The sequence below is a fragment of the Streptomyces sp. NPDC048383 genome, assembly GCF_040651775.1.
Classification (GTDB): Bacteria; Actinomycetota; Actinomycetes; order Streptomycetales; family Streptomycetaceae; genus Streptomyces.
The window spans coordinates 1-56,528 of the sequence record NZ_JBEZKS010000042.1 but is presented as its reverse complement, the minus strand read 5'-3'; the positions used below and the strand labels follow the sequence as shown (position 1 = coordinate 56,528).

Sequence of the window (56,528 nt, the reverse complement as noted above, 5' to 3'; positions counted from 1 at the left end):
GCTGGGCCTGGGCGGCGTTCGCCCTCTACCTCGCCTGGGCGGGAACGGCCTTCGGGATCCGGGCGGTCCTCCAGCGGCGTCGTACCGGCGACGCGGGCTACCGCGGGATCTCCGGCCGCCCGGGCACGGCCCCGTGGTGGGCCGGGATTCTCTTCGCCGCCTCCCTGCTCGGAGGCGCGGCGGCCCCGGTTGCGGCCCTGACCGGGCTGCCCGCCCTCGTCGGCATCGAAGAGCCGGCTGTGCACTGGACGGGGTTGCTGATCACCTTGGCCGGGATGGCACTGACTCTGGCCTCCCAGACGAACATGGGCGCCTCCTGGCGGGTCGGAGTGGACGCGGGCGAGCGCACCGCGCTGGTCACCGGCGGCCTTTTCGCCCACGTCCGTAACCCGGTCTTCACCGCCATGGTCTTCACCGCCGCGGGCCTGGCGCTGATGGTGCCGAACTGGATCGCCGTCCTCGCGCTGGCCGCCCTGGTGGCCGCGGTTCAGTTGCAGGTCCGCGTTGTCGAGGAGCCCTACCTGTCGACCGTCCACGCGGAGGCCTATGACGCCTACACGGTCCGGACCGGCCGGTTCCTCCCCGGCATCGGCACACGAACGGTCTGACCCGGCAGCGAGTGGAGTTTGGACGGGGCAGCCACCAAGGCCACCCGCTGCCGCTCACTGCGGGTCGGCCACGTCCCGGTCGTGCAGAGGCTCACGCCACCGGGCAGGTCTCCCTCGAGCCTCGAACACGAATCGTGGTGGTCAACGGGTGCGGCGGGAGCGGGTCAGCGCCCGCCCGCCCAACGCTGTGCCGGCCAGTCCCAGCAGCAGGGCCACATAGGCTCCGCCCAGCCCGTTGCCGGTACCGAGACCACCGTCGGCGGTGGCCGCGACCAGCCCGCCGAGAGCTATGGCGATCAGCCCCGCGACCACGGACACCGAGGCCCCGAGCGACCCGTTGGCGGTGCCGAGACGACCGGCGGGCCGGGCCAGCGCCAGCACGGCGACGACCACGGCGACCAACCCCAACAGCCCGCCGGTGGTGGCTCCGAGCCTCCCGAGGCTGAGGTCGGTGACACTGGCGGCGACCGGCTGGACCGAAGCGTGCGCCGCCGCCGGTGTGGCAAGACCGAGGCCTGCGAGCAGGGCGGCAGGGGCGGCGGCGATCAGGCGACGAGCGGACATCAGGATGCTCCTTCTCTTCCCGCGACTGGATGTGGTCCGAGCATGTCGGCCGGGCCCCAGGCCGGTCGTCCAGCAGCCGCAGGCACTTCGCACTACCACGGACGCGGCAGGCACCGCGGAACTACTGCGGGCGCGGTAGTCGGGCGCTCGTCCGCGAGCGGGATTCGTCCCCGACGGCCTCCGGCTACGGTGCGCGCATGAGTAATCGACGGTTCCACATTCGAGCCGGTGTCAGAGACTGGCTGATCGCCGTCGGTGTGGCGGGGGCGCTGCTGGTCACCGGGGTGTCCGGGCAGGAGCATTCCGCCGGGGGCCTTGACCTGTTCGGCTACGCGTTGCTGGTGGTCGGCGGCTTGGCGCTGGTGGCCGGGCGCCGGGCTCCGGTTGCCGTACTGGCAGTCACCGGGCTGTGCGCGGTGGGCTATCAGGCGGCAGGGTTCGACGTGGCTGCCGTCGCGTTCCTCTTCGCGGTGTACGCGGCCATGCGGGCGGGGCACCGCGGCGTCACGGTGGCAGCGAGCGTGGCCGTGCTGGCCGCGCTTCCCCTCGCGGCCCTCTCCTCAGGCCTGCAGGACACGGGCGAGGCGTTCGCGCAGGCCCGCGGCGCCCTTGAAATAGCCTGGCTGGTCGCGGCCGGGGCGGCCGGCGAAGCCCTCCGGCAGGCCGAGCGGCGCGCGGACGAAGCCGAGCGCACCCGGGAGGAGACCGCACGGCGCCGGGCCGACGAGGAGCGGCTGCACATCGCGCGGGAGTTGCACGATTCGCTCACGCACCAGATCTCGGTCATCAAGGTGCAGTCCGAAGCCGCCGTCCACGTGGCCAGGAAGCGGGGGGAACCGGTCCCGGAGGCCCTGCTGGCGATTCGGGAGGCCGGCCGGGAGGCGTCCCGGGAGCTGCGCGCCACCCTGGAGGCGCTCCGCGACGACGACACCAGCCCACCGCACGGCCTCGACCACGTCTCCGAACTGGTGGAACGGGCCGGCAAGAGCGGTCTGCGGGCGACGCTGACGATCCAGGGCCATCGGCACGACGTTCCGGCCGCAGTGGGCCGCACCGTCTACCGGATCGTCCAGGAGTCGCTGACCAACATCGCCCGGCACGCGGACGCCACCACGGCATCGGTTCGCATCGACTACCGCCCCGACGTCGTCGCCCTCCGGGTCGATGATGACGGCAAGGCCCTGCTGAACACCGCCCCTGTGCCCGGCATCGGCCTGCTCGGGATGCGCGAACGCGTTACCGCCCTCGGCGGCCGGCTCCGGGCAGCACCGCGCGACGAGGGCGGCTTCACCGTCCAGGCCGAACTCCCCGTGGAGCGAACCTCGTGATCCGTGTCCTGCTGGTCGACGACCAGCCCCTCATCCGCAGCGGATTCCGAGCGCTCCTCGACCTCGAAGACGACATCGAGGTCGTGGCCGAGGCCGCCAACGGGCTGGAGGGCCTGGAGCTCGCCAGAGTGCATCTACCGGACATCGCGCTCATCGACATCCAGATGCCGGTCCTCGACGGCATCGAGACGACCCGGCGCATCGCGGCCGACCCGGCGCTGACCGGCATCCACGTCGTCATCCTCACCAACTACGGCCTGGACGAATACGTCTTCGACGCCCTGTCCGCCGGCGCCGCCGGATTCCTCGTCAAGAACATCGAGCCGGAGGACTTCCTGCACGCAGTACGCGTTGCCGCGCGCGGCGACGCCCTGCTTGCGCCCTCGATCACCCGCAAGCTCATTCACCGGTACGTCAGCCGGCCGCTCCCCACCACCACTCAGCCGGCACTGGAAGAACTGACCAGCCGCGAATGCGAAGCCGTCGTACTGGTAGCACAGGGCCTGTCCAACGACGAGATCGCCGAGCGCATGGTGATCAGCCCGCTGACCGCGAAAACCCACGTCAACCGGGCCATGACCAAGCTCCACGCCCGCGACCGCGCCCAGCTCGTGGTCCTCGCCTACGAATCCAGGCTGGTAACCCCGGGCTCCTGACATCCAGTCAGTAATACCCGGGGACCGCATTCGGCGGCTGCCGTTGTCACGAGGGCGCGTGACGCTGGGGATCACGGGCCGCGAGGGAATGGGTCCAGCTGTCGTTGGCATAGCCGGCCCAGCGGTTGGCGCTCCAAGGCCTGGCCCCGGCGGCCGAGCGGCACTCCGCCCGCCTGTCGACGACCCTGCCGCCGGGCGCGACCAGGCCGACTCCGGCGGCGGCCACGTCCACCCCGCAGGTCGCGGTGCCCGCTGCCGCGCCCGCCCGTACCCGGTCGCATATTTGATCACCTGGTCGTACTGCTGGCGATGAGCTCCCAGCGGATCGGCCGGGTCAGCGCCGGAGTGAGCCCCGGGCAGGCGTGCGGTTCGCCGGCACCGGCCGGTACGCCTTCACCTTGTTGGTTCGCCGCGGCGCGGCCTCCTACCGGGGGAAGGCCGCCTCGGCTGCGAAGACTTACGGGATGCCACCCCCCGTGCGCTGCTTCCTGAAATAAATCCGCCGACCGGTTCCATCGGAGAGCCCTCCGCCACGTCTTCCTTGTGTCAGCGCAAGTCCCCCCGTGATTACGCGAGGTAGCTCACCGTGGCATCCGAATCCGTACCGAACCCGCGCATCCCAGCGCAGAAGCAACGCTTCTTTGCGTTGCTGGGCATCGGCAAGTCGCCTGTCCGCACGGTCGACGAGCAGTTGGAGGAGATCGCGCGCTCGTCGAGGATCTACACCCCGACCATCGCTCGACGCCTTGGACAACCCCACCACTCCCCGGCCGTTGAGGACGTCTTCCAGGACGCGCTGGCCAAGCTGACCAAGCGACTCAAAGAAGAAGGAGGCCCGCCGGTCGGCAACATCCACGCCTACATGCGAGCCATCTGCTTCACCTGCGCCATGGACGAGCTGCGCCGCGTCAAGGCCAGGGCCGAGGTCCTCCTGGGTGACAACACCGCGGCCCTCGACGCCCGCGAGAACGTCCTCCTGGACGACTCCGGCGTCTACTACGCCGACATCCGCGCGGAGCTCGGCACCCTCCTGTCCGAGTTGGAGCACAAGGCGCTCTACTACACGGCCGTCCAGGATTTCACGGCCGAGCGCACCGGCGAGCTCATGGACATCTCGGCCAGCTCGGTCTCCAAGGCCTTGCGCCGCGCCAGGACCAAGATCGCCCGCCACCGGCCGGACCTCGGGCAGGACTCGTAGTTCCCCTCCAGGGTCTGCAGCTTCCCTCCCCAGGACGCCGGCCGGGGAACTGCAGGCCCGAGTGGGGAACTCCAGGGTCCCCTGCCGACGAAAGTCGGCTCCACGAAAAGGGCTAACCAAACCAAATGAAGCAAAGATCACTCCAAGGAGATCGGCTCTCCGAGTCGCACCCAGCCGACGCCCCAACAGCTCGATCGGGAGGAAACGTGTTGTCCGTTCCGAAATCTGACCCCATGGCACCAGTGAGGAAGCTCGTGTACTACGTGCTCGCCCTGATCGTCATCGTGATCAACTGGGTTGTCCGTCTCATCGACCGCATCCGTGCACCTCGCCCGGACTTCTCCGTCTTCGCCACCGCGGTACCCGCCCGGCGGACCCCGCCAGACCGGTCTGCCACGCGCGCGAGCGAGGTGAACCAGTCTTTCGAGCCCCGGAGGGCATGAACCGTTGTTGACCGTCGGCCGTCATGGGGGTCGTCCGACGAGCGATGAGAGTTCATAGCCGGCCGGGCCCCGGGGAGAGTTCCTTCCTCGGGGCCCGGCCTCCGTCTTACAGGTGAAGCCCCGGAAGACCACCGTTTCCCCAGGAGCACCTGATGAGCCCCGCCACCCGGTCCAAGCGCACCGCCGCCCGCATCGACGGTCTGCTGATCGCCGCCGAGCACAACCGCGCCCGCCGGCGCGACGCGTACAAGACGGCCAAGGCCGAGGAACGCCGGATCCGACGCATGAAGGCCGCCGTCTGCCGCCGCACCTGCCTCTCCACCATCCGCCGGACAGCCCGCCCGGTCCTGCGCGCCGGCCTCACGGTGTGCGGCACCGTGGCCTTCGTGGTCGGTGTGATCCTCCTGCTGCTCGGCAAGCCCGGCGGTATCGAGCTGCTCAGCGCAGCGGGTGCCGCCTGGGGCCTCGCCGCGGCCATCCCCAAGAGCACCACCTGATACTTCCCGCGTGAAGAACCCTGCCCGCCCCTCGTTGCCGTCGGTGACGAGGGGCGGGCTCCGTCATGCGGCTTCCGCTCCGCCCCGAAGCCGAAGCCGAAGGGTGCGGGGCGGCGGCCGATGAGAGGTCGCAGGTGCTCCCTCACGGTGCCCGGCCGGGGAAGCGACCCGTGTCGCGAACCGGCTGCTCGGTCTCCTGACCCGGATCCACGCGCCGCTGGAACGTGTCTGGGGCCGCGATTACAGCACCCGGCCGTCCTCACTCCGCTGGAACGGTTCGGGCCCCCGGCCCGGATCCGCCAGGCAGTTCGGGGATGCCTGCTCGCCCTGCTGCGGCCGAAGGCGCCCATGACAAGAAGAACGCCCGGGCACTGCTCGGCCTTTCCGGACGCCGAGCCGACGTCCTGTCCGCCATGCTCCGCGACGGAACCCTCTACGAGCCCGGCCGGCCGCTGACCTCAGCCGTTCATCGAGTCGGCATGCCGCCATGGGGGCTGTTTACGACCATGGCCAGTGACCCGGCGGCAAGGTAGTGGTGATCCGGGAAGTACTCGATGTGCTGGTGCCCGCCGTCGTCCATCTCCGCCATCGACTGAAGTTCGTCAGCAAGAGCCGTCAAGCCCAGTCGATCACCCTCGATGAGCAGCGCGCTGCGCTCCGGGTCAACGCTGATGTGGACACCCGGGCCACTGGTGCTCACCACCTCGACCGAAGCCAATTCCGTGCCCCCAAAACTCGGTTCATCCGAGGCCGTGGTTCCTACGCTGCCCTTGCCCGCGACGAGGGCAAGGGCCAGGACGGCGAGTTCCGCCGCACCGCCTGAGACGTCCAACCCTTCATCGGGAAGGAACAGAACCCTCATCCCCCATGACCCCTTGGGTTCCAAACCGCCAGACTCAATGATCAAAGCCGTTGCCCCTGGTCAACCGGCCATCCCCGGCCCAAGGCACACCGTCACGGAGGCTACACCGCTTGACGCATCCCATAGGGCCCCCGCCGACGCGGTTGAGCCGCGGGTTGGGTCGAGTCCGGATGGTTCGCGGTTGCCGTTCGTCAGAGCTTTTCTGCTCCGTCCACGACCGCCACGGACCAGCGCACATTCGATGCATTCGGGGTGATGGAAAGAAATTGGGTCTCAGGGTCGGAATAGACGTGACCGATGCTTACGGGTCCGTTGCATTCGATCCTGGTAGCTTGTTCATTTCCGCGATAGGTGAGTTGAAGTTCGCCGTTCCCTCTACATCCGATGTGGACGGTGTAGACGTTTCCGCTTGGCTTGAATGATGTGAGCTCCGCCTTTCCCTCGCCTGATGTGGAAGGAAGGAGATACTTTCCGCCCTGTGCCAGGCGAAGATCGATGGCCTCACCCGAACTCGACGGCGCGGGGGATGCAGAAACTCCCGCAGCCGCCTTTTCGGTCCCGGCTCCTTCGGCCGAGCAGGCTGTGAGGAACAGGAGGGCCAGGCCGAGGCCTGAGATGTGCTGTCGCATGAATGTCTCCTTGAGCGCCGGGCCGCCCCGGATCCGTGGATCCGGGGCGGCCCGCGGCCTTCTCGTCAGCTGAGAACCCAACCCTCGCCGGCCGGGGCCCAGACGTCCATGTAGCGCTTGTTGGTGACGGTGCAGTTACTCAGCACGCGTGCCGTGTAGCCGTACACGTTCTCCTTCTTGATGCCGTACTTGCCGTAGACCGTCTTGCGCGCCTTGACGGTGCCGCGGGCCTCGACACCCACTTCCGAGGTCCAGGACCGCTCGGCCGAGGCGTTGATCTCCGCCTTGATCGTCCCGAACCACAGCGGCTTGAACTCGGCGCCCATGGTGACGGACGCACCCAGGGTGGTCGTTCCCGACTTCTTGGAGCTGAACTTGAACTTCTGGGTCGACGACGTGTTGTTCGTGACGAAGGTCGTGTACTTCACGGCCATCGTGTTCTTGGTGTTCCGGATGATGTGAACGGTATTGAACGGGGATCCGCAGTACTGGCCGGTCGGAGAGGAGATGTCGTCCACGCCGGTGAAGACCGGGTCAGGCCGGTCCGCACCCTCCCCCTGACCGGGAACCTCCGCGTCCTCTTCCAGCTCGTCGATGGATTCGATCCCGTCCAGGACGGGCTCTCCGGCCGAAGCCGGCTCGTCGGTGATGGAGCCGGGCTCGATGGCCGCCCCATCGGCCACCAACGGTTCGTCCACGACCTTCTGGACTTCGCCCGACCCGCCGGGCAGCTCCTCCGCCAGCGCCGGAGAAACGCTTCCCAGAATCACAATTCCCACGACACCCGCGACGAATTTCGTACGTACGGACATGAAGTCCCCCCGGTAATCCGAAGCGGCTTCCCTTCCGGAAACCGCCTGACAGGAAGAACTCTGGCACGTGATTCCGACCTGGAACGCGAAATCTGAGAATTCTGAGGAACATCTGAGGTTCCAGCGGTATTTTATATTCCGCTTCGCTGGCAACACAAATGGCTCGACCAGAATTTCCGGTCGAGCCATTACCCGTCACCATGAAAGCTTGATTACCGCGCCAAAACGGGTCAGAGAGTGAGTGTCCAAGCGTTGAGCGTTCCCGCGCTGCCGGTCGATACGTCTTCGACGCGCAGATTCCAGGTGCCGGCGACGGGGCTGATGCGGCCATCGACCTCGTACACGTGCCTGAGCGTGCCGCCCGCCTCGTTCTCGGCGTCACCCTTCAGAAGGTACGCCGTCCCGTCGGGGGCGAGCAGCGTGATCTCCACATCGCCGAGCCACTCGTGGGTGATGTCCACCCACACGGTCGGATTGTTCGATGTGTTCCCCGTGATCGGGCCGATCGTGATCGGTGATGACAGCCCGCCGAAGTCGGGGAGGGCCACCACGCCCTGGGTCTCGTAGGACGGGAACGTCAGAGCCCATCCGTTCAGCGTGCCCACGGCCCCCGAGGAGGTGTCCTGAACGCGTAGCCGCCACGCCCCGTTGGCCGGCGACGGGCCCGCGTCCACGGCGTAGACGGGATTGAGGGCGTCGTCGGTGCCCGACGTCGACCTGATCGGGTAGAGCGCGCCGTCCGGGGCCACCAGGTCGATCCGCAGGTCGCCCACCCACTCGTGGGTGACGTCCAGTTGCACCTGGAGATTGCGCGAGGCCCGGCCTGCGATTCCGTCCACCGTGATTTCCGAGGTGGCCGTCCCGGGGTCCGGGATGGGTACCGCCGCCGTCTTCACGAAGGGCGTCGGGATGATCAGCGACCAGTCCCTGAGGACGCCCGAGCCACCCTTGGAACGGTCCTCGACCCGCAGGCTCCAGGTTCCGGCCAGTGGCGAGGCGCTGGCGTCGACCGTGTAAGTCGTGGCGATCGTGCCACCGGGTTGGACCCCATCGGTGGCCTTGAGCAGATAGCTCTTCCCGTCCGGGGCGACCAGGTCGATGCGGACCTCGCCGCGGAAGGCGTGCGTCACATTGACCCGCGCCTGAAGGGCCTTGGGCGCCGGTCCCGCGGGGAAGCCGGCAACCGTGAGGGGCGAGAGCACCGTCCCCGGGTCGGGTATCGCGAAGTCGGTGTCGTTGGTGAGGTGCGAGGTCCGGGGCTTGGGCTGAGGCTCGGGGGCGGGCGTCGGCTCCGCCCCGGCCAGTGCCTTGCCGACGTCGACGCGCGGTGTGGTGCCGGCTCCGTTGACGACGGGCGCCCCGCTGGTCTTCAGCAGGGCTTCCAACTCCGCGACGCTCTTGGCGGGATAGGTCTGTCGCAGCACGGCGAAGGCTCCGGCCACGTGGGGGGCGGCCATCGACGTCCCGTTCTTCGCCGCGAACCCGCCCACGGGCACGGAGGAGACGATGGCGTCACCGGGAGCGAACAGGTCGACCAGAGGGCCCGCATTGGAGAAATCGGACACCACGTCGTCCAAGCCCGTGGACCCGACCGTGACGGCCGAGGCGACACATCCGGGACTGCTCACCTTGGTGGGGAAGCCGTTGTTCCCGGCAGCCACGACGGTGGCGACACCGACCCCCAGCAGGTTGTCGATGGCGACCTTGCGCACATCACTCGCGCAGGGCGACCCGTACTGACCGCCCCCGAGGCTGAGGTTGGCGGCGATCACCGGCGTACCGGCCTGGCGCAGTTCCCAGACCTTCTCCAAGGCGGCGACCTGGGCACTGGCGAAGCTCCGTACGCACGGAGTGTTCCCGGCCCCGCAGTACTGCTCGGAGTCGAACCTGCTGTAGACCTGGATGGCGATCAGGTCGGCACCGGGCGCCACGCCTCCGGCGGGCGCTCCCGCGATCCCGCTGCCATCGCCCACCGCGATACCGGCGACGTGGGTGCCGTGATCACATTCGGCGATCGTCGAGCAGGGACCGATCTGGGAGTTGGCCGTACCGGGCCCTTCCGCCTTCGTCGTGCCCCCGGGACACAGGCTGGTGGCGCCGTTGGCCGGGTCGACCGTGGAGAAGCAGGCCTCGGCGATCACCTTGCCCTTGAAGAACGGATGGTTCGTGGCGACACCGGTGTCCAGGATGGCAATGGCACTGCCCTTGCCGTTCTTTCCCGCAGTGATCGCCTTGTCGGCTCCGATGAAGGGCACGCTGTGGTCAAGGGCCGGCGCGGAGAGCGTGTCCTCGGTGACGCTCACTACGCCGGGTTGGGCCGCCAAGGCGTTCAGGCCGCTCTTGTCGACTCTCAGGGTGACGATCGGCAGGCGGTTGAACCCCTGGACCGTGGTGCCGGTGCTCGCGGCCCCGGAGAGGTCCGCGCGTGCCTTGGTGACGACGTTGACCCGGACCGTGTGCCCGTTTGCCGTCGCCGCGTACAGGGGCGGGTCGACCGGGTCGGTCTGCCCGACGGCCGTCGGCGCGGAGCTCGCGTCGTTGGGCGTGCTCGCCGCGAGGGCCGGCGTCATGCCGAGGGCCATGGCTGTCACCGCGAGGGCAACCGCTCTCCATATCGGTATTTTCATATCACTCTCGGAAAGAAGTGGGCAGGCACGGATCTCGGAATCCACCGTGCGAATCCCGACCCGGATGGTTGCGTATGCGTTCGGGCCGGGCGATCCGCCGGCCATCGCCGCGAGGAGGGACTGGCAACGGGGGGTACCGGCGATCCGCCCCTTTGCGCCGAGCTTCTTCTTGATCGAGAGGGACGCTAAGGGCCTGCTGGCCCTCCCGCAAGAGCCGACTATCCGGAACGAACGCCCCTCATATTTTGCAACTGTTAATTAGTGCAAGGTAGTTGACTATGGTTCTCGGGCTGCATCCGATGGCGGAGCACCAAATTCATGAGCCACCGCATCGCAGCCGTAAATCGGAACATCGATCGCCCATTGTGAATGTCGGCATCAGTCGCGCCCAGGATCAAGGCCAGGTGAAATACGCGAGACCGCGGATGGACGCGGTCAACCCCGACGTAGACCACGACTCGGGCGGTTCCGCACGGGCCCCGGGGCTGTTGATCGAGATGTCTGACGTCTCAAGTACGTTGATTCGGCGTCTTACGGACTCCCCAACCGGAACGGGCCACTTCCCCCGTTCCGGTTGGGGAGTTCTCGTGGGCCAGGCGGCTGATTGCACCCCGATGGCGCTAACGTCGTGCGCGGCTCCGGTGTCTTTGAGCGGTGACACCGCTCGGCCGACCCGGGCCTGCTCCTACGTACGTGTTCCGCACCCAGAACCGACGACGCAAGGGGAATCGATTCCATGACCGTCACAGCAGCACGCCGCACCATGTCACCGCGTCGCTCCGTCGCCCGCACGGCGGCCGTGGCGGCCCTCTCCGCCGCCGCGCTCCTCGGCGGCGGTCTCACGGCCCAGGCCGCCGCACCCGCCCGCACGACGGGCGCGGCCGTGGAGCTCGTGCCGGCCGGTGCGCTCGCCACCCAGTGCTACTACAGGGTCAACGCCAGCGGCGGTCTGCAGATCCGCAGCGGTCCCGGCACCAGCTACTCGGTCGTCGGGTCCTACCCCAACGGCGCCACGGTCCTCGCGTCGGCGTCCACCACCAACGGCTTCCGCAAGGTGGGCACCAACCGCTGGGTCTCCGCGGCGTACCTCGTCCGCATCACCAGCTATCCCTGCGAGTGACAGGGACCCGCGCCGAGGACACCGTTCCCCAGCCCTTCAACGGGCCGCCGGCCGCCCGGCAATCCCTCCGGAGACCGGCGGCCTGTCCGCTGCCTCCGACCGACCTCCGAATTCATCACCGACCTTCTTCGGCGTTGCAGCTCCAGTGTGAGGACGGCCTTGGCGATTGACGTCACGCGGTCGGGACCGCATCGGGACCTGCGGAAGATCCGCCAGGACTTCAGGCGGGCGACGCCGCGTTCGACGGGTGCCCGAATGGCGACCAGGGCGCGGTTGCGGGTCTTCGCAGTGGGGGTCAGTTCTTGCAGGGGCCTGCGTTTGATGCCCGTGGTCAGCCACGAACCGGCGCCCTGGTAGGCGAGATCGGCCACGATGGGAACGCCCTGGCGCTCGCGGATGCGGATGATCCGGGGGGGCGGGCGGCGGTCAGGTCATGGGTGCGGGCCTGGCAGGGCGCGCGAGAGCCAGTGCCACCATCGCGCGCTGGGACGGACGGAGCTTGCAGCGCCGGTCGCCCTCACGGGTGACGATCAGTATGGTGACCCACTCCACGAGTGCGTGCGACAGGTCGATTGCGGCAGGATGGACGACCAACGAGTCCCCCGAGCAACGTAATTGAGACGTCGGACATCTCGATCAACAGCCCGAGGGCTTCGCTCGCTTCGCTTCACGGACCGTCACCCGATCGGTGGCCACATCGAAGAAGCTCAAGGATTCAGATCTTGAACAGGCAGCCGCCCTGCGCGGACTGCGCCGACGAGGGTTTGATGGTCGCGTTCGTTCTGGTCGGCGTAGGCCTCGGCGAAGGCGACCAGCGCGTGGTCGAAGGATTCGCCGCGGCCCAGGTAAGCGGCGATCGCGATCCGGTCGCCCGACCGTGCGTGGGCACGGGCAAGGGTGATGCCGCATACCTCGCCGAACGTCTCCAACTGCCCGGGCGTCATCGTTTCCGGCATGGCGATCCCCTTCCAGTCGCGTAGCTGGCGGACGTAGAAGTCGCGTTGCTTGCCGTCGATCCCTTCCATCCGCTGCCAGCCGAGAAAGATGTCGCTGGCCGCCTGCATCAGCCTCTGCCCGGCGACCACACGCTTGCCTTGGTTGTCGTACCGGCTTGCGCCGACGTGGGCGGCGAGTACGGAGGTGTCGGCTTCCTTGGCCTGCAGCAAGAGCGGATCCCCGCCGTCGCGGCCGAGCAGCAGCAGGATCCAGCAGCGGGTGCCGACGCTGCCTACGCCGACGACCTTGCGGGCCATGTCCGTCAGCCGGTAGTCCTGCAGGAGTGCCTGGCGATCGCTTGACATCGTCTGCCCGTAGTGGTCGAGCAGACGGCGGAACTGGTCCTCCAGCGCACTGCGCTCGACGTCCGGCAAGAGGTCGGCGACCGGCACCAACAGCGGGGGATCCGCCGCGATCCGCGGGTGTCCTCCAACCACTTCGGTGAGCTTCCCGAACGCCTGCGAGGTGTCGTGCCGGCGAGCCTTCGCCAGGGCGCCGGCCAGCTTCTTCCGTCCGGTCTTGTCGAGCTGATCGGCCGCCAGGTCCTTCAGGCGGTGCGCGTCGACCTTCGCGTACCAGACGGCGAGGTTTCCCATGCCTGCGAAACCGCGCATCGACTCGCGGTACGAGCGCACCCCGGACCTCACGATGCGTGCGCGCTCGGCGTCGTCGAATCCATTCGCTCGGGCGGCGATCACGAGACTCGCCGACAGTCGTTTGACATCCCATTCCCACGGACCCGGCAGGGTCTCGTCGAAGTCGTTGATGTCGAACATCAGCCGCCGTTCCGGAGACGCCAGTAGCCGGAAGTTCAGCAGGTGCGCGTCCCCGCACAGCTGTGCCGTGATCCCGGAGTCGGGACTGCCGGCCAGGTCGGACGCCATGATCGCGGCGGCTCCCCGGTAAAACCGGAAGGGAGACTCCGACATCCTGCCGTAGCGGATCGGGACCAGCTCGGGAACTCGGGCCGAGGACTGCGCTTCCAGGATCGCCAGCGGGTCGGGTCTGTCCGGAGCCGGCCGGTATACGGCGTGCTGCGACCGGGGCGAGCGGCGGCGGGCCTCCTTGCCGAGGGCCGCGCGTTCCTCGGGAGTACTGTCGGGCACCGCGCGCATCGCGGTGGTTGAGGTGTGGGGCATCAATGCCACTCCTGCCTGGCGATGCGGATCGGCCCGGGTTGAGGTGGGAGGCCCCGGTGCGGCCCGACCGGAGTGCGGGGGCCACCACTCGCCGGTTTGATGGGCCCCCGTCGCCACCGTGCGAGAAGGCCGTGACGAAACGGAAGGCACCGGCCACCAAAAGCTGCAGACCGATGATCAAGGCCAGGATGTGCGGCGAATCGTGCGGCGGGATGAGTACCGGGATGCCCTGGACCGGAGTGGCGAGGACGGAGCCCAGCCCCGAGTGCCAGGAGCCTCCGAGCCGCCCTGAGGGCGTCCTCGGGATCACTCGGCGTCTGCCGGGGCGCTGCGTCGCAAGGTACGGACATGGACACCTCCCGGGCCGACCCGAACGGCCCGTAGTGGCATCTCTGGGTCGTCGGACATGCCCCGTTTGCTCGGCAAGCTCATCCTAGGCCGTTGCCGTGCGGCCCGCCGCTCCGGCAGGTTCCGTGGAGCGTGCCTGGGTCGTCGGGATCCGTTGGGTGAAGAACAGGGCGAGGAGGGCGGCGAGGGCGAGGATGGCGAGTGCGGCGCGCAGTCCGTCGAGTCTCGCGTCGGTGTTCGCGTCGATCGCGGCCGAGGCCACGTCCGGGCTCGTGCCCGCCTTGTCGAGGGCGGTTTTGAGCTGGGCGTCCGACATGAAGGGCACGCCGCCTTCGAGCTGGACGGTGGCCTGGCTCTTGACCGCGTCCGGGATGGCCTGGTTCTGCTCGATGTTGGTCAGGAAGGAGGTGGTGAGCGCGGCGATCAGGATTGATCCGGCGAGTGCCGTTCCGATCGAGGCGCCGAGGTTGGTGACGGCGTTTTGGATGCCGCCGACTTCCGCGCTCTGTTTGTCGGGTACCGCGGAGACCGTGACGGCGCCGAGCTGGGAGGCCAGTGCTCCCATGCCAAGTCCGATGAGGAGGAGCGGGATGGTGACGATCTCCGCGCCCGCGTCGGTGTCGAGTGCGGCGAGCAGGGCGACCGCGCCCGCGAGTAGAGCCAGGACGCCCAATCGCACCACCCGCCGCGGTGAGACGTTCGGGAGGAAGCGCGGGATCAGGATGGCGGCGGCCAGCAGGGTCAGGGAGAGTGGCAGGATGCGTGCGCCGGTCTTGAGCGCGGACAGTCCCAGCGCGACGGACAGGTACAGCGGTACGACGAAGAACACGCCCATTTGTACGAGGTACTGGAAGAAGAACATCGTCAGGCCGCCGGTGAGCTGCCGGTTGCGCAGCAGCGCCGGGTCCACCAGTGGCTCCCGGTGTCGCTCCACGAGGCGGGCCTCCCAGTACAGGAACATCCGGATCAGGAGCAGGCCCGCGAGCATCAGCCATACGACAAGGGAGATGCCGAGCAGGGCGGGCGTACCGGGTTTCGGCAGGAACCAGCCCCACTCGCTCGACCGGAGCACCCCGTAGACGAAGACCCCCAGTCCGAGGGCGGACAGCACGGCGCCGATCAGATCGATGCGCCGGCGCTCGCCGACCGGTGCGTCGGCGGTGCGGCGGGCGAGCACGAGGATGGCGAGCACGATCGCGACCTCACCGGCGAAGACCCAGCGCCAGGAGAAGTACGTCGTGGCGATGCCCCCGATGATCGGCCCGACCGCGATCGCCACGGCTCCGGATGCGGCCACCAGTCCGTACGCGCCCGGTCGGCGCTCCGCCGTGAAGTTACCGGCGACCAGCGCGACGATCGCGGGCAGGATGAGCGCGGCTCCGATCCCCTCGAGGAACGACCAGCCGAGCAGGAGCACGGGCAGGGTCGGGGCCAGAGCAGTGATCAGGGATCCGCAGCCGTAGATCACGCAGCCGATCAGGAATGCCTTCTTGTGTCCGATGAGCGCGCCGACCTTGGCACCGGGGATCATGAACATCGCCATCACGAGGGTGTATGCGGTGATGGCGCCCTGGATCCCGGTCACGGTGGTACCGACGTCGTCGGCCACCGTCGCGATCGAGACGTTCATGACGGAGCTGTCGAGCGCCATCAGGAACTGCCCGGCCGCGAGCGTCAGCAGGACGACTCCCGCCGTTGCGGACTTCTTGGGAGTACCCGCCTCGGATGCCATGAGGGCACGCTCCCAGCGGCCCAGGTCCGCCGGACACCGACCCGCCGGGGAGGTCAGCTGATTGGCGGCAGCCGGGCGGTGCCGCCGGCAAACGTACTGCCGCCCGGCCCGCCAACTCCGTCACCGCCGCCGTGACCTGCCTGCTCAGGTGGGTAGCGCGCTAGGAGTTGTCGTCAAAGTGTCCCGCCCACATCAGGAGCGATGCGAGGGTGACAGCTGCTTGGTAAGCCTGGGCGGTCTTGTCGTACCTGGTGGCGATGCCACGCCACTGCTTCAGGCGGTTGAAGCACCGTTCCACCACATTGCGGTGCTTGTAGACCTGCTTGTCGAAGGCCGGTGGGCGGCCGCCCCGGCTGCCTCGCCGGGCCCGGTTGCGGACCTGGTCGGACCGCTCCGGGATGGTGTGGGTGATGCCCCGGCGACGAAGCCAGGCACGGATCGCCTTCGAGCTGTAGCCCTTGTCGCCGATCACGTGGTCGGGTCGCACGCGTGGCCGGCCCGGCCCGATTCGGGGCACCCGTATCGCGTCCATCACGGCGGTGAACTGGGTGCAGTCGTTGGCGTTCCCGCCCGTCAGCACGAAGGCGAGCGGCCGGCCCGAGCCGTCGCAGGCCAGGTGAATCTTGCTGGTCAGCCCACCGCGGGACCGTCCGAGGGCCGGGTTTCGGAGCCCCCTTTTCGGGCTCCGGCCGCGTATTGGTGGGCGCGGACGATGCTGGAGTCGACCGACACCAGCCACTCGATTTCGCCCGCCGAATCGGCGTTCGCTTGCGCGGCCTGGAGCATCCGCTCGAAGGTTCCGTCTGCCGCCCACCGGCGGAAACGTGTGTGGAGACTGGCCCATGAGCCGTATCGCTCGGGCACGTCCCGCCATGCCACCCCGGTGCGGAATTTCCACACGATCCCGTTGAGGACCGTCCGGTCGTCCAGCCGGGGCCGCCCCAACACGGGCCGGGGCAGCAACGGCTGCACGAGTTCCCACTCAGCATCGGACAGTTCATGGCGACGTATCACGACACCATGATCCACAACCCAAGATCACTTTGACGACAGGGCCTAGTAGGCCCATTTCAGGCCGGTCGGACACGGCCCGGTGCTCCAGGCCGGTCCTCGACACCCGCCGGGGGCGACTGCGGCACGTCAATGGCCGTTCAGGGGCAGCTTGACCGCGGGTCGTCGTGAACGAGGGCGCAGATCATCTGCTCGCCGCGCCGGTCGTCCGGATAGGTCTTCAGCAGTTCGGCCTTGAAGTCGTTCCACTGGCGGGTGATCTCGGCGGTGGCCCCGGAAGTGGCGTGGTTGAAGTTGTCGCCGGTTTTCGAGCGCTGGGAAGCGGCGGTGTCCTTGTTCAGGGCGCGGTTGTGCGTGACTCGGCCGGCGCAGTCGTCGGCCTTGGCGCCGGTGGAGTCGAAGTCGGAGTAGCAGCCGGTCGTGAGGTCCGCGGGTATCCGGGCGCGTGCGTCCCGGGTCCAGTCGGCGTCCTTCATGGTGCTGTAGCGGCGGATGTCGAAGAAGGGGGCGACACCGGTACGTGCCAGTCCGGGAGGGTCGGCGAGGCCGACAGGGACGGGTGCGGCTCGGTCGGACCAGTTCGAGTGCGAGTAGAAGTCCTGGAGCTGGTGCCAGCCACGGCCGAGCTGTTCCAGGACTTCGCACTTGGCGCGGTCGGGGGTCTCCTTCCAGGTGCAGTGGGCGGACAGGTCGCTCTGGTCGGCTCGAACGGTGCCGTGGACGTCGACGAGGCCGTCGGCTACCCGGACCGCGCTCCGGAAGCGGGCGACGGAGGTACGGATGCAGGCGAGGAGCTCGGTGGTGGCCTCGTCCCGGCTACGGGGATAGTCCTCGACGTAGCGGGGTGCGAGGTAGTCGGCGTTGTCGCAGTGCAGAGGACCGAGGAGGAAGTAGCCTTCGTGGTCGTTGGCGTTGATCGCCCCGTTGCGCGCATCAGCCATCTCGAACAGGGTGGCCGGCTCCCAAGGCAGGGCGGCCCGTGTGATGGTCTCGTGGTTGCCACCGGTGAACGCGTATGCGGAGCCGGACGGCACAGCGGCCAGGGCCATCGCCAAGCCGGCCACAACGGTCGTTCGAGCCAGGCTGGGTCGCAGGCGGTATGACACGCGACGCTCCAGTCGTACGAGTGGTACGGGTTCGAAGCTTCTCGGCGCCCGTTCCAAGCCGGCTTCTGCCGGAGTTCTGACGGAGTTCTGACGGAGCCGAACGTTTACCTGCAAGCCTAACGAACCTCCGGTGGGCCGGCCTGGTGCCGCCCACAATGGGCGCAACCAAACGCACGGACCCGTGCTGCGACGTGCCCAATGACCGGGACCGGGTCTTTCGTCTCTCCGGAGGGAGCGCTATGGGTGTGCCGCCCGATCCGTCAGAAGCGGCCGCCCCACGGTGCTCACGGTCCTGCTCCTGGCACTCATCCTGCTCGCCGTGCTCGCGTGCTCGCCGTACTGGCACTGCCGGCGGCCGGCGGCCGGGTGGCGCGAGGCCGGAGCGCCGGCGGAACGGTAGTCGGCCACGTGGTGACTGCACCTCCCTGAATGGGGCCGGGCCGGCGCCTGGGTGGCGGTCACATGAGGGGGCCAGGAGAATGAAAGGGCTGGAGAAGCGGCCGCCCGGCGGGCTTGTACGGACTGGACGCCCGCAGCGCCGCGAGACACCCGCAGTTGCCCTCGGAGGCGGCCCAGGGGCTCTTCGGACGTGGCCCAGGGGTTCTGAGTCGGCACGTCGGTGCAGAGAGATGATGGTCCGACTGCCTGCGGTCCGGAGCGTGCCGTGCGGGACCCAAGCGCATTTCTGCCCGTAGTGGCAGGTAGCAGTGGGAACACAGGTGATCGCACATGTGTCGATGGCTGGCCTACTCGGGGACCTCCATGTTGCTCGACACCATCCTGTACAAACCCGCCCATTCACTGATCGATCAGAGTCTGCATTCCAAGCTGGGTGTGGAGACGACCAATGGGGACGGCTTCGGCGTCGGCTGGTACACGGAGGACAACGACTCTCCGGCGCTCCTGCGGGACATCGGTCCCGCCTGGAACAACCGCAACCTGCGGGAGATGGCGGACCACGTCCGCTCCCCGCTGTTCTTCGCCCACATCCGGGCGTCGACCGGAACCGCCGTCCAACAGTCGAACTGCCATCCGTTCCGGCACGGCCGTTGGATGTTCATGCACAACGGCGCCATCTCCGGTTTCCACCTCATGCGCCGCGACCTCACCATGCTGGTCGATCCCGCGCTGTACGCCGACATCGGGGGGACGACGGACTCCGAGGTGATGTTCTACCTGTCCCTCACCTTCGGCCTGGACCAAGACCCGCCGACTGCCGTCGCCAAGATGGCGGGAGTGGTGGAGCGCGTCGGTCGCGACCACGGCGTGGAGTCCCCCCTCCAGATGACGCTGGCTATCACGGACGGCGAGCGCGTGTACGCCGTCCGCTACTCCAGCGGGCACGCTTCCCGGTCGCTGTTCTACAGCAGTCGGGTGGACGCGCTGCGCAGGCTCCATCCCGACGTCGCGTTCCTCCGGGACATCTCCGAGGAGACCCGCCTCATCGTGTCCGAGCCCCTGGGGGACCTGCCGGGTGCCTGGAACGAGGTGCCGGAAAGCAGCTACGGCGTCGTACAGCCCGGAGCGGACGAGCTGTATCCCTTCGCGCCGGAACCGGCATGACGCGGCGACCGATGCGCATGGTCCGGTGATTCCCAGCACATGGTCCGGTGATTTCCAAGTCCCAGGTATCACCGGGCTCTGGAAGCCAAGCCCCCGCCCCAATCGACAGGAGTCCGGCGATGAATGGCGCTATGTTCGATATGTTCGATCTGGCGGTGGACTACCCGCTGCTGAACATGTTCTGGACCATGATGCTGTGCTTCTTCTGGGTGCTGTGGTTCATGCTGCTCTTCCGCGTCATCGGTGACATCTTCCGCGACGACGAGATGAACGGCTGGGCAAAGGCAGGATGGACCGTCTTCGTCATCCTGCTGCCTTACCTGGGCGTGATCGTGTACTTGATCGCACGCGGCCGGGGGATGGGTGAACGCGAGCTGAAGAGGGCTCAGCAGCATGAGCAGGCATTCCGTTCCTACGTGCGCGAAAGCGCCGGCCCCAGGAGTCACGCCGAGGACCTTTCCCGGCTCGCTGACCTCAAGAACCACGGGGATATCACGGAAGCCGAGTACGAGCATGCCAAGGCCAAGGTGCTCGCGTCCTGAGGGCCGCACGCGACGCCATCATGGACCAGATCATGACCCGCGGTTGGAGCCCGGAACAGCAGGCGTTCGTCCAGCAGTACGGCAGCACCGTCCTCGACGCCATGGACGCCGAACTCGTCGCCGGCAGCCTCGTCCACCGCTACGACCCCGGGGCTTCCCCCGACGGACTCCGGGGCACCGAGGGCACGTTCTCCCTCTGCAGCTTCCTGTACGTGTACGCCCTCGCCCGGGCGGGGAGGCTCGAACAGGCCCGCTACGCCTTCGACAAGATGCTCACGTACGCCAACCACGTCGGGTTGTTCCCGGCGGGGACGGAGCACGGGTGCGGGGTGCAGGGCGATGGTGCTTGACCTGTTGCTCATCGGCTTGGTCGTCACCCTCTTCCCCTTGCCGATCATGGCCTTCGTGCTGGTCGTCTCCGCACCTCGGGGGGTGCGGAGGGGGTTGGCCTTCATCCTGGCCTGGCTGGCCTGCCTGGTGACCGTCATGGCGATCGTCCTGTTCCTGACAGGCGGCGAGCCGCCCCCGCCTCGCTCCCCACCCTCCATCGCAGCACTCGTTGCCACCCTGATCATCGGTGTGAGCCTGATCGTCTACAGCGAGCGCAGACGCCGTCGCCGCCGTACCGCGACGACGCCCGGCTCCTGCGAGATGGAGAAGTCCGATGCCTCCGGGACGTCGCTGTCGTCACGCATGGACGACGCCACCGGATGGTCCGCGGCCGCGCTCGCCGTGCTCCTGCAGCCCTGGGGGATGGTCGGCGCCGCTGCCGCCACCGTCGTGCAAGCCGATCTCTCCCACGCGACGTCCTATCTGGCCTTGGCGGCGTTCTGCCTGCTGGCGACCTCCAGCCTGCTGGCCATGGAGCTGCACATGGTGTTCGCGCCGGAGAAGGCCCAGCTCGCGCTGACCAACTTGCGCGCATGGCTCGAGCGCCACAAGGATCCGGCGATCGTGGTCACCTGCCTCGTCCTCGGACTGTGGCTCGTCGGCAGGAGCCTCTACCAGCTCACGGGATGAACGAGCGGAGCACCAAGACCGCGCACCTCGCCGGACGACGAGGTCGGTGGCTCATCACCAAGGATTCTCTCCGTACCGATACTGCCGACCCGAGCCCACGTCAACAAACCACCGGTAGTTCCCTGCAAGCCTCAAGCCTCAAGCCTCAGGAAGCGATCCAGCCCGGGCGGTCACACAATGAGAGCGGGGACCCTTTCGCGGCTGTGGCGGGAGGTCCGGTTCCGTGGTGTCTGGAGGTCGTAGGACATGGGATCAGGGCAGCCGGCCGGTGACAATTGAAGGGCAGGCTCCTCGAACCGAGGTGTTCCATCCCGTCGAGAGCTTGCGTGGCCATCCCGGGTTGGCGGACCGCGCCGATCCCGCAGGACCGCCGAACCTCCCGGAGCCCGGCCCTCAGGACGAACTCGAATCCATGCGGAGCATGGTGGCGCGCCTGAGGGCTGCCTACCCCTCGGTCGACGCAGCCGCCGTCGAGGCAACGGTACGGGTCGCGTACGACTCGTTCCGCCAGGCCAGGATCAGGGCCTACATACCGATCCTGGTCGAACGCCGGTCCCGGAAGGCGCTCAGTGCCGCCTGCCCCACTGCTCCCGGTCAGGCCGGGGCCTTAGGCACCTGATGCCTCGGCGGTCCGCGACGATCGGGCAGCACATCAACCGCAAGCTGCTCCACGGCCAGTGTCCGGATCCAGCCGCGCCACGTCGGGGTACGAGCGGTCATCCTTCGCGGCATGTTCGTCGTGGACGCCTGATCGGCTGCCCGGGATGCAAGGGCCCTGGTCCGCGGCGGCCCATCCGTCGAATCCGGTCTGAACGATGGTCCGGCGCTTCCCTTCTTCGTGTTCGCACTGGCTGCCGCCGGTGAGGGCCATGGCCGTCAGGGCATCACCGAGGGGTTCCTGCGCGCGCTGTTGCTGAGCGGCGCGATCGGACTCGCCGCCGGTTGGATGGGGGCAAGCCTGTTGCGCCGGTCGCTCGCCCAACGATGGAGCGGCCCCGGCTGGCGCCCGGTATTAGTGTTCGCCGTTCCCGTGATCACCTACGCGATGGGTGTCACGACCGAAGGCAGCGGCTTCATCGGCGCTTGGACAGCCGGCCTCGCCTTCGGCTCCACCTCCACATCCGCCGGACGCCCGCCGACCTGGGCACCCGTACCCAGGACGTCCGGCTGTGTGCGCGGGCGAGGGCACCCGACGGCACGGCCGGCCGTGCGGGATCACGGCGCGGCGGGGAGCATGGTTGGTATCTGGTCCGTTTGGTCAGATGCGTCCCAATGCCCTGGAGCAACCCATGACGGACCTCAAGTTCGAGCAGAAGCGCTCGTTGTCGCGCGTCGAGGCCGCCGACCAGCTCGCGGCGCTCGCCCAGGCACTCCGAGAGGGTGGGAAGACGGAGGTGCAGCTTGGTTCGGGCGTGCTCAGCCTGCGCGTCCCCGACGAGCTCCACAGCGAAGTGGAGATCGAGGTGGATGGCGATGAGATCGAGCTGGAGATCGAGCTGAAGTGGACCACCGGCCGACGCCGCACGGTCACCCGCCCCGCGCGAAGGGCCGCGGAGGAACCGGAACCGCCCGCCGAAGCCCCGGCGCGCCCCGCGCGGACCAGGAAGGCCACGACGGCGGCCAAGCCGCGGCGTTCTGCCGCGAGTCGCGCATGAGTGACGGATTCACACCACGGGAGGACTGACGTGACCAGAGACAACGGGCTCGAAGAGACGGGACCCATCGACTACCTCGTCGTGGAATTCCCGGGCAGCCGCCTGACCGGTGAAGGGATGCCGCTGCTCGTAGACCTTGTGGACCGCGGCATCATCCGCATCCTCGACCTGACCTTCCTGACCAAGCAGGAAGACGGGTCTGTGCGGGGCCTGGCCCTCGCGGACGTGACGGGAGACGGCAACCTCGACCTCACCTTCTTCGAAGGGGTCTCCTCGGGTCTGCTCGGCGAGGACGACCTCGCCGAAGCCGGCTCGCTGCTCGCGCCGGGGGATTCCGCAGCCGTCCTCCTCTACGAGAACGTGTGGGCAGCGCCCTTGGCCGCTGCCCTGCGCCGTGCCGACGCGCGGATGGTCGCGAGCGGCCGGGTGCCGACGCAGGACCTGATCGAGGTGCTGGACGCGCTCGATGACGCCGCGGCCTGAAAGGCACCACGGCAAACATCGCAGGGAAGCACACACCACGAAGAGAAGCACCGAAACTGAGGCAGGAAACCATGCCCGGACTACTGCGCGGCGTCGCGCGAACCGCCGCCATCGCAGGGACGGCCACGGCCGTCTCGAATCGTGTCTCACGCCGTCAGGCTGGCCGCTGGGCCCAGCAGAACGACGCTGCGGCGCCGGCCCAGCCACAGGCACAGCCGGAGCCGACCGCCCCGGCGGCCTCCGCCGCGCCCAGCATGGACGACAAGATCGCCCAGCTGAAGGAGCTCGCAGCCCTCAAGGAGCAGGGCGTGCTCACCGAAGCGGAGCTGGCGGTGCAGAAGGACCGCATCCTGAACTCCTGAAAGTGCGGCTACGACCTGTGGTGGAACGGAGGCCGACCACGTGAGCACGCATGCCAAGGCGCGTGTGGCATTGCTGTCCGGCGCGGCGGCGCTGATCGTCATGCTGGTGTTCGCCGGCTTCCGCAGCGTCGTCCTGGTGGTCGTAGGGCTGGCCGGAGTGGCCGTGTCGGCTGCCGCTGTGTGGATGGTACTGGCCCATCGCGGCCCCGTCAGGTGGCTGGCGGCGCTGTTGTGCGTGGCGGTACCCGCGGCCGTGATCGTCTGGTACGCGCGCGTCGGACTGCTCTGGGTGGTGCTCTGCACGCTGCTCATGTGGGCCCTGGCAGTGGCGGCGGGGCGATCCGCGCTGGCCGACGAGGGCCGGACCCGGATGCCCGAGCATCCGGTCGTGCCGCCGAAGCGGCCGTTCGTCATCATGAATCCGCGCTCCGGCGGCGGGAAGGTCGGAGCCTTCCGCCTGCAGGAGAAGGCCGAGGAGCTGGGCGCCGAGGTCGTGCTCCTGGACCCCGACCACCCCCAGGACGTAGCCGAGCTCGCCCGCCGGGCGGTGGACCGGGGCGCCGACCTCGTGGGCGTGGCGGGCGGCGACGGCACCCAGGCGCTGGTCGCGGGCGTGGCGGTGGAGCGGGACGTACCGTTCCTGGTCGTCAGCGCCGGCACCCGCAATCACTTCGCCCTGGACCTCGGACTGGACCGGGGAGACCCGGCGGCTTGCCTGGACGCACTGACCGACGGGGTGGAGGTGCGGGTGGACCTCGGCCGGATCGAGGGGCGTCCCTTCGTGAACAACGCGTCCTTCGGCGCGTACGCCGAAGTGGTCCAGAGCCCGGCATACCGCGACGACAAGATCCGTACGATCCTGGCGCTGCTGCCCGACCTGCTGGCGCGCCGCGGCGGCCCGAGACTGAGCGTGCGCGCCGACGGCACGACCGTCAAGGAGCCGCAGGCCGTGCTGGTGAGCAACAATCCCTACGGCCGCGGTGACCCGGCGGGGCTGGGGCGGCGGATCCGGTTGGACACCGGAACCCTCGGTGTCCTGAGCGTGAAGGTGGACAACGCCGCTCAGGCGGCCGGCATCCTGCGCCATGAGGGCTCCGGCGGCCTGACGTCGCTGACGACACGGGAGGTCGTCGTCGACTCGGATGGTCCGCTCATGCGGGTCGGATTGGACGGCGAGTCGGTGACCATGCCCACACCGGTGCACTGCCGCGTGGAACCGGGTGTCCTGCGGGTCCTGGTACCCCGGCACCGGCCCGGCGTCAGGGCCGGGGTGCCAATGGACTGGTCCGCGGTGCGCAGGCTGGCGCTGACGATGGGAAGGGCGGCGTCGGCGGCCGTCCCGGGTGTTGAGCGCCGCTGAGGACGGCTCTGACCGCAATTGCGTGAACGATCTTCGGCCGGTGCTCGCTTGCTGGTCGGAACGGAGGATCGCCGGCACCGTCCCAGTGGGCCGGCTCTCCACCGGCTCGCCGGTGTCGTGTTCGGTGAGACTGCTTGCCCCCGGGCGGATGTGGCCCCGGCCCATGCGGTACCCGCACGCGCCCGCCCGAGGCCAATGACGCGTTCACCGCTGGCCCTCCGCCTGCTCATCCGAGTCGCAAGGCCTCCGCCGCCGTCACCGGCTCGCCCCCGCGGACCCCGTGCAGTACCCGCGCTAGCACCTCCGCGCCGCGCACGACGCGGGGACCGGGCCGGTTGAAGTAGGCCGGCCCGTCCAGCACCCACACGTCGCCGGACCGTACCGCCGGCAGGTCCTGCCATCCGGGCAACGAGGTCAGCAGCTCCCGCTCGCGCAGGGTTCGGTCCGGACTGAAGCCGCAGGGCATGACCGAACGAAGGGCGGAAGCAGCGGCGGGGGTGGCGGGAGCCATGCGAAGCCGAACCCACCGCTGTCGGGCGGGACCCCGCCTCCGGGCAACTCGGACGGCAAGGTCTCCACACCGCCGCCGGGCAGCGGCAAGCGTAGGGGCTGACCGATGACCCTCGTGCGTCTTGATGATCGCCGCCGCGCGCTCGCGGAGGCCATGGACGCCCAGGGGGCATGGCCGGCGGACTCCGCGTGGGTCCGCCGGGCAGTCCTGGACACGGTCCCCCGCCATACCTTCGCGCCCGACCGGCTCTGGACCTGGGACGGTCACGCCTACGTTCCGGTCGACCGCGCGCAGGACCCGAACGCATGGGCCGACCTCGTCTACGCGGACCCCGGCGACTCGGCCATCACGCAGATCGTGGACGGCCTGCCCAGCTCCAGCCTCTCGTGCGTTTCCGTCGTCGTCGACATGCTCGACTCCCTGCTCCTGGAACCCGGCGACCGCGTACTGGAAGTCGGCACCGGACTGGGCTGGAATGCTGGACTCCTGACCGCGCGGGCCGGACCCGGTCGGGTCACCAGCATCGAGGTCGACGGGGAGCTCGCCGCGGCCGCGCAACGGCGCCTCACCGAAGCCGGCTTCGCCGTCGCCGTGCACACCGGAGACGGAAACGCCGGCCGGCCACAGGCCGCTCCGTACGACCGGCTGATCGCCACGTACGCCGTGGACGACGTGCCATGGGCCTGGGCCGAACAGACCCGACCGGGCGGCCGCCTCGTCATCCCCTGGGGCCGGCTCGGGACGATCGCGCTGACCGTTGCCGACGACCGGAAGTCCGCCACGGGATGGGTGCAGGGGTTGGCCACCTTCATGCCCAGCAGGGGTACCGACCAGGGCCGCGAGTACCACGCGATCCGCAGCGGCGCGGCGACCGACCGACAGGTCCGCGTCGACCGTGACCTCGGCGCCCCCTCACCGACCCGAACCTGCTCTTCGCCCTCCGGGTCTCCCACCCGGACATCCGCATCATCACCGAGGGCGACGGCCAGGGGCTCGCCGTACGACTGCACGACGGCATCAGCTCATGGGCCACCGCTCTCACCGACGGCTACGGCGCCACCGATGCTTCCGAGGGCGGCCCCCGCCGCCTCCTGGCGGAGGTCGAAGCCGGCCGCCGGCACTGGGAGGAGCGCGGCTCACCGCCGTTGTGGGACTTCGGAATGACCGTCAGACCTGACCACCAGGAGGTCTGGGTCGGCGCCCCCGATGCCGGACCGTACGGCGCTCCGACGGGCCGCTGATCGCGTGGCGAGCAGGCGGCAGGAGGCCTCCGCGAACCGTCTCGGATGGCGAGAGGGGAGGACATTCCCTGCAGCTACAGACAGGGGTGGGAACGACGAAGGGACGTGGCCCTCCACCGATCCCGAACGAGGGCCACGCCATGCCGTGAGGTCGTGCGGACGTCAGATGGCGTCGGCGGTGTGCGACGCGCTCGCCGCGGAGACGAATGCCGACCATGCGGCCCGGTGGACCTGTACGGGCACGCGTGCTCTGTCCTTGGAGTCGCGGATGTGGACGTGCCGCGCCAGCGCCACCTCGACGCAGTTGTTTCCGGCGCCATCGGAGTACGACGACTTGAACCAACGCAGGCCGGCTTCCGGTCCGGCGCTCACGGGCTTCTCGTTCATGTGGGGATCTCTCGCGCTAGGTCTTGCAGGAAGCCGGGAGTGTCCTCCGGCGGCAGGGCGGCGGCAGTGAGGGAATTGAAGTTCCTGGTGAACTTCCCCACCTCCCGGGGCTTGTCCGATACGGCTGTGGTGCTCCACGGCGTGTCGACCTGAACGGACGTGGGCAGGCCGTCACGCAGATGCAGCACCTGGAAGTTGTGCGTGGGCGGGTTCCCCCGGAACTTCGCCGGCAGTATCGGCAGGATCTGGAGCTGCACGTTCGGAAGGGCTGCCAACCGTGCGAGCTCGTCGTACTGCTCGCGCATGGTCTTCCTGTCACCGATGAGGTTCCGCAGAGCGGGCTCCCACAGCACAGCACGCAATACCAGTGGCTCGTCGCTGCGGGAGATGGCTTCCTTCCTCCCCATGCGCACCTTGACGTTCCGATCGATCGCCTCGCTGGTCGTCTCCTCGACCGGCTGTGCCAGGACGTGGAGAGCGCGGGCGTACTCCTCGGTTTGGAACAAACCGAGCACAAGGGTCGGATGGAAGGCCCATGTCTCGTACGACGCCGCCTCGATGCCGACGAAGCGCGGCATGCCCGACGGCATCTTCGATTCGTAGGGTGACCACCAGTCCTGGCTCGCTCCTTCCCGCTGGATGCGCAGGAGCTGCTCGACCTGATCCTCGTCGTCGACGCCGTAGAGAGACAGCAGATCCTTCAGCTCCTGGGCGGAGCGCAAGGTCTGCGTACCCTTCTCCACCTTCTGGAGCTTGGCGAAGTACATACCCTTCACGCGATCCGAGTCGCTCACCTGTTCCAGGGTCAGCTTGGCCTGCTCACGCAGCTGGCGGAGCTCGTGGCCCAGCTCGATGCGCCGCACAGTAGGTCGGGGCTTCGCAGCCATCCGTGTGCCTCTCCTTCCCGCGCGCGTGGCGATCAGGCCATGCGCGTGCCGACAGGGCCCATGCGCGCGCTGGAACTGCCTACGCGCGCAGTCTGGCACGCCATGCGAGTGCCGGAACAGTCGATGAACGTGCCACGGCATGTGCCAGTTCTTCTCGCGAAGAATATTCTTCGCGATATTCATTGCTCCATAACTCTACCCACCAGCAAGCTAGTTGAGCAGAGCAACGACGGCCCGTGAGATTGCGGGTGGTCACGCTCGGGCTCCGGGGTCGCGACCTCCGTGAAGGCGCACCCGTACCTGCTACTTGGGACTGGTGTCGGACCATGACGCAGATGATCACTCCGCACGTGGCCAACACCGGCACGGAGTCGACGCGACACCACCGGCATGCGGCGGACCGGTTGTTGTGCTCCTTCGTGGTGGAAGGCCACGCCAGTGGCGAACCGCTGCCGGAGGCGGACGGCCGCCGCGTCGGACAAATGCGCAGGGTCGTGTCGGCCCTGCTTCACCATCTGGGGCCGGACTCGCTCGTCGACACCGCGGAGCTGGTCGTCAGCGAGCTGGTCACCAATGCCCTTGAGCACGGCAAAGGCGAGGTGCAGGTGAGCGTGGTGCTGACGGCCACGCACGTACGACTGGCCGTCAGCAGCGCCCGCACCGGCGGGCGGCCCGAGGTTCGGGTGGCCGCTCCGGACGATGAGAGCGGACGTGGCCTGGCCCTCGTCGAAGCCCTGTCGGACGAGTGGGGCACGACCGCCAACGGAACCGAGACCTGGGCCCTGTGCCGTATGGGCGAGACGGCGGCCGATTGATGGCCCCGGCCCCCGAGCGGCCCGAGCGGCCCGAGCATTCAGACGATCCCACGTCAGAAGGAACACCTTGATGTACGAGGTCAGTCGGTACGGGTTACCCGTACACGTGCCCGCACCCGCACCCGTTCCGGCGGAGCGCGAGTCGCTTCCTCGGCGGACGCCGGGTCTTGAGTGGCAGCGCGCCGAGAAGGGGTTGCCGCGGCCGGAGCTTGGTGCGAGGACTGATGTCGTCGGTCCGCTTGTGCCACCCCTGTGGCAGCCGGCGGATGCGGCCCGGGTGTTCGCCGCGTTGCGGCGGCTCTCCGAGGAGCATCGTTCCGGTGAGGGCGCGTGACGTCGCCACCCGGTCCCGAGTTCCTTGCCGGGATCCGTGTCGACGCCACGTGGACGAGGAGCCGTGGGGCGGCTGTCACGTTCTGGCACCCCCACTCCCACGTCCTCTCCGAGAACGAAGCGGCCAGGAACGGCATGCTGGCCATCGCTGAGGGACTGGGACTCCGTCGCGGCTTCGACTTTCGACACACCGGTCGGTTCATCTACGACGTGGCCGGCACCTGGGCTGTGGACTACGGCCACCCTCACGACGCCCTGTCCTTCGAGCCCGGCCTGCTCTGGCCCTGCGTGGTGCGGGGCGGTGGCGGCGCGATCGTGGCCGTCAGTCTGGACGACGAGCCGCGTCCCACCCACCAGGACCGGATCCTGACCGGCTGGCTCGCATTGCGTGAGCAGGCCCCTCGTGAGTGGCGGCACCCGTGGTGACCTCGCCGCCGACCGGCGAAGAACGGAAGTGAGCGTTGTGGAAGGACCGGGAAAGGCGTCGCCCGCAGCAGACCCGCAGAAGCCGCCGACCCACCGTGCGGACTTCTGGGACCGACCCGACGGGGACTGGGGCATGGAGCCCCTGGCCGGCGAGGAGGCCCTGGAGCATCGCCGGCACGCGAACCTCTGCTACCTGATGGGCTCGCAGGCCTTGGCCCGAGGAGACCTGGACATCGCCGAGAGCCGACTCGGAATGGCAACCGGAGAGCAGCACCCCGGCGCCTGGTTCCGCTACGCGGTCGTGGTGCTGAGGATGGGGCCGCGCGTCTTCGGGGGTGATGGGGCGCACGCCTGGCTGTGCTTCCTCGTCAACTCGGCGGCGGACGCCGGGCACAAGGACGCGGAGCGCCTGCTACCGCTGCTGCGTGACCCCTCCGCCGAACTCCATTCCTGCGGAGACGGGGATGGGGACTGGGACGACCCGGAATTCGGCCCGGAGATCCTTGCGGCCCTGCGGCAACCGGTCACCTGGCGGAGCCCGGAACCTTCGGTCGGCGAGAGCCCTTCAGGGGCGACAAGGTAAGAGGCATCCCGAGCGCGGGATTGCCGACCGACGTATTCCAAGCGCGGCAGCCGACATTGAGCAAGCCGACGTCGGCGCCACGCTCCCCGGCCGCTCGAGATGTCCCCCGGCAACCCGGTGAGGGCGGTGTCCCGCTCATGACCCCACCCAGCGATGCCGACTACGTCCGGCCCGCGCTTGCGGCCGCCCGCGCGGGCATCCTCGCGCGGGCGGCCGCGTAGAGCCGCGACTTCGATGGGATGGTCGCGGCGAACCGGTGGATGACGAGCACGACCCCGAAGGAGGCAGCACCGCCTTCGAACGGGCCCAGGTGGCCGCCCTGCTGGCCCAGGCACACGAACACCTTGAGGGCTGGATCAGGCTCCGCCGCCATCCACGACGAACCACGGCCGACCGGCTGATATGCGGGGCATTGAGTAAAACCAAGGCTTGCTCCACATAAACTCGCACCTCAGCAAGCCTGCTCCCCGCACCCGCGGGGATGGTCCCGGCATTGACCAGGACAGCGCAGAGCCAGAAATCTGCTCCCCGCACCCGCGGGGATGGTCCCAGCGCGTACCCCACGCTCACCCGTGGCACCTACTGCTCCCCGCACCCGCGGGGATGGTCCCTGGACCGTGCGCGATTCCCGGGCCCGTTCGGTCTGCTCCCCGCACCCGCGGGGATGGTCCCGCCGTCAACTTCCTGCACGGGGCCAGCGTCGGCTGCTCCCCGCACCCGCGGGGATGGTCCCGCCGTGCCCACTGTGGCGAACGCCGAGTACTACTGCTCCCCGCACCCGCGGGGATGGTCCCGCGTCCTGGTCTCAGCTCGGCGGCGTCGGCCCCTGCTCCCCGCACCCGCGGGGGATGGTCCCGGCGGCGGGTACCGGCAGCGGACGATCGGCCACTGCTCCCCGCACCCGCGGGGATGGTCCCCCGTGCATGGTCAGCACCGACACCCAGGCCGTCTGCTCCCCGCACCCGCGGGGATGATCCCGGCGCCTGCTGAAGGCCGCGCCAGAAGGCGGCTATTCCCCGTATGGCTTTGCTGGTGAGTTTTAAGAACGTCTGATGCTCAGCGGCAGGGACGTCCGGTTCCAGGGAGAGCCGAGTTTCGAACGAGCGCGCGTGCTGAACAACAGCCGGTCAGCTGAACCGCCCACGATGCGGTCGCTTCAGGCAGGATCACCATATGACGTTCCGTAGAGGATGAGCTCGGCGTCAGCGTCCCGGGCCGATGTCTAGAGGTAGTAGAAGAAGCGGACCCACCAAGTCGGCTCGCCCGCCCATACCCAATCGGTGTGAACTCCGTCGTAGCGGCGCTGGAGGGGACGCTGCTGAACCAGGACGTACCCGAGGTCGGACAGCGCGGTTTCCACACGGATGCGGTCCGCTTGGGAGATCGCGCCCTCGGCAACGGCTTCGTCCAGGTCCCCATGCAAGTCGTCATTCAGCCCGCCCCGTGCCGGCGTCGTGATGCTGGCGAGATCGCCGTAGTTGCTGAGCCGGATACCGAGGTGGCCCCCCGCTTCAGTCGCCTGCGCGTCTATACCCATGCTGAAGTAACTGGAGGCGTCCTGAGCTGGACTGACGGGGCAGGGAAAGCCGAACTCGCGTGTCAATCGCTCGGACAGCTTGCCGGCTCGGGCCTCCGCCCGGTTGTAGTCGAACCCGTCTGGAAACTCCATATGGTGCGGGCCTGGCATCCGGTCCAGCCGCCGCAGAAGGTCCAAAGTGCGCTGATCCCCATCGCTCATGTGTCCGGTATACATCTCTCCGGCTGTGCGGCGGAAACCCGCCCATGTCATGCGCGGCTAAGGAACAGGTGCCGAACAGGAACCGCAGCTCGACGGCCTCCGCGGTAGCGACGTTCGTACGAGAGGTCGGATGCCCCGGATGTTCCGTGGTGTGCGACGACACGGCCGACACCAAAAGCCGAGACGCGAGGGGCGACTACGTCCCGGGCCGCACCCACCGCTTGATGATGTGCGGCGCCGAGAACAGAGCGGGCCACGCTTGCAGTCGAAGTTGCTCGGTGGTCTCGGGTGACTCGAACGAGTCGATGTCCGCATCGACGGCAGCAGCGAGGTTCCGCCGAGAAGCTCGTACCCGAATCCAGTCAGCAGGCATGTAGAAGCGTGCTGCGTCGGGAAAGTAGTCGGTGCAGCCCATCACGACGAGGCGACCCGAAGCAAGGTGGAGACTGGCTTCGACGACGTGGTCGAAGTCCTCCCTGTCATCGGCGGGCTGTTTCGCGAGGACAAGGACGCTGACTGCCACGGTGACGTTGACGGCAGTGCCTATGGCCAGGGCGCCGTCGGTGACGCCGAGCCCGTCCAGGACGGTCTGTTCGGTCCATGCATCGCCGAAGCCGCCTTCGGATTCCTCGTCCACGACGTGGATCTGGTGGTAGTCCGCGAAGAGTTCAAGGTTTGTCGCCACGGGTGCATCATGGCTGCTGCCCGAGGAAGGCAGGGTGGCGGGGCGGGGTGTCGGCATGCTGAGGGAGAAGTGCTCAGGCATCTACGGACGGACGAAAAATGTGCTCGGTCGCGGGGCCGGGACGGCGACCCTGCGGCGGTGGGGGTGTCCGCAAGGTCCATGACTCATCGGCGGTCTGAACCTGGAGGCCGCGGACGTAGGCTCTCAAGGATGCGGATAGGCGAGTTGTCACAGCGCACGGGCGCGAGTCCGCGCTCACTGCGGTACTACGAAGACCAGGGACTGCTGACCAGCTCACGCTCCGATGCGGGGCAGCGTCACTATTCCGATGCCGCGGTCCAGCGCGTGTCGTTCATCCGCCAGTTGTTCGACGCGGGGATGTCCAGCCGAGTGATCGCGACGGTGCTGCCGTGTGTGGACATTCCGGATGACCTGGACGTCGCCGAGGAGACGTTCACCGCGATGACGCGCGAGCGCGACCGGATCGACGCCGACATCGCGCACCTGATCGAGACCCGGGACGCACTTGACGTGCTGATCGGGGCCAACAGTCGGCACCGGGCGCAGCTTTCCGCGGCCCCGGAACCGGCGGCGCGGTCGAGCTGAGCTGTGACCTGCGTCTCAGCCGGTTGCCCCTGACATCAATGTCAGCGGTGAGGATGGCGACAGCGCCCGGAGTCACCGGGTTGGTCATACGAGAGGCGGCGGACGATGGGGCAGGCATGGGGTTTCGGCAGGTACGGCGGGCCCGAGGTGCAGGAGTTCTTCGATCGACCTGATCCCGTACCCGGTCGCGGTGAGGTACTGATCCGGGTCGACGTCGCCGGCGTGAATCCCCTCGACCACGTTCTGCGCTCAGGTCTGGTCGACGGGCTCGACGGCGGGCGTCCGTTTCCCCGCGTGCTGGGCATGGAGGCAGCCGGAACCGTTCTCGCCCTGGGCGAGGACATCGACGGGCTCGAGGTGGGCGACGCGGTCTTCGGCTTCGCACTGACCGGTGGCGGCACCTACGCCGAGACGACGGTGCTGTCCGCGCCGAACACCGCGCGCATCCCGGCGGGTCTGTCGGCGACCGTGGCGGCAACGCTGCCGGTGGCCGGGACGACCGCGGTGGATGCGCTCGAACAACTCGGCCTCCCGGCCGGCGCCACGGTCCTGGTCAACGGGGTCGGGGGCGGGGTCGGCCTCGCCGTCGCCCGGCTGGCCATCGGGCGCGAGCTGCGCGTGATCGGGACTGGGAGTACCGGCAAACGCGAGCACGCCGAGGGCATCGGGGTGCGGTTCATCGACTACACCGCCGAGGACGTCTCCGCCGCGGCACGCGAGCTGGTGCCGGACGGCTTCGACGGGATCGTCGACCTGGTCGGAGGCACCTCGCTGCGGACGGTCGCTCCGCTGGCCCGGGATCCCCGCAACGTCATCGCTGTGGGTGATGCGTCGGTGTCCGATCTCGGTGGGCGCTTCGTCGAGCGTCGCATCGACCGCGAGAACCTGGAGCGGTCGGCCCGGCTGGCCCTCGACGGAGTCCTCGCACCCGTCGTCACCGCGGTCCATCCGCTCTCCGACGCGCCGGCCGCCCTCGCCGCCGTCGAGAACGGTCACGCCTCGGGGAAGGTCGTCATCAAGGTGGCATGAGAAGTACCGGTTGCCTGCGACGTCCGACCGTCCTTTGCAGGCTGACGAGAGTCCTTGGTCAGCGCATCATCGAGCGACCACGTTCACCTGTCCGGAGTTGAGCCGTTCAGGCGTACGCCGACACGGGGTTGTCGTACGGGCGGACCGCCGGCCGGGTGATCCGAAGGCGAATGCCGGCCGGGTGATCCGAAGGCGAATGCCGGCCGGCTTGGATGGGTTCCGGCTGATTGCTGCAGTTCAGGCGGAGGTGCCGGAGCTGATCGTGCAATCGGAAGCGGCGAAGCGATGAAGCGATGAGTATCCCGGGCCGGCGTGATGGAGTTCTTCACGCCGGTTGATCCGGCATCGTGGCTACGCCGCTCCGACGGTTTCGGAGGCTTCCGGCGCTTCGGAGACTTCGACGGCTTCGGTGGGGCGGGCTTGCCGCTTCAGCCGCATGCGGCTCTCCACCAGGGTGTCGGCGGAGACGCTCTTCCAGTGGGGGTGGTCGACCACTTTGATCGACAATTCGCGGATCTCGGCCCACATGCGGTCGACCGTCGCCTTCTGCTCATCAGTCCACCCCGGGCTGTCGGGGACGTCCCCGCGGTGGGAGTAGCGCTCACCCCGCGCCCAGCCCTTCATCGGCTCCACGCTCCATGGCAGGGCCGCCAGGAGGACGCGGTGCTCGGCGTGGGCGCGGTGGAGGCGCTCCTGCAGTTGGAGGAGGTCTTCGGGGAAGGAGCTCTCGGCGGTCACTCCAGAATCGTAATTCTGTTCGATTAGGAAAGGGAAGTCGACGCTCCGGTCAGTGCCCCGTTCGGCAGACTGACCAGGGCGGACAGCGCCATCGGATTCGGTCGGATGGTGCGGCCCGCGGACGGGGTAGGCGCCGGGCACGGGAAGAGGGGCGACTGGAGGAGGTGGCGGCCGTGGCGCGTCCCGTCTGGGCCGGAAACTTGTCGTTCGGGCTGGTCAGCCTGCCGGTGGGCCTCTACATGGCCACGGACAGCCACACCATCCACTTCCATCAGCTCCAGCGCGGCACGTCCGACCGGATCCGCAACAAGCGGATCAACGAGCGCACCGGCGACGAAGTGGAACTGACGGAGATCGTGAAGGGCTACGACGCCGGCGACGAGTACGTCCTGGTCGAGCCCAAGGAGCTGGACGAGATCGCGCCGGGCCGCTCCCAGGCCCTGGAGATCAACGGGTTCGTCGACCTGGACGAGATCGACCCGATCTTCTTCGACAAGACCTACTACCTCGGACCGCGCGGCAAGGAGTTCGGGAAGGTCTACAGCTTGCTGGAGCAGGCCCTGACCAAGGCCGGCAAGGCGGGCATCGCCACCTTCGTGATGCGCCAGCACGAGTACCTCGTCGCACTCAAGGCCGAGAACGGACTCCTCACCCTGCACACCCTGCACTGGGCGGACGAGATCCGGGACCCGCGGAAGGAGATCGACACGCTCCCGGGGAAGGCGAAGGCTTCGAGCAAGGAACTGACGATGGCCGAGCAGCTCATCGTCGCCATGAGCATGGATTGGGATCCGGGCGAGTTCCACGACACGTTCCAGGAGAAGGTCGCAGCCCTCATCGAGGCCAAGAAGACCGGCGAGAGCGTGGAGAAGGCCGAACCCGCCGCCGAGCCGACCGGCGTCGTCGACCTCATGGATGTCCTGCGTGCCAGCGTCGAGCGTGCCGCAAACCCGAAGACCGCCGGTGGCAAGGCCACGGCCTCGGGGAAGACCCGCCCCGGGAAGACGCCGGCGGCGAAGAAGCGGATCCGTACCGCCCCGAAGGAGGACCTGAGCGGCCTGTCGAAGGCGGACCTCTACAAGAAGGCTGCCGCCGCCCACCTCCCCGGCCGCTCGAACATGACCCGCGACGACCTGATGAAGGCACTGTCCCGCTCATGACCCCGACCAGCGATGCCGAGCCCGTCCTGCCCGCGCCGGCTACCACCCGGGCACGCCTCGCGGCCGACCGCACGGCCACCCTCGCTCGGGCGACCGCGTTGAGTCGCGACTTCGACGGGATCGTCGCGGCCAACGCCCTGATCGCGGTGGACGACGAACACGACCCCGAAGGAGGCAGCACCGCCTTCGAACGGGCCCACGTGGCCGCCCTGCTGGCACAGGCACACAAACACCTGGAGGAACTGGATGAGGCGCTGGAGCGGCTCGAACAAGGCCGGTACGGACAGTGCGAGACCTGCGGCGCGGCCATTCCCCCCGAACGCTTGGACATCCGCCCGGCCACGACCACCTGCGTCTGCTGCGCGGCGGGCGGATAGGCGCGGCCTTTGCGCCGAAATGGGAATTTCAGCGAAAGTGAGTAAAACCGGGGCTTGCCCCACATAAACTCGCAGCTCAGCAAGCCTGCTCCCCGCACCCGCGGGGATGGTCCCAACCAGGGCGAGGGCGACGCGGTGACCATGGACTGCTCCCCGCACCCGCGGGGATGGTCCCATTTCGACTCCCTTTTTGGGTCGGTCTGCATACTGCTCCCCGCACCCGCGGGGATGGTCCCTGTGGCGTGCGCTGGAACCCTTCTCGGGGCCGCTGCTCCCCGCACCCGCGGGGATGGTCCCGGCCGCCGCTGGACGTTCGCCCACCTCCAAGCCTGCTCCCCGCACCCGCGGGGATGGTCCCTTGACCCGGGCAAACACCGTGGCCGTCCCGTACTGCTCCCCGCACCCGCGGGGATGGTCCCGTCCGGGGGCGGGCGGTCCTGCCCCCCCCCCCATCGCTGCTCCCCGCACCCGCGGGGATGGTCCCGGCAGCAGGTGAGCACGGGCGAGACGGAAGCACTGCTCCCCGCACCCGCGGGGATGGTCCCGACAGCTCGATGTCGAACCCGCGGAAGGAGGGCTGCTCCCCGCACCCGCGGGGATGGTCCCCTGCAACCGCCGGATTGCCGTCCGGCCGCTCTCTGCTCCCCGCACCCGCAGGGATGGTCCCGTGGGGGCGGCCGCCCAGGTCCGGGTCAAGGTCTGCTCTCCGCTACCGCGGGGATGGTCCCAAGCTGACGGCCGGCCTTCTCCAGGTCGCGGCCTGCTCCCCGCACCTGTGGGGATGGTCCCGGAGACGAGTTCCTCAAGTGGCCCCGAGCCGTCGCCCGGCGGCTGGTCGGGCGGCAGCCGGCGAGTGGTCAGATGCGGCGGGGTTCGATCGTCACCTCCGGGGAGGTGGATCGGACCACGCTCGCGGCGGGGACGATGCTGCTGCCGAGGCAGACGCTCGCCGCGATGGCCGAGTGTCGGCCAACAGCGATGCCCGGACCGAGCGTGATCATGCTGCCCGTTTGCACGTGATCCCCGATCAGGCCCCCGAACCGCGGTGTCGTGCACCGGTAGGCCGGTTCGTCGTCCGAGTCCCCGTGGAGAACGATCTCCTTGGCGGGGCGGCGCATGTCGTAGTTCCAGAGGCTGATCGCCGCGATGACGAGGTTCGCGGACAGGTGGACGTCGGCCCCGATGACGGAGTGGCCGATGCCGACCTGGTGGCCGAGCACGGTGTTCTCCCCCACGAAGGAATGGGTCACCTCGCAGCCGAAGCCGACCGAGACGCCGGCGCACAGGACGGAGCGCTTGCGGACAGTGGAGAACTCGTGGACGCGGACCCCGGGTCCGATGATCGCGTCGTCGCCGATGATCGCGGTCGGGTGGATCCGGGCGGTGGGGTGAATCCGCTCGGGCAGGATGTGCAGGGCTTCGTCGTGGAGGGCGTCCCAACGGGTGAGGAAGTCGGACAGCTCGAACTCGCCGATCCCGGCGTAGCCGGTGGCGTGCAGGCCGGACTCGACGGGGCTGCGGACGTAGTCACCGATACGGATGGAATCCGGCACCTGCTCGCTCCTGTTCGTCGTGGGGTTCGGGGTTCGGGGATCGGGGATCATCAAGCGACTTCGGCCGCTTCGCGGCGCAGGAAGTCGGGCAGGGCGCCGGGGGTGTTGTCGAGCCAGGCGACGTAGCGGGCCACCCCCTCGGCCACCGTGATCGTGGGTTCCCAATCGAGGGCGGCGGTCATGCGGGACGTGTCGGCCGTCCCGCCGAGGGGGTCGCCCTCGGGCAGCGACCGGTCCTGGAACTCGGCGTCGGGGTAGTGGTTGCGGATGAGCCGGGCCACGTCGGCGATGGAGGTGGCCCGGCCCGTGCCGACGTTGAGGGCCTGCCGGTCGGCGCCGGGCGCGAGCAGGGCGTGGACGGTGGCCGCGGCGATGTCCTCGACGTGGACGAAGTCGCGGACCTGCCGGCCACCGCCGTTCAGGTGCAGGGGCAGGCCGAGCTTGGCGCGCATCGCCATCCAGGCGACGACCCAGGAGTGCGAGCCCTCCTTGACGGTCTGGGGCTCGCCGTAGACGGAGAAGTAGCGGACCGAGGTGTGGGAGACGTTGGCCTTGTTCAGCACGACCGCGGTCTGTGCTTCACCCCATGCCTTGGTGTTCGCGTAGACGGACAGGGGTGCCAGGGGCTGTTCCTCGTTCCAGCGCTGCACGTCGTGGCGCTTGGGGTCGCCGTTGCCGTAGACGGCGGCCGAGGAGACGAACACGAACCGGCGTACGCGGGCGTTGCGGCGGCGGACCGCGTCCAAGAGGACCTGCGTGCCGGTGACGTTGGTTCGGATCGCGGCCAGGGGGTTGCGGGTACAGGCGGCCACGTCGGCGACGGCGGCCGCGTGCACGACGTAGTCGGCCTCCCGAACGACACGATCCATCAGGGCGGCGTCGGCGATGTCGCCCACGATGGTGTCCCTGTCGCTCGTGTGCACGCCGAACAGGTCGGCGTAGACGGTGGCGGGGTAGGCGTCGAGCTTGCCCACGGCCAGGACTCGGGCCCCGGCCGCGCGAAGACGGGCGGTGACGCGGGAGCCGACCAGGCCCCCGCCCCCGGTGACCACGACGGTCGATCCGGTGAGTGCGGCGGACAGGTCGGCGTCGGTGAGCGGTATGGCGGCTCCTTCGAGCTCGGCGAAAACGGGTGGTGGGGTGAGCGGGTGATCAGGGGGTGGGGTGAGCGGGTGATCAGGGAGGTGGCGGGGAGGTTGCGACCCGGCCGGTTCGGGACCGCCTCCCCGCCACCCCGGCGGGCGCCGCCCGGGGCAGGGGTGGGCCCCGTCGGACGGAGCCTTGCGCGGTCCCGGGCGGCGTGATGAACAGTGAACTCGTCGGCACGGTAAGTGAGTACGGTGGTGACGGCAGGAACCCGTTCAACCCGTTCAAGACCGTCCGCAGGAGGGTTCGCATTGGCAGGTGACCGGACGCCGAACAGCGCGCTGGCGGCTGTGACCGCCGAGTCCGGGGCCACGTACTACGCCCTGGCCAGGGAGATTCGCTCCGTGGCGGCCGAGGCCGGACGGCGCTTGGGTACGGGTCCTTCGGCCGTGGCCTACTGGGTCGCCGGCGGTACGCCGTCCGGGCAGACGCCGTCCTACATCGCCGAAGCGTTGACGAGACGGACCAAGCGGCGGGTGACGGTCGCCGAGATCGGTCTAGGCTCCGCTGTCATCGGTGGGGCCCTGGAAACCGACCCGCTGGCCGCCATCGCCGATCTCGGGAGAGCCGTCATGCAACGACGCCGTGACTTCCTTGGCGCAGCGTTCACCGCCGCCTCCGTCGGTCTGCCCCTGACCTACGACCACGAAGCGGTCGCCGCGACGCTCGGCGCGGCCGAGGGCGGCGGTCTGGTCGGCCCGGCCGAGGTGACCGCGGTCAGACAGCTCACCGAGACGTTCCGCAGCGTGGACGAACGGATGGGCGGCGGGCACGGCCTGACCACCGTCACGGCCTACCTCACCGACACCGTCGCACCGATGCTCACCGCCCGGTTCCCCACCGCCGAGGTCCGCTCGGAGGCGTTCGGGGCGGCGGCCCAGCTGGCCTGCCTGGTCGGCTGGAAACACCACGACCTCGGGCGGGAGGGCGCTGCACAGCGCTACTACCTGCTGGGCTATCAGCTCGCCTGCGAGGCCGACCCGCGGGGCCACGCCGCGTGGATGATGCGGGCCCTCACGCACCAGGCTCTCGACCTGGGTCACCCCCACGCGTGCCCGGAGCTCGCCGAAGCCGCCCTGAACCGGGCGGTGGGCACGGTCGACCGACAGACCGAGGCCCTGCTGCTGGTCACCTGCGCCCGCGCGTACGGGGCCGGCGGGCAGGGCGCCCGAGCGGCGCGTGCCCTGCTCGCGGCCGAGGACGCGGTGACGGACACGCGGGACCCGGTCCCCGAGTACGCCGCCGCCTCGGGGCCGGTGGCGGCCACGGTCGCCTCGCACATGGGCAAGACCCTGACCGCGATGAAGGACCACCCGGCGGCCGAACGGCACTACCGACGGGCCCTGGCGGGCCGGCTGCCGGGCACGTACCAGCTCAAGCACGGCCTGACCCTGACCGACCTGGGACGGTCGGTGGCCGGTCAACACCGGTACGAGGAAGCCGTCGGACTCTGGTACCGGTCCCTGGACTTCATGGGAGGCGTGGTGTCCGACCGCAACAGACAGGCGGTCAAGGAAATCCAGGCGGCCGCCGCCCGCTACCGCAAGCGCGGTGTGACCGGCGCGGGGAACCTGGAACAGCGCGCCACCGAACTGCTCAAGACCCAGCGGTGAAAGGAACAAGCAGCGACATGCCGAAGATCGGGGTTGTCATCCTGACCATGGGCGACCGGCCCCCGGAACTGCGGGCCCTGCTCGACTCCGTGGCGAGGCAGGAGAGCGATCCCGCCACGGTCGTGGTCCTCGGCCAAGGCGTGAAACTCGCCCCCCTGCCGGACGACGTGACGGGCGTGGAACTGCCGGAGAACCTCGGTATCCCCGGCGGCCGGAACGCCGGCGTGCGGTGGCTGCGCGAGCAGGGCGGCACGGACATCGTGGTCGTCCTCGACGACGACGGCCTCCTCCCCCGCACCGACACCTTCACGCTGGTGCGGGAAGCCTTCGCCGAGAACCACCGGCTGGGCATCGCCGGGTTCCGCATCGCGGACGAGACCGGCTTGAGCCAGCGCCGGCACGTCCCCCGCCTCGGCGGCAAGAACCCGATGGTGTCCGGACCGGTGACGACGTTCCTCGGCGGCGGCCACGCCATCCGCATGAGCGTCATCGACGAGGTGGGCGAGTTCCCCACCCCGTTCTTCTACGCCCACGAGGAAACCGACTTCGCCTGGCGGGCCCTGGACGCCGGCTGGGACATCGACTACCGGGCCGACATGGTGCTCCAGCACCCGCGTACGGAGGCGTCCCGGCACGCGGTGTACTACCACCACACCGGCCGGAACCGCGTCTGGCTGGCCAAGCGCCACCTGCCCGCCGTCCTGGTTCCGATCTACCTCACGACCTGGGCCGCGTACACGCTCGCGCAACGCCCCCCGCTCTCCGGCCTGACGGCCTGGTGGTCCGGTTTCTTCGAAGGCGTACGGGTCCCGTGCCCGCCGCGCCGCCCCATGCGCTGGCGAACGGTATGGCGCATGACCCGCCTGGGCCGGCCCCCGATCATCTGACACCCGGCGCTCCTTCGGCGGGGCCTGGCGGACGAGGGGGCGGTGAGCACCTGCTCCCACCTCTCGGAGGCAGAGCACGCGCCGTGGGGCAGGCCGCTGGTCGCAACCGTGAGCAGGCGCATGACGAAGGTCAGCGTCGAGGCAACCGGTTCAGCGCTGAGGACCACTGTCGGCGATACGCGGGAGAACCACGACCGCGCGCCGGCCGCCGACCTTCGTTCCCCTCGCTCCCGTGGTAGCGCTAGTGCTGTGCCTCCTCCAACTTTGCCGCCACAGGTGAACCAGGCCCACAAGGGCCCCATTTGGCCTTCTTGTTCAGATAAGGGAGTTTCAGCGAAAGTGAGTAAAACCAGGCCTCGGTCCCCATAAAATCGCAGCTCAGCAAGCCTGCTCCCCGCACCCTTGGGGGTGCTCCGCACGGTTCGGGACCTCATCCTCTGGGGGACTCGCCGCAGTTGCGTCCGCACCCTGATGGGCGCCTCGGTGAATCCCCCCACGCTCGGGGGTGGGGCGGGACAGACCTGCTCACCAAGTTTCCCCATTCCTCGCACCGCTGACCTGCAATCAGGCAGGTAGAGAGACCGGCCGATAGCCGGCCAGGTCCACGGTCCGACCCCTCCTGCGGACCCCGTCCGGCTCGCGCACTCTGGACCGGCGCATGAGGAACTGGCTGCGGGCAGTCGGGCGAGCACGCAGTGCGCCAGGTGCTGTCGGAGGCGTCGGCTAGGGTGCCGGGATGATATTCGGACGTGGGCGGTTTCCAGCCGCCGTCGAGACCTTCGAAGCGGCTGTACGAGCCCAGGACGCGGACGCGGCGGAGCGTGCCTTCGGGCGGCTGACCCATGGTTTCGACAAGGCGGCGGACGCCGACCTGCGGGCGGCGGGGCCTCGGCTGGCCGCTCTGCTGGAGCAGGTTCCGCCCGGGCCGCGAGCAGTCGTAGCCGTGCTGAGCGGGGCGTGCGTCGAGCGGGGCGCCGACCCGTTGGCCTGCGCGCCCGCCGTGTTCGCGAGCGCCCTGGATGCCTTCGAGCAGGCCGCCGTCTTCTGCGAGCGGTGGGCGGCTTCGGAGAGGGGCGAGCTGCCCGGTCACGAAGGCGAGGGCCTGGAGGAGGCCGACTTCGAGCGGATCGGCTTCGAGCCCGTCATGGCCTGGCAGGCGCTTCCCCAGTTCGAGATGGCCTGCGTGGCCATGCTCAACTCCCCGCAGGTGCGCCGAGAGGTACCCGGTCGCGAGGGATTGGCGGCCGCCGTCGCACGGGTGGCGGAGCTGTCGGGCGAGCCGTTCAAGTGTCTCGCGTACGCACTCGCCGTCCTCGACGACGAGCCACTCATCGTGCTCGACCGCGCTACGGGCGCCGGTTTCGCGCTGCGCGTCTCCGGTATCGGCGACAACTTTCAGCTGCATACGCTCCTCGCCGACGCCCTGATCGGCCGGGGCCTCGTGGGGGGGCAGGCGCCGTCGGCGGACGCTGTCGCCTGCTGTCGCGACCAGGCCGGAATGGTGCCGACCACCGGCTCCTTCAACCTGGTCGGCGCCGACGGCGAGTGGATCTGGAACGAAGGCAACCCGGCGGACATCCCCGTCGTGGACGGTGTCCGGCTCGTGGTCCTCGACCCGCCCGCGTACCGGAGGAACTGGCCCGCCGGCCGGTTCTTCCCCGGGATGACGGGCGAGGTCGTGTACGACCACGCCCTCGCGCCGGAGGAGTCGGCCGCCCTGCTCGCCCGAGTGGCCAAGCCCATCGGCTGACGTGGGGGCGGCGGCGGGTCTCACGCCATCGTGGCCTGGTGGTCATCGAGGTGATCCGAAGGAAGCGGCTGGGGCGGGTCGAGCTGTCCAGGGCGGCCGAAGCCGGCAAGCAAGGCCGTGGAAAGCGCCCTCGACCGCGCGCGTGGCCGCCCGACCAGTCTGCGGTCAGGGGACGGCCCCAACCCCTCCTGCAATCCTGATCAGTCGACTTGCGACCGGTCTCAGGCGACCGTCGTGGCGGCTCGGGGAGGAAAAGGGGAGGCGGAAGCCCTGTCCGTGTTGGCAGGATGTCCGCGTTCCGTGCCCAATACGAAGGGACCGACGACTGTGGCTCGTGCCGTCACCTTGATCCGCTCCGCCTCCCTGTCCGATGTCGCCGAGTACGCCTACGCGGCCACCGCGCCCGCCGAGGCGCGCCTGATCTTTCTCGCTGGAGCGTGTCCGCTGAACGACGATGGCTCCACGGCAGCGATCGGGGACTACGCGGGCCAGGCAGCCAAAGCCATCGAAAACATGCAAGCCGCTCTTGCTGCTTCCGGTGCGTCCCTCCTGGACGTCATCAGTACACGGGTGCTCGTGGCATCCGCCCGGCGAGAGGACCTGGTGGCTGCCTGGGAGGTGGTCCGGGACTCGTTCGGTGACCATGACGTCCCCAGCACCTTGATGGGCGTCACCGTGCTCGGCTATCGGGACCAACTCGTGGAAATCGAGGCTGTCGCCGCCGTTCTCGATTCTTGAGATCCACTGACGTAACCGCGGTGACGGCTGAACGCGACCGCAGACCGAACAGTCACTCCGGCCAGAGGTCTGCTGAAACGCGCGGACACCGCCCTGCCCCAGCGGATGCTGGAGGGACGTGAGGAGTAGGCGGCCGAGCGGCTGCGTACGGCCGAGCCGTCACTGGCCGGTGTCATGGACGCATACGCGCACGCCCTCTTGGAATCCTTCGCCGCCAGCAGCAGCCTCCTCCCCGAACTGCTGCGCATGCGCGGGACCAGGCCATTGGAGCGAGGCGCCCACACCCTCACCGAGCTCCACCGCCTCCTGCTCGACGCGGCGATGCCCTACATCGACGGGTTCCGCCGTTCCCGGCCGCAGGACGCACTCGACACCGTGGCCCGGGCCCTCCTCGGCGCTTGCTTCCACAACTCGTCCGTCCCGATCCCGCCATCTCCGAAGCAGCCAGGAGCCGGTACGCGAACGCTCGCAGACGTGGCCGCTCCGGGGCCGCGGTCGCCGCCGGGGCGGCCACCGCCTGCGCGGTCGGTGCGGAGCAGGCCGGGCACCGGCGGATCGATCGGATCGGATCGGGCCGGGGCGCGACCGGCAGAAGTACCGGCAGCCATTCCTGCCGGTACTTTTTCCTGTTCCCGGCCCCGCGCCTGGTGATGGACTGGCCGAGCACCGGGGGAAGGGCGCGGGAGGCGGAGTCGAGCCGCCGTCGGCGTGGCGGACCCGTCCGCATGGCGGATGCCCCGGAGACGGCCACCCCTGGCTCCAACGCACCCGTCTCCCGCGCTCTTCCCCCCGCTGCGCAGACCGACCGGCACCGCCGGTACGGCAGCCATCCCGCTCAAGCCCGGCCCGGTACAGGAGATCCATGTCCCACCCCCTCGCCCACGGTTCCCGCCCCGGACCAGGACGCCGGCCGCGCCTGCTGGCCGCGCTGGCTGCCGGCTGCATCGCCGTGGGCTCCCTCGTCTCCGCCACGGCCCCCGCCGCGGCGGCCGGGTCCGTCAAAGCCGACGCCTTCCGCTCCCTCAAGAACGCCCCGCTCCAGCAGGACTGGATGAAGGGCCTCGACGGAGGCACCTCGCTGGCCCGGGTGTCCATGCCCGGCACCCACGACACGCTCTCCATCCACGGCGGCCACTTCGCCCAGACCCAGGAGGACCTCGGCGACAGCGCGGACACCCTGACCGCACAGCTGGACAAGGGGATCCGCGCCCTGGACCTGCGGGTCCGGGTCACCGAGAACGAGTTCTTCGCGATCCACCACGGCGCGATCTACCAGAACGCCAACTTCGACGACGTCCTGGGCAAGGCGAGGACCTTCCTCAACCAGCACCCGGGCGAGACGCTCGTGATGCGCCTGAAGGCCGAGTGCCCGATCGGCAGCGGAGGCGGTGCCACCGGTTGCACGAACGACCCGTCGAACGTCTCCGCCGGCGTGATCGCGGCGATCTTCGACCGGTACGCGAAGAAGTACGACGGCCTCTTCTACAAGCCGTCGATCACCCGCAACAGCCTGACCCAGACGCCCACCCTGGCCCAGGCCCGCGGCAAGATCGTCCTCGGCACCTTCGGCGTCTCCGACAGCACCTCCAGCGCCTCCTACGGCACGCTCGGCTTCCACGACAAGCTGGCGGACGACTGGAAGCCCAAGAGCGCCGACACCAAGTGGAACGGTGTCAAGGCGAACATCGACCGGGCCAGCGCGGACACGGGCAACTCCTGGTACGTGACGTACACCTCCGCCACCTCGGCGCTGGCCGAACCCAGCCCGGAGGAGTACGCGGGCGGCTACATGGACAACTCCGGGGGCGTCGTCAGCTACGTCACCGGCCAGAACCAGCTGCTCATGAACTACCTGAACAGCAACGCGACCCGGGGCCGCATCGGGATCGTCATGACGGACTTCCCCGGCTGGGCCCTGATCCAGAACATCATCGACCGGAACAAGGACGTCGTGGTCAAGGGCAGCCACCCGGCGCTCTGGCTGGTCAACGACGCCAACAAGACCTATGTGAACACCAAGTACAGCAGCCGCTGCATGGTGCGCGGACCGGAGTTCGACAGCTCCAAGACCGGCGGCCTGGTCACCCAGCGCGAATGCCAGTCGACCCCGCCCAGCAGCCACCAGTGGTCGGCCGAGATGCCCGCGAACAGCCAGGGCCACTTCTGGGTCAAGGCCGCCAACGGCAAGTGCCTGACCGTCCCGTACAACGACGGAGTCCGGCCCGGCGCCGGTACCCAACTGTTCTGGTGGGAGTGCGAGACCCGCTGGTTCTCGGGCAGCCAGATGTGGAACATCGTCCCCACCAAGGTCGAGGTCTCCGGCGGCTCCCGCACGGCCTACGCCTTCATCAACAACTGGACCGGCCAGTGCCTGTCCGTCGACCCGGCCACCGCCTCCGTCGCGGGCGGCAAGGTCACCCAGGACGCCTGCCCGAAGTAGCCGGTCCGGGAACGGGCCCGCTTCCCCGACCGCGGGGGAGGCGGGCCCGTGAAACCCGTTGCGACAGAGGTCGAGCCTGCGACCGTCCCTTCCGGATCCTGCCGCGCCCGCGCCGCTTCGCCACCTGCCGCGGTGCACCGCCGCGGGCACCGTACCTCGCCGCGTCCTCGGACCCGCGCGAACACGGCTTCATCACCGGGGGCGCGCCGTGGGCGTCAGCGACTGGTGAGTTCGCCGTGGAGGGCGGCGCTGGGGCCGTTCAGGCCGATGACGACTTTGTCGGGGTCGGCGGCGTAGTCGGACCGGCCGACGAGGCCACCGCTACGAGGCCATGGAGGCCTGCCTGGACCGCACCGGACCGGGCGGCCGGGCCATGATGATGTGCTGGGCGCGGTCCTGGCTTCGGCCTTCGTCAACTCCCCCAGAAATCGGTGGCCAGAGCTGGGATGATTGCGATGGCTCTCAGGCCGTCGGCACCGGAAGCCACGAAAAGAGTGACGCTTTCCGCAGGCTGGCCCTGTCAGTGCCCTCGTGCCGCTAGACAGAGGCATTGCCCGCAGGAGTGGGCGTCAAGGAAGAAAGCTGCATAGCCGTCCCGGTCTTCGTCAGCTTCAGTCATCACTACGAAACGGTAGTTTCCTGTGCGTTTTGCACGAAGATCTCCATTTTTGCCGCTAGGCATGCCGACGCCGAGGAGGCAGGGGTTCGCGTCCTGGCGGGTGTCGACAGCGGTGACCTGTGTGCTGGCACTCCTCATGGGCCTGGCCACCGTGATCGCCGCGGCATCGCCGGCCTCCGCTGCTCCGCCGGACCGCAAGAAGTTCATGGCGACGTTCAACATGCTGCACTCCACTGCCGGTGGTGATATGTGGGGAGCGGTCGCCGAGATTTCCCGCAGTTTCGGTGTCGTTGCCCTTCAGGAGGTCCCGCGCGACGGCCAACTTGTTCCGGTCGCACCCAACTTTCCGTACGGGAGCACCCTCCAGCGGCAGATAGGCCCGGAAATCTGGGAGTACGAGTGGCGAATAGGCAGAGGTGCGGACGACGTCCGGTACATATATCTGGCGAGAAATGCCACCCAGCCCTTGGGCATCATCACCACCCAACGGGCAGACCATGTAGAACTCGTTCAGCATCCGACCATTCCGAACTCTCGTCCGGCACTGCTCATAGTGCACAATGACATTCGGATGGTGTACGCCTCGATCCACGCCTTCTCCGGGAACGGCAACGATGGGGTGGGCTTGGTCACGGCCGTACGTGACGCGACGGAAGCCTATGGGGCTGCCAATCTCCCGACTCAAGGGGGAGACCCGTGGGACTGGGCGGTGCTGGGGGATTACAACCGCGCCCCGTCACTGATGCGAGACGACCCCAACCGGCCAGCGAATTCGACTGTCGTGAGCCCTACGCAGAGTTCGCAGCTGCAGGGGGGAAACACGCTCGACTACATGGTGACGTCGCTGGGTGCGAACTTCTTCAATGCGTCCACTCCCGCTCCGTGGAGCCCTATCCGCAATAGCGGAAGCGACCATCTCCCCGTGCTGTTCAGCCCGATGGAAGCCGGCGGAGCGAACCAGGGGTACACCTACCGCTTCACCAACCGCACCGGGCCCAAGCACTCGGTCATCTCCATCCCCAACGGCACCACGGTGGATGGCACCGCCGCGGCGCGGGAGGAATGGAAGCACGAACTGAGTCAGGTCTGGAGGGCGGAGGAACTCGTTTCCAACGGAACCGACATCGCACATAAGTTGATCAACGCGCAGACCAATAAGTGCCTCACCCTTGATGAGTCACGCAACGTTCTCAGTCAGGCGGAATGCCGCGACAGGGACGCCCGGAACCAGCTGTGGCAGTACAGCGCCATGGGTGCAGGTTTCCGGAGCATGGCAGATGACAATGGCCCAGGCTTTGTATTCCGGTCTATGGAGCCCGCCAACGGTTCTCTCTCTACCGGCACCTACACATCCACAGCAATTCCTGATGAATTCCAATGGGCCATGGAGCCCCTTGATCTTCGGAACTGGAATACGGGCGGCTTCCCCGCCGGTGACCAAGGGTCAAATCCCGTATACATCAAGGACGGTGAGGCGGACCAGCACCTGAGAGCAGGCGCCGACCACGTCACGGGCGGGCATGCGGACCATCACGTCAACGACTACCACGGCGACGAACTGTGGAACCACCAGCCATCAGGTGTTCCCGGCGGGCGCCAACTGGTCAATGAGACCACCAAGGAATGCCTCACCAGCCCAATCGGAGGTCAAGGCAAGCCCACCATGGAGCCTTGCCAGGCCGGGAACAAGCACCAGGCGTGGGAGTACGTCCACGGACATCTCGTAGCCATGGCCATAGGCGGCATCGTCCTCCTGGCCGGGGGAGAGCTCGTGATGGCAGCCAGCGCAGCGGTCGTAGGCGTCATCAGCTTCATCACCGCCCTCAGGAAGGGCGGACATGTAAGCCTTGCGGTGATGCCGCTGGGTGACTCCATCACCTTGGGGGTGGGAAGCAGTACGCGTACCGGCTACCGACCCGCGCTCGCACAGATGCTCGCCAAGGACACGGCGAACGTGAAGTTTGTGGGGTCCATGCAGGATGCCGACGGCACCCGGCACGAAGGCCACTCCGGGTGGCGCATCAACCAGATCAGCCAGAACATCGACCGCTGGATGGCGGATGCCAAGCCCAACGTGGTGGTGCTGCACCTCGGCACCAACGACATGAACCGCAACGACGAGGTGGCTGCTGCACCCCAGCGCCTCGCCCGGCTCATCGACCAGATCTACGCCGCGTCCCCGGACACCGTGGTCGTGCTCGCCTCGCTCGTCCCGGCCTCCGACCCCGCCGTACAGGCCCGGGTCAACGCCTACAACCGGGCTCTCCCCGGCATCGTCGACGAGCGCTCCGCACGCGGCTACCGCATCACCCAGGTCAGCATGGGCGAGCTGACGGTGGCAGACCTGAACGACAATCTCCACCCGAACAACAACGGTTACGCCAAGATGGCCCGAGCCTTCCAGGGCGGCATCGCCACCGCTTCGCAGAAGAAGTGGATTGTCCCGGAGGTCACGGTCAAGCCCGCACCTCCCGGGGTCGGCCAGGGTGTGGCGGCCGGTGACTACCGCGTCGATGTCAACGGCGACGGCCGCTCGGACTACCTCGTGGTCCAGGACAACGGAGCCGTTCACGCGTGGGTGAACTCCACCGGCGCCGACGGCAAGGTGAAGTGGTCCGACTACGGCACCATCGCCTCCGGCTCTTCGTCATGGACCGGTGCACAGGTGCGTTTCGCGGATGTCGGTGGTGATGTTCGCGCCGACTATTTGGTTCTGTCGCCCAACGGAGCGGTCCGCGCACTGATCAATCAGGGTGGCGACGGCCGCGGCGGCTGGCGGGACGCCGGGACCATCGCCTCAGGCTCGGCCTCCTGGAACGCCTCCCAGGTGCGTTTCGCGGATGTCGGTGGTGATGCTCGCGCCGATTACCTGGTTCTGTCGCCCAACGGAGCAGTCCGCGCACTGATCAACAACACCCGGACCGACGGAACCCTCAAGTGGGACGACTACGGCACCATCGCCTCGGGATCCGCTCTATGGACTGCTGAGGACGTGCGGTTCGCCGACGTCGGCGGCGACGCCCGGGCCGACTACCTGATCGTCGAGGACAACGGCGCTGTCCGCTCCTTCATCAACCAGGGCGGTGACGGCCGCGGAGGCTGGGGCAAGGTGAGCACCCTCGCCACCGGCTCCGCGTCCTGGAATGCCACCCAGGTCCGTTTCGCCGACGTCGGCGGAGACCACAGGGCCGATTACCTCATCCTCGCCGACAACGGGGCCCTGGCCGCCTACTTCAACGAGACGAACGAAGCGGGCACGACCAAGTGGTCAAATCAGGGCACCATCGCCTCCGGTACCGGCAACCCCGGCCACCGCGTCAGGATCGCGTGACCTTGTGATCCGGCCCCACCGTTGATGTCGTGAGGGCACAGCTCGGTGATGCTGTGCCCTCACCCCGTGGGCCGAGCACTGTACTCCAGCAGGATTTCGCTGTCTGACCTGCGGTTTTCGTTGGGCGGGTGGAGTGTCGCGGGCTGTGGAGTGGTCAGTGGCCTTCGGGAGGCTGCCCCTCGATCGGGTGGCACCGCCGCTGGTAGTGGCAGCGGCGGGCGACCGCTTGGCGGTGCCGGCGTCAGTTCGACCAGCTCAGCGCGTGGTGTCGTCCCCGGCGTCCACGAAGGTGCGGGGGCCGGGGACGACAAGCTGCCAGGAGTCGCCGAACCTCCGCCACTGTGAACCCGATGGCCCCGGCTGCCTCACCGGTGCCGCCGCCTTTTCCAAGGCCTGGTGCGCCGTGGCCGCCAGGAAGGCGTGCGCGAGCATGGCCAGAGTGATGTGTCGGTACCAGCCCACGTAACGGCGGACTTCGTACTGGTCCAGGCCGCATTCGTTCTTCGCGGCCTGGCACTCTTCGATCGCCCAGCGCGTCCTGCTGCGATTGATCGATATTGATCAACCGATGCCGGGCCCGGGGCAGGCGGTCGTGGAGGTCGCCGCGTCCGGCGTCAACTTCCTCGACGTATACCACCGCCAGGGCCGGTACCCCCCTCCCGCTGCCCTTCATCCCGGGCACTGAGGGCGCGGGCACGGTCCTCGAGGTTGGACCCGGCGTCACCCGCGTCGCTGTGGGAGGCCGGGTCGGCTGGGTGGAGATTCCCGGCACCTATGCCGAGCAGGCCGTCGTGGACTCCTCCCGGCTCGTGCCCCTGCCCGACGGCGTCGACTTCGAGGCCGCCGCCGCCGTGCTGCTGCAGGGCATGACGGCGCACTACCTCGTCAAGGACGCCTACCCGGTCCAGCCGAGCGACACGGTGCTCGTGCACGCTGCTGCCGGCGGCATGGGGCTTGTGCTGACCCAGCTCATCACCCATCTCGGCGGCAGGGTGATCGGCACAACCTCGACACCGGAGAAGGCGCCATCGGCGGTCTTTTCGCTTCCTTCGGATCAAGCAGATCCAGTATCAGCGTGTCCACCACTCAGGGGGAGGCCCCGCGAACGCAGAGGGCGGGGCCGGGCTTCAGCCTCCGCCTGCTGCCTCACGCGGTGGTACCGCTCTCGCTATCGATCACGCTCTTGATGGCGGTGAAGAAGGTCCCGACGAGGTCGTCCGGCATGCGGTATCCGACGACCTTCCCGAAGCCGGGTCCTTGCGGCAGGACGGGGGCAGGCATTCCCGAAGGCCACCACCCCTTGCGCTCCCCGCGTTCGAGGACCTGCTTCAGTGCGGCGCTGTGTCCGCGGAGGCTGCTGCCCTCGGAGTCGCGGAGGTCCTCCGCGGACACGTAGCCGTCCCGGATCGCGGCCTCGCGGACGATTTTCTGCGCGCGGGCCGGCAGGGCTCGGTAGTACCGCTCCGCTCGTTCCGGCGTCCACTCGGTGTCGAGCACGACGCACGTCGCGTGCTTCGCGAGGAAGTCCTTCAGGTCGTCGTAGCACTCGGGGGTCGGGTTCTTGATGGTGAGCAGGATTTCCATGCGGAGCTTCCCTTACAGCAAACCTGGAGAGACGTTGAACTGACGTGAAGTCACACGCTACCGCCCGTCGGGCTCGTCTCTCACATGTCTCTCCCCCCTCTCGGCGGGCGAGAGTCGAAACGCGTCTCTGTTGCCGACCATCACCTCGGATAACATGCCATATCCGAGGTGATTGAATTGGTGTGACGATCGGTCATACCACGAACCCGATCCCACCCAACCCCCCGACGGTAAGGAGCGCGTCATGACGGACGACCTCGCGCCCGCGCGGGCGGGCAACTCGGCGACGAGCGGCGAGATCGCCCGCCTGGGCGAAATGGTGGTCGACGGAGAGCTCGTCGATCCGAACCAGGACACGGCGTCGCGCCACGGCCTCGCCGTGTACGACCCGGCCGTGGCTGCCGTCCTCGCCGCCCTGGACCAAGGCGCGCAGGAACACCTGGACGCGGTCCGCCCGCGCAAGACGAGGACCGGGTACGCGCGGGACTGGGCGCTGTGGGAGGAGTTCCACGGCTGGCTCGCCGAACGGACCGGCGTCCCACTGCCGTTGACCGCGGTCAACAAGGGAACCCTGGCCGGGTTCGTGACCTGGCTGGACGAGGTGAAGCAGGCGGCGCCGAACAGCATCGACCGCCGGATCACCGGCGTCACATCCACGGCTCGCCGTCCCCCGTACGACGTCGAGGTGCCCAAGGAAGCCACCGTCGCCGCCCGAGCCGCGCTCAAGCCGCTGAAGAACGACCGCCTCCGCCAAGCCCGCGGCCGCGGCCAGGCCGCCCCGGCGAGCCCGGAACAGCTCAGGGCGATGAACACCGCGCCCCGTACGGTGACGGCCGGGAGCGAGCCGGCGAACCGACCCGGGCGCCGCGCGTACGCCCTCCCTGACCTGGCCGTTTACCGGGACCGGGCGCTCGTGACCATGGCGTTCGGGATCGCGGGGCGCGCCGAGGAAGTGAGCGCGCTGACCCTGGCCGACATCGTCCTCGTCGAGGAAGGCTTCGAAGTGCACGTTCCCTCGGTGAAGGGGCGGCCGGCCCGGGACGTCGAGATCGCCTGGGGTTCACACCCCGACTCCTGCCCCGTCCTGAACTGGCTCGCCTGGAAGGGCGCCGCCGAGGCAGTCGGACTCGGCGCCGTCGGGCCCGCGTTCCGGGGCGTCGACCAGTGGGGCCACCTCGGGACACGACGCCTCTCCCCCGACGGCTGCCGCCTGGTCATCACCCGCAGCGCCGAACGGGCGGGCCTGGACGTACGCCTGACCGGCCATTCCATGCGCTCAGGGTTCATCACCACGGGCAGCAAGAAGGGCAAACGCCCCGACCAGCTGCGCCGGCAGTCCGGACACAGCGCCTCCAGCGCCGTGTTCTGGGAGTACGTCCGCAGGGGCGCCCGCTGGGAGGAGACGGCGAGTCAGGGCATCGGGCTTTAGCTGTCGACATGGGTTTGATAGGTAGTCGACAGGTGTGCCGCCGGCGAGCGGCAATCCCTGCGCGGCACGCCGGAGAGAGGCAAAGCCGGAGGTGTGGACGTCCGTCGTAGCTGCTTTATCGCAGATCACCTGCTCCCGGCGCAGGTGGTGCTGCCGGGATTCCTCAGTGGCTGCCGCGCAGCGACACGGACCCACCGGCGAGGCCTTCGAGGGTCGGGCCGGGAGCACTTGCAGGGGACCCCATGGCCGCCCCCCTGCCCCCGAGCGCGGTCCAGGCGCTTCGTGTCGGATGGTCCGAATCAGCAGTGCGCGGGCACAAGGATGAGAAACGATCACGGGATTGTCGGTAGGTTCGGACTCCAGACGGAAGGAGCACCCGTGGCACCGGCACCCCAGCACCACACCGCGGACGATCTGATCCCCCGGCCGGAACGCACGGCAGGCGCCTTGCGTACTGCCCTGGCCAGAGTTGATCCGTCCCGACTGGACGAGATGCAGCGGACGATGGACGAAGCCTTCTCCCAGGCCATCGACCACAAGTCGCTCGCCCCGATCCAGGCGTGGCTGCTGGTCTGGGCGCAGAACATCGAGATCGCCAGGCGTGTGGACCTGCGCACGCGCCACCAGCACGCGCAGGCTGTGCTGACCTCGTACGACAAGCACGAGCACGATGACGAAGACGCCGTCAACACGGCGCTCGCCGAGATCAGCGCCGTCCTCGATGAAGCCCAGCAGGCGGTGCGCGGTTGAGTTGGAAGTGGGAGTACGCCTTCAGCGCCGAAGCGACCGCCCGAACAGCACCGGCCCCGTTCCTGCGGGAGGTGGAGAAGAAGGCGGACGAGCTGGTCCGCATGTGCGAAGTCGCCTATCTCCACGCGCGCGACCACCAAGGCCTCGACCCCAAAGGCGGCACGCTCACGATTCCCGGCGGAATGATCACCTACCAGGTCGTCGTACGTCGCGAGCGTGTGTACATCCTCCAGATCACCGCTCTGGAGTGGTAAGCGGGGCACTGCGGTCCTGACCGGATTGCAGGCCCGGGCGGACGCCGCCGGGCTGATCACGTGGGAGGTGAACGTGGACTCCACGATCTGCCAGACCCATCAGCACGTGGCCGGTGCCCGGCGCCGCCGACTACGCCGGTTTGATCCCAGGATGCGTGGGATGTGCGGTCATCCGCAGTGTGGAGGACCGCACATCACCAGGACCGTTCGGGGGCCGGAACGTTGGTTTCAGGGGAGGGGTGTCGTCGGCGAGGCGGGCAGGGTGTACCGATGCGACGCGTTTGGTGCCCTTGACCGGCCCGCAGACCGCGCCGGGGTCCGCGCCGCACCAGCAGCGCTCACCCAGCACCCACACCTCGCACTCCTCCTCCAGATGCAGCGCCGCCTCCAGCCTCCGGCGGAAGGAGTTGGCGCGGACGCCGCAGCGGATCGGCTGCTCGTCGACCGAGACGCTGCTGTCGTGGGACGCCCATCGCGGGGCCGGCCGGCCGCCATGGGCGTGCCTGTTCACCCCTCGACGGAGGCCGTGAATTTCGGTGGCGGAGGCTGCAATAGGTCAAAATCTGTCCTATATAGCCTCTAGGTTGCGGTGTATGCAGACATACGAGGACGGCGTCGAGATTCTTGTCCCCGCGAGCCCGGCCGAGTTGGAGGCATGGCTCGACGAGCATCACGGGGAGCGGACCGCGCTCTGGGTGAAGATCGCCAAGAAGCGGACCGGCATCCCGTCGCTCACCTGGGAAGAGATGGTCGACACGGTGCTCTGCTTCGGCTGGATCGACGGTCTGCGGCACGGCTTCGATGACACGTATTTCCTGCAGCGCACGACACCCCGCCGCCCCCGATCGCCCTGGTCGCAGGTGAACGTCGACAAGGCCGAGGCCCTGATCGCCGAGGGACGGATGCGCCCCCGCGGCCTCGCCGAGGTCGCGGCGGCGCGGGCGGACGGTCGCTGGGCGACGGCATACGCCTCCCAGAAGAACGCCACCGCACCGCCGGATCTCGTCGAGGCGCTCGACGCGAACCCGACGGCGCGGGCGTTCTACGAGACGCTCGGCAAGTCCAACCAGTTCGCCCTGTATCTCAGCCTGGTCACCGCCCGCACCGAGAAGACCCGGCTGGCCCGCCTGGAGCGGATGGTGGTGACGATGGCGAGGTCCGAGCGGCCATCATGATCAACCGTCCTGGGGGTCCAGCGGGCCCGACACCCGCCCAGAAGGGCCCTCGGCGGATAACACACCCGCGGGGGCGGCTGGGATCACCGCAGAACCTCGCCCGGATCGCCGCGCTCACCCGCGCGGCCGAAGCCCGCCGCGCAGCCCGCCCGTGTGCGCAGGGTCGCCGAGCGCGCCCTCCGTCAACGAAAGCCCCGTTGCAGTACTACGTTCTAAAGGGTGACAACCGATCCCGTGGCTTTCGTGTCCGCTCTCGTCGCCGACGTCCTGAACGCGGGTGCGAACGCACGCGCCGCGGTGCTGGAACCCGCGCTGAGGGCCAAGTACGCCGCTGCCTTCGCGATGGGACGCAGGGAGGCCCGCGCTCTCAGCGCGGCGGACCGCGAGCGCTACCTCTGCGCCTTCGCCCCGTACTGGACCGCCAAGGTAGCCGCGGTCTTCCTCGACATCGGACCGGTCGCCCCCACAACCGCCTCCGCCGACAAGCCCACGGCGCACCGCGTGAGCGCGACGGCCGCCCGGCCCCCCGGGTATCCCTCCCGCACGCCGGCCGTGACCTACCGGCTCAAGTCGGACGCCGACGGCACGTACCTGCGACTCACCGACATGGACGTTGAAGGAGTCTCGGTGCTCGGCACGGAGAAGGAGCTGATCCAGCGCATGCTGCGGAGCGACGGCTTCGAGGCGGTGCTGACCTTCCTCGAAACCGGGAGCCGACACGAAGGCGGAGCGCCTGTCACGACGAGTGAGTAGCGCCGACCCGCGGGCCACTCGCCTCGGCGTCGAACGCCGGTTCGTGCAGCGGACCTTCGCCCACCTTCACTGGTTCCGCCGGCTGCGGATCCGCTGGGAAGTATGTGACGACATCCCCGAAGCCTTCCTCCGTCGTTCTCGGTGGAGGTGCCCCAGGGTCTTCTCACCCCGGACTGCTACCCGGGGAACGACCACCATCACTCGCCGCCTTGATGCAATCGAACTCCCGCGACCAGCGCACCAGCACGCCCGTGATCATGGTGACCGCGCGGGCCGACGTCCGCTCCCGCATCCACGGCCTGAACATGGGCGCCGACGACTACGTCACC

51 protein-coding genes, 10 pseudogenes and 2 CRISPR repeat arrays (1 of these 63 running past the window's edge) are annotated in these 56,528 nt (G+C 68.8%); of the genes and pseudogenes, 41 read left to right on the top strand and 20 right to left on the bottom strand.

What is annotated here, in order from left to right:
• Positions 1–608, top strand: the 3' portion of a protein-coding gene (locus AB0D46_RS26080) for an isoprenylcysteine carboxylmethyltransferase family protein (protein ID WP_362880828.1). Its footprint begins 7 nt before the window's first position; the window shows 608 of its 615 coding nt (coding positions 8–615); its start codon lies beyond the left edge, outside the window; the stop codon is at positions 606–608.
• A gap of 141 nt (positions 609–749) precedes the next feature.
• Here AB0D46_RS26080 and AB0D46_RS26075 read toward each other — a convergent pair whose 3' ends face one another.
• Positions 750–1,172, bottom strand: a complete 423-nt coding sequence (locus tag AB0D46_RS26075) for a DUF6223 family protein (RefSeq protein WP_362880826.1) — start codon at positions 1,170–1,172, stop codon at positions 750–752.
• Positions 1,173–1,369: 197 nt separating this feature from the next.
• On the opposite strand from AB0D46_RS26075, the gene AB0D46_RS26070 reads away from it, so the two are divergent.
• From AB0D46_RS26070 to AB0D46_RS26050, 5 genes and pseudogenes are all read left to right on the top strand, one after another.
• Complete coding sequence (locus AB0D46_RS26070; protein ID WP_362880824.1) at positions 1,370–2,500, top strand: histidine kinase; 1,131 nt, start codon at positions 1,370–1,372, stop codon at positions 2,498–2,500.
• Complete coding sequence (locus AB0D46_RS26065) at positions 2,497–3,156, top strand: response regulator transcription factor (protein WP_362880823.1); 660 nt, start codon at positions 2,497–2,499, stop codon at positions 3,154–3,156. The genes AB0D46_RS26070 and AB0D46_RS26065 overlap by 4 nt, the downstream gene beginning before the upstream one ends.
• Positions 3,157–3,742: 586 nt before the next feature.
• The gene (locus AB0D46_RS26060; RefSeq protein WP_362880821.1) at positions 3,743–4,354 is read left to right on the top strand and encodes a sigma-70 family RNA polymerase sigma factor; all 612 of its coding nucleotides are present in this window, start codon (positions 3,743–3,745) and stop codon (positions 4,352–4,354) included.
• A gap of 595 nt (positions 4,355–4,949) precedes the next feature.
• Positions 4,950–5,294: a hypothetical protein gene (locus AB0D46_RS26055; RefSeq protein ID WP_362880819.1), complete on the top strand. Its 345-nt coding sequence runs from the start codon at positions 4,950–4,952 to the stop codon at positions 5,292–5,294.
• 154 nt (positions 5,295–5,448) lie between these two features.
• Positions 5,449–5,624 (top strand): annotated as a pseudogene (locus AB0D46_RS26050) (IS110 family transposase); the annotation flags it as partial.
• 136 nt (positions 5,625–5,760) lie between these two features.
• Here AB0D46_RS26050 and AB0D46_RS26045 read toward each other — a convergent pair.
• The 4 genes from AB0D46_RS26045 to AB0D46_RS26030 form a co-directional block, all read right to left on the bottom strand.
• Entirely contained in the window at positions 5,761–6,156 is a 396-nt protein-coding gene (locus tag AB0D46_RS26045) for a hypothetical protein (RefSeq protein ID WP_362880818.1), read from the bottom strand.
• A 191-nt stretch (positions 6,157–6,347) separates the two neighbouring features.
• A complete protein-coding gene (locus AB0D46_RS26040) occupies positions 6,348–6,785 on the bottom strand; it encodes a hypothetical protein (RefSeq protein WP_362880816.1) in 438 nt (145 codons plus the stop codon).
• Positions 6,786–6,850: 65 nt separating this feature from the next.
• Entirely contained in the window at positions 6,851–7,555 is a 705-nt protein-coding gene (locus AB0D46_RS26035; RefSeq protein ID WP_362880815.1) for a hypothetical protein, read from the bottom strand.
• A 272-nt stretch (positions 7,556–7,827) separates the two neighbouring features.
• The gene (locus AB0D46_RS26030; protein ID WP_362880863.1) at positions 7,828–10,179 is read right to left on the bottom strand and encodes a proprotein convertase P-domain-containing protein; all 2,352 of its coding nucleotides are present in this window, start codon (positions 10,177–10,179) and stop codon (positions 7,828–7,830) included.
• Between the two features lie 781 nt (positions 10,180–10,960).
• Here AB0D46_RS26030 and AB0D46_RS26025 point away from each other — a divergent pair.
• Complete coding sequence (locus AB0D46_RS26025; RefSeq protein ID WP_362880813.1) at positions 10,961–11,344, top strand: SH3 domain-containing protein; 384 nt, start codon at positions 10,961–10,963, stop codon at positions 11,342–11,344.
• Positions 11,345–11,475: 131 nt separating this feature from the next.
• On the opposite strand, the pseudogene AB0D46_RS26020 reads toward AB0D46_RS26025, so the two are convergent.
• The 5 genes and pseudogenes from AB0D46_RS26020 to AB0D46_RS26000 form a co-directional block, all read right to left on the bottom strand.
• Positions 11,476–11,938 (bottom strand): annotated as a pseudogene (locus AB0D46_RS26020) (transposase family protein); the annotation flags it as partial.
• Positions 11,939–12,051: 113 nt separating this feature from the next.
• Positions 12,052–13,479 (bottom strand): DUF2252 domain-containing protein, encoded by a 1,428-nt coding sequence (locus AB0D46_RS26015; protein ID WP_362880811.1) that lies wholly within the window; start codon positions 13,477–13,479, stop codon positions 12,052–12,054.
• Between the two features lie 433 nt (positions 13,480–13,912).
• Positions 13,913–15,559 (bottom strand): MFS transporter, encoded by a 1,647-nt coding sequence (locus tag AB0D46_RS26010; RefSeq protein ID WP_362880809.1) that lies wholly within the window; start codon positions 15,557–15,559, stop codon positions 13,913–13,915.
• Positions 15,560–15,719: 160 nt separating this feature from the next.
• A pseudogene (locus tag AB0D46_RS26005) lies at positions 15,720–16,570 on the bottom strand (IS5 family transposase).
• A gap of 140 nt (positions 16,571–16,710) precedes the next feature.
• Positions 16,711–17,625 (bottom strand): hypothetical protein, encoded by a 915-nt coding sequence (locus AB0D46_RS26000; protein WP_362880807.1) that lies wholly within the window; start codon positions 17,623–17,625, stop codon positions 16,711–16,713.
• 780 nt (positions 17,626–18,405) lie between these two features.
• Here AB0D46_RS26000 and AB0D46_RS25995 point away from each other — a divergent pair.
• The 10 genes and pseudogenes from AB0D46_RS25995 to AB0D46_RS25950 all read left to right on the top strand — a co-directional run bounded on the left by AB0D46_RS25995 (position 18,406) and on the right by AB0D46_RS25950 (position 24,661).
• Positions 18,406–19,239, top strand: a complete 834-nt coding sequence (locus AB0D46_RS25995; RefSeq protein ID WP_362880805.1) for a class II glutamine amidotransferase — start codon at positions 18,406–18,408, stop codon at positions 19,237–19,239.
• A 131-nt stretch (positions 19,240–19,370) separates the two neighbouring features.
• Positions 19,371–19,781 (top strand): SHOCT domain-containing protein, encoded by a 411-nt coding sequence (locus AB0D46_RS25990; protein ID WP_362880803.1) that lies wholly within the window; start codon positions 19,371–19,373, stop codon positions 19,779–19,781.
• Between the two features lie 2 nt (positions 19,782–19,783).
• Positions 19,784–20,083, top strand: a pseudogene (locus tag AB0D46_RS25985) (glycoside hydrolase family 15 protein); the annotation flags it as partial.
• 37 nt (positions 20,084–20,120) lie between these two features.
• Positions 20,121–20,801, top strand: coding sequence for a GAP family protein (locus AB0D46_RS25980; RefSeq protein WP_362880801.1), 681 nt, complete (start codon positions 20,121–20,123; stop codon positions 20,799–20,801).
• 412 nt (positions 20,802–21,213) lie between these two features.
• Entirely contained in the window at positions 21,214–21,420 is a 207-nt protein-coding gene (locus tag AB0D46_RS25975; RefSeq protein ID WP_362880861.1) for a three-helix bundle dimerization domain-containing protein, read from the top strand.
• A gap of 156 nt (positions 21,421–21,576) precedes the next feature.
• Positions 21,577–21,909 (top strand): annotated as a pseudogene (locus tag AB0D46_RS25970) (cation:proton antiporter); the annotation flags it as partial.
• Positions 21,910–22,090: 181 nt separating this feature from the next.
• Positions 22,091–22,456 carry an amphi-Trp domain-containing protein gene (locus AB0D46_RS25965; protein ID WP_362880799.1) on the top strand — a complete coding sequence of 122 codons (366 nt, stop codon included), beginning with the start codon at positions 22,091–22,093 and terminating at the stop codon, positions 22,454–22,456.
• 30 nt (positions 22,457–22,486) lie between these two features.
• Positions 22,487–22,939, top strand: a complete 453-nt coding sequence (locus tag AB0D46_RS25960; protein WP_362880797.1) for a DUF6325 family protein — start codon at positions 22,487–22,489, stop codon at positions 22,937–22,939.
• A 71-nt stretch (positions 22,940–23,010) separates the two neighbouring features.
• Positions 23,011–23,301, top strand: a complete 291-nt coding sequence (locus AB0D46_RS25955; protein ID WP_362880796.1) for an SHOCT domain-containing protein — start codon at positions 23,011–23,013, stop codon at positions 23,299–23,301.
• Positions 23,302–23,401: 100 nt separating this feature from the next.
• Positions 23,402–24,661, top strand: coding sequence for a diacylglycerol kinase family protein (locus tag AB0D46_RS25950; protein WP_362880860.1), 1,260 nt, complete (start codon positions 23,402–23,404; stop codon positions 24,659–24,661).
• Between the two features lie 226 nt (positions 24,662–24,887).
• Here AB0D46_RS25950 and AB0D46_RS25945 read toward each other — a convergent pair whose 3' ends face one another.
• Positions 24,888–25,172: a hypothetical protein gene (locus AB0D46_RS25945; protein ID WP_362880794.1), complete on the bottom strand. Its 285-nt coding sequence runs from the start codon at positions 25,170–25,172 to the stop codon at positions 24,888–24,890.
• 105 nt (positions 25,173–25,277) lie between these two features.
• Here AB0D46_RS25945 and AB0D46_RS25940 point away from each other — a divergent pair, with 105 nt between their 5' ends.
• The gene (locus AB0D46_RS25940; protein ID WP_362880792.1) at positions 25,278–26,336 is read left to right on the top strand and encodes a methyltransferase domain-containing protein; all 1,059 of its coding nucleotides are present in this window, start codon (positions 25,278–25,280) and stop codon (positions 26,334–26,336) included.
• A 239-nt stretch (positions 26,337–26,575) separates the two neighbouring features.
• Here the strand turns inward: AB0D46_RS25940 and AB0D46_RS25935 are convergent, their stop codons facing one another.
• The gene (locus tag AB0D46_RS25935; RefSeq protein ID WP_362880790.1) at positions 26,576–26,800 is read right to left on the bottom strand and encodes a DUF397 domain-containing protein; all 225 of its coding nucleotides are present in this window, start codon (positions 26,798–26,800) and stop codon (positions 26,576–26,578) included.
• Positions 26,797–27,687, bottom strand: coding sequence for a helix-turn-helix transcriptional regulator (locus AB0D46_RS25930; RefSeq protein WP_362880788.1), 891 nt, complete (start codon positions 27,685–27,687; stop codon positions 26,797–26,799). Before AB0D46_RS25930 ends, AB0D46_RS25935 begins: the two co-directional genes overlap by 4 nt.
• A 335-nt stretch (positions 27,688–28,022) precedes the next feature.
• Here AB0D46_RS25930 and AB0D46_RS25925 point away from each other — a divergent pair, with 335 nt between their 5' ends.
• The 4 genes and pseudogenes from AB0D46_RS25925 to AB0D46_RS25910 form a co-directional block, all read left to right on the top strand.
• Positions 28,023–28,502 carry an ATP-binding protein gene (locus tag AB0D46_RS25925; protein ID WP_362880786.1) on the top strand — a complete coding sequence of 160 codons (480 nt, stop codon included), beginning with the start codon at positions 28,023–28,025 and terminating at the stop codon, positions 28,500–28,502.
• A gap of 468 nt (positions 28,503–28,970) precedes the next feature.
• Complete coding sequence (locus tag AB0D46_RS25920; protein ID WP_362880785.1) at positions 28,971–29,261, top strand: hypothetical protein; 291 nt, start codon at positions 28,971–28,973, stop codon at positions 29,259–29,261.
• A gap of 37 nt (positions 29,262–29,298) precedes the next feature.
• Positions 29,299–29,844, top strand: coding sequence for a hypothetical protein (locus AB0D46_RS25915; RefSeq protein ID WP_362880783.1), 546 nt, complete (start codon positions 29,299–29,301; stop codon positions 29,842–29,844).
• 137 nt (positions 29,845–29,981) lie between these two features.
• Positions 29,982–30,190, top strand: a pseudogene (locus tag AB0D46_RS25910) (TraR/DksA family transcriptional regulator); the annotation flags it as partial.
• A 114-nt stretch (positions 30,191–30,304) separates the two neighbouring features.
• Positions 30,305–30,822: a CRISPR direct-repeat array (repeat unit 29 nt; unit sequence CTGCTCCCCGCACCCGCGGGGATGGTCCC).
• A 244-nt stretch (positions 30,823–31,066) separates the two neighbouring features.
• Here the strand turns inward: AB0D46_RS25910 and AB0D46_RS25905 are convergent.
• Positions 31,067–31,582, bottom strand: a complete 516-nt coding sequence (locus AB0D46_RS25905) for a hypothetical protein (RefSeq protein WP_362880781.1) — start codon at positions 31,580–31,582, stop codon at positions 31,067–31,069.
• Positions 31,583–31,778: 196 nt separating this feature from the next.
• Positions 31,779–32,267 carry a hypothetical protein gene (locus tag AB0D46_RS25900; RefSeq protein WP_362880779.1) on the bottom strand — a complete coding sequence of 163 codons (489 nt, stop codon included), beginning with the start codon at positions 32,265–32,267 and terminating at the stop codon, positions 31,779–31,781.
• A 210-nt stretch (positions 32,268–32,477) separates the two neighbouring features.
• On the opposite strand from AB0D46_RS25900, the gene AB0D46_RS25895 reads away from it, so the two are divergent.
• On the top strand, positions 32,478–32,873 hold the full coding sequence (locus AB0D46_RS25895) for a MerR family transcriptional regulator (protein ID WP_362880777.1): 396 nt from the start codon (positions 32,478–32,480) through the stop codon (positions 32,871–32,873).
• A 105-nt stretch (positions 32,874–32,978) separates the two neighbouring features.
• Positions 32,979–33,902 carry an NADP-dependent oxidoreductase gene (locus AB0D46_RS25890; protein WP_362880776.1) on the top strand — a complete coding sequence of 308 codons (924 nt, stop codon included), beginning with the start codon at positions 32,979–32,981 and terminating at the stop codon, positions 33,900–33,902.
• Positions 33,903–34,253: 351 nt separating this feature from the next.
• On the opposite strand, the gene AB0D46_RS25885 is transcribed toward AB0D46_RS25890, so the two are convergent.
• Positions 34,254–34,640, bottom strand: a complete 387-nt coding sequence (locus AB0D46_RS25885; RefSeq protein WP_362880774.1) for a hypothetical protein — start codon at positions 34,638–34,640, stop codon at positions 34,254–34,256.
• 173 nt (positions 34,641–34,813) lie between these two features.
• On the opposite strand from AB0D46_RS25885, the gene AB0D46_RS25880 reads away from it, so the two are divergent.
• Positions 34,814–35,800, top strand: coding sequence for a Ku protein (locus tag AB0D46_RS25880; protein WP_362880772.1), 987 nt, complete (start codon positions 34,814–34,816; stop codon positions 35,798–35,800).
• Complete coding sequence (locus AB0D46_RS25875; RefSeq protein ID WP_362880770.1) at positions 35,797–36,177, top strand: TraR/DksA C4-type zinc finger protein; 381 nt, start codon at positions 35,797–35,799, stop codon at positions 36,175–36,177. The genes AB0D46_RS25880 and AB0D46_RS25875 overlap by 4 nt, the downstream gene beginning before the upstream one ends.
• A gap of 85 nt (positions 36,178–36,262) precedes the next feature.
• Positions 36,263–36,966: direct repeats of the CRISPR family, unit length 29 nt; unit sequence CTGCTCCCCGCACCCGCGGGGATGGTCCC.
• A gap of 68 nt (positions 36,967–37,034) precedes the next feature.
• Here the strand turns inward: AB0D46_RS25875 and AB0D46_RS25870 are convergent.
• Together AB0D46_RS25870 and AB0D46_RS25865 are read right to left on the bottom strand one after the other, a co-directional pair.
• Entirely contained in the window at positions 37,035–37,730 is a 696-nt protein-coding gene (locus AB0D46_RS25870) for a transferase (protein WP_362880769.1), read from the bottom strand.
• 50 nt (positions 37,731–37,780) lie between these two features.
• Complete coding sequence (locus AB0D46_RS25865) at positions 37,781–38,782, bottom strand: NAD-dependent epimerase/dehydratase family protein (RefSeq protein WP_362880767.1); 1,002 nt, start codon at positions 38,780–38,782, stop codon at positions 37,781–37,783.
• Positions 38,783–39,127: 345 nt separating this feature from the next.
• On the opposite strand from AB0D46_RS25865, the gene AB0D46_RS25860 reads away from it, so the two are divergent.
• The 6 genes from AB0D46_RS25860 to AB0D46_RS25835 all read left to right on the top strand — a co-directional run bounded on the left by AB0D46_RS25860 (position 39,128) and on the right by AB0D46_RS25835 (position 50,254).
• A complete protein-coding gene (locus AB0D46_RS25860) occupies positions 39,128–40,489 on the top strand; it encodes a tetratricopeptide repeat protein (protein ID WP_362880765.1) in 1,362 nt (453 codons plus the stop codon).
• A gap of 17 nt (positions 40,490–40,506) precedes the next feature.
• Positions 40,507–41,376, top strand: a complete 870-nt coding sequence (locus AB0D46_RS25855) for a glycosyltransferase (protein WP_362880764.1) — start codon at positions 40,507–40,509, stop codon at positions 41,374–41,376.
• Between the two features lie 736 nt (positions 41,377–42,112).
• Positions 42,113–43,126, top strand: coding sequence for a hypothetical protein (locus tag AB0D46_RS25850; RefSeq protein WP_362880762.1), 1,014 nt, complete (start codon positions 42,113–42,115; stop codon positions 43,124–43,126).
• Positions 43,127–43,453: 327 nt separating this feature from the next.
• Positions 43,454–43,864, top strand: a complete 411-nt coding sequence (locus AB0D46_RS25845) for a Rid family hydrolase (protein WP_362880858.1) — start codon at positions 43,454–43,456, stop codon at positions 43,862–43,864.
• An 862-nt stretch (positions 43,865–44,726) separates the two neighbouring features.
• Entirely contained in the window at positions 44,727–46,304 is a 1,578-nt protein-coding gene (locus AB0D46_RS25840; RefSeq protein ID WP_362880761.1) for a phosphatidylinositol-specific phospholipase C domain-containing protein, read from the top strand.
• A gap of 740 nt (positions 46,305–47,044) precedes the next feature.
• Positions 47,045–50,254, top strand: coding sequence for a GDSL-type esterase/lipase family protein (locus AB0D46_RS25835; RefSeq protein WP_362880760.1), 3,210 nt, complete (start codon positions 47,045–47,047; stop codon positions 50,252–50,254).
• Between the two features lie 255 nt (positions 50,255–50,509).
• On the opposite strand, the pseudogene AB0D46_RS25830 reads toward AB0D46_RS25835, so the two are convergent.
• A pseudogene (locus tag AB0D46_RS25830) lies at positions 50,510–50,797 on the bottom strand (IS701 family transposase); the annotation flags it as partial.
• Positions 50,798–50,811: 14 nt separating this feature from the next.
• Between AB0D46_RS25830 and AB0D46_RS25825 the strand changes: the two are divergent.
• Positions 50,812–50,955, top strand: a pseudogene (locus AB0D46_RS25825) (hypothetical protein); the annotation flags it as partial.
• A gap of 54 nt (positions 50,956–51,009) precedes the next feature.
• Positions 51,010–51,441: a hypothetical protein gene (locus AB0D46_RS25820; protein ID WP_362880867.1), complete on the top strand. Its 432-nt coding sequence runs from the start codon at positions 51,010–51,012 to the stop codon at positions 51,439–51,441.
• Here the strand turns inward: AB0D46_RS25820 and AB0D46_RS25815 are convergent.
• The gene (locus AB0D46_RS25815) at positions 51,401–51,838 is read right to left on the bottom strand and encodes a hypothetical protein (RefSeq protein WP_362880758.1); all 438 of its coding nucleotides are present in this window, start codon (positions 51,836–51,838) and stop codon (positions 51,401–51,403) included. The two genes, AB0D46_RS25820 and AB0D46_RS25815, sit on opposite strands and share 41 nt — an antisense overlap.
• A gap of 244 nt (positions 51,839–52,082) precedes the next feature.
• Between AB0D46_RS25815 and AB0D46_RS25810 the strand changes: the two genes are divergently transcribed.
• From AB0D46_RS25810 to AB0D46_RS25780, 7 genes and pseudogenes are all read left to right on the top strand, one after another.
• Positions 52,083–53,267, top strand: coding sequence for a hypothetical protein (locus AB0D46_RS25810; protein WP_362880757.1), 1,185 nt, complete (start codon positions 52,083–52,085; stop codon positions 53,265–53,267).
• A 378-nt stretch (positions 53,268–53,645) separates the two neighbouring features.
• Complete coding sequence (locus AB0D46_RS25805) at positions 53,646–54,017, top strand: hypothetical protein (protein WP_362880755.1); 372 nt, start codon at positions 53,646–53,648, stop codon at positions 54,015–54,017.
• The gene (locus AB0D46_RS25800) at positions 54,014–54,271 is read left to right on the top strand and encodes a hypothetical protein (protein WP_362880754.1); all 258 of its coding nucleotides are present in this window, start codon (positions 54,014–54,016) and stop codon (positions 54,269–54,271) included. Before AB0D46_RS25805 ends, AB0D46_RS25800 begins: the two co-directional genes overlap by 4 nt.
• Positions 54,272–54,864: 593 nt before the next feature.
• On the top strand, positions 54,865–55,446 hold the full coding sequence (locus AB0D46_RS25795) for a YdeI/OmpD-associated family protein (RefSeq protein WP_362880752.1): 582 nt from the start codon (positions 54,865–54,867) through the stop codon (positions 55,444–55,446).
• Positions 55,447–55,665: 219 nt separating this feature from the next.
• Positions 55,666–56,199, top strand: coding sequence for an ABC transporter substrate-binding protein (locus tag AB0D46_RS25790; protein ID WP_362880750.1), 534 nt, complete (start codon positions 55,666–55,668; stop codon positions 56,197–56,199).
• A 43-nt stretch (positions 56,200–56,242) separates the two neighbouring features.
• Positions 56,243–56,332, top strand: a pseudogene (locus AB0D46_RS25785) (IS5/IS1182 family transposase); the annotation flags it as partial.
• Between the two features lie 103 nt (positions 56,333–56,435).
• Positions 56,436–56,528 (top strand): annotated as a pseudogene (locus AB0D46_RS25780) (DNA-binding response regulator); the annotation flags it as partial.

Coding starts and splice junctions, on each gene's coding strand:
- AB0D46_RS25940 (WP_362880792.1), top strand. CDS start 25,278: ATGACCCTCGTGCGTCTTGATGATCGCCGCCGCGCGCTCGCGGAGGCC.
- AB0D46_RS25840 (WP_362880761.1), top strand. CDS start 44,727: ATGTCCCACCCCCTCGCCCACGGTTCCCGCCCCGGACCAGGACGCCGG.
- AB0D46_RS25815 (WP_362880758.1), bottom strand. CDS start 51,838: ATGGAAATCCTGCTCACCATCAAGAACCCGACCCCCGAGTGCTACGAC.
- AB0D46_RS25930 (WP_362880788.1), bottom strand. CDS start 27,687: ATGGCTGCGAAGCCCCGACCTACTGTGCGGCGCATCGAGCTGGGCCAC.
- AB0D46_RS25925 (WP_362880786.1), top strand. CDS start 28,023: ATGATCACTCCGCACGTGGCCAACACCGGCACGGAGTCGACGCGACAC.
- AB0D46_RS25965 (WP_362880799.1), top strand. CDS start 22,091: ATGACGGACCTCAAGTTCGAGCAGAAGCGCTCGTTGTCGCGCGTCGAG.
- AB0D46_RS25920 (WP_362880785.1), top strand. CDS start 28,971: ATGCTGGCCATCGCTGAGGGACTGGGACTCCGTCGCGGCTTCGACTTT.
- AB0D46_RS26030 (WP_362880863.1), bottom strand. CDS start 10,179: ATGGCCCTCGGCATGACGCCGGCCCTCGCGGCGAGCACGCCCAACGAC.
- AB0D46_RS25980 (WP_362880801.1), top strand. CDS start 20,121: ATGGTGCTTGACCTGTTGCTCATCGGCTTGGTCGTCACCCTCTTCCCC.
- AB0D46_RS25810 (WP_362880757.1), top strand. CDS start 52,083: ATGACGGACGACCTCGCGCCCGCGCGGGCGGGCAACTCGGCGACGAGC.
- AB0D46_RS26075 (WP_362880826.1), bottom strand. CDS start 1,172: ATGTCCGCTCGTCGCCTGATCGCCGCCGCCCCTGCCGCCCTGCTCGCA.
- AB0D46_RS25935 (WP_362880790.1), bottom strand. CDS start 26,800: ATGAACGAGAAGCCCGTGAGCGCCGGACCGGAAGCCGGCCTGCGTTGG.
- AB0D46_RS25945 (WP_362880794.1), bottom strand. CDS start 25,172: ATGGCTCCCGCCACCCCCGCCGCTGCTTCCGCCCTTCGTTCGGTCATG.
- AB0D46_RS26040 (WP_362880816.1), bottom strand. CDS start 6,785: ATGCGACAGCACATCTCAGGCCTCGGCCTGGCCCTCCTGTTCCTCACA.
- AB0D46_RS25990 (WP_362880803.1), top strand. CDS start 19,371: ATGTTCGATATGTTCGATCTGGCGGTGGACTACCCGCTGCTGAACATG.
- AB0D46_RS25905 (WP_362880781.1), bottom strand. CDS start 31,582: ATGAGCGATGGGGATCAGCGCACTTTGGACCTTCTGCGGCGGCTGGAC.
- AB0D46_RS25950 (WP_362880860.1), top strand. CDS start 23,402: ATGCTGGTGTTCGCCGGCTTCCGCAGCGTCGTCCTGGTGGTCGTAGGG.
- AB0D46_RS26015 (WP_362880811.1), bottom strand. CDS start 13,479: ATGCCCCACACCTCAACCACCGCGATGCGCGCGGTGCCCGACAGTACT.
- AB0D46_RS25895 (WP_362880777.1), top strand. CDS start 32,478: ATGCGGATAGGCGAGTTGTCACAGCGCACGGGCGCGAGTCCGCGCTCA.
- AB0D46_RS25975 (WP_362880861.1), top strand. CDS start 21,214: ATGCGGAGCATGGTGGCGCGCCTGAGGGCTGCCTACCCCTCGGTCGAC.
- AB0D46_RS25995 (WP_362880805.1), top strand. CDS start 18,406: ATGTGTCGATGGCTGGCCTACTCGGGGACCTCCATGTTGCTCGACACC.
- AB0D46_RS25955 (WP_362880796.1), top strand. CDS start 23,011: ATGCCCGGACTACTGCGCGGCGTCGCGCGAACCGCCGCCATCGCAGGG.
- AB0D46_RS26045 (WP_362880818.1), bottom strand. CDS start 6,156: ATGAGGGTTCTGTTCCTTCCCGATGAAGGGTTGGACGTCTCAGGCGGT.
- AB0D46_RS26025 (WP_362880813.1), top strand. CDS start 10,961: ATGACCGTCACAGCAGCACGCCGCACCATGTCACCGCGTCGCTCCGTC.
- AB0D46_RS26010 (WP_362880809.1), bottom strand. CDS start 15,559: ATGGCATCCGAGGCGGGTACTCCCAAGAAGTCCGCAACGGCGGGAGTC.
- AB0D46_RS25855 (WP_362880764.1), top strand. CDS start 40,507: ATGCCGAAGATCGGGGTTGTCATCCTGACCATGGGCGACCGGCCCCCG.
- AB0D46_RS26055 (WP_362880819.1), top strand. CDS start 4,950: ATGAGCCCCGCCACCCGGTCCAAGCGCACCGCCGCCCGCATCGACGGT.
- AB0D46_RS25890 (WP_362880776.1), top strand. CDS start 32,979: ATGGGGCAGGCATGGGGTTTCGGCAGGTACGGCGGGCCCGAGGTGCAG.
- AB0D46_RS26070 (WP_362880824.1), top strand. CDS start 1,370: ATGAGTAATCGACGGTTCCACATTCGAGCCGGTGTCAGAGACTGGCTG.
- AB0D46_RS25850 (WP_362880762.1), top strand. CDS start 42,113: ATGATATTCGGACGTGGGCGGTTTCCAGCCGCCGTCGAGACCTTCGAA.
- AB0D46_RS25795 (WP_362880752.1), top strand. CDS start 54,865: ATGCAGACATACGAGGACGGCGTCGAGATTCTTGTCCCCGCGAGCCCG.
- AB0D46_RS25875 (WP_362880770.1), top strand. CDS start 35,797: ATGACCCCGACCAGCGATGCCGAGCCCGTCCTGCCCGCGCCGGCTACC.